Source organism: Pseudarthrobacter xylosi (genome assembly GCF_055412765.1).
Genome location: NZ_JBVAYT010000004.1, coordinates 225,361 through 280,544 on the forward strand (window position 1 = coordinate 225,361; position 55,184 = coordinate 280,544).

56 protein-coding genes (2 of these 56 only partly in view) are annotated in these 55,184 nt (G+C 64.0%); 33 read left to right on the forward strand and 23 right to left on the reverse strand.

Translation table 11 applies throughout. From position 1 onward, the window contains the following. Positions 1–1,144 carry the 3' portion of an ABC-F family ATP-binding cassette domain-containing protein gene (locus ACZY1F_RS11115; protein ID WP_463941739.1) on the forward strand. It extends 452 nt beyond the left edge of the window, so 1,144 of the gene's 1,596 nt are visible here — the last part of the coding sequence; its start codon lies beyond the left edge, outside the window; it ends in the stop codon at positions 1,142–1,144. A gap of 36 nt (positions 1,145–1,180) precedes the next feature. On the opposite strand, the gene corA is transcribed toward ACZY1F_RS11115, so the two are convergent. Genes corA through ACZY1F_RS11130 form a run of 3 tightly spaced genes read right to left on the reverse strand, consistent with a single transcriptional unit; the run spans position 1,181 to position 3,176 of the window. Beyond that, the gene (corA, locus tag ACZY1F_RS11120; RefSeq protein WP_463941740.1) at positions 1,181–2,176 is read right to left on the reverse strand and encodes a magnesium/cobalt transporter CorA; all 996 of its coding nucleotides are present in this window, start codon (positions 2,174–2,176) and stop codon (positions 1,181–1,183) included. 1 nt (position 2,177) lies between these two features. Beyond that, positions 2,178–2,603 (reverse strand): DUF1761 domain-containing protein, encoded by a 426-nt coding sequence (locus ACZY1F_RS11125; RefSeq protein WP_463941741.1) that lies wholly within the window; start codon positions 2,601–2,603, stop codon positions 2,178–2,180. Between the two features lie 9 nt (positions 2,604–2,612). Then, positions 2,613–3,176, reverse strand: coding sequence for an Lrp/AsnC family transcriptional regulator (locus tag ACZY1F_RS11130; protein ID WP_463941742.1), 564 nt, complete (start codon positions 3,174–3,176; stop codon positions 2,613–2,615). A 142-nt stretch (positions 3,177–3,318) separates the two neighbouring features. On the opposite strand from ACZY1F_RS11130, the gene ACZY1F_RS11135 reads away from it, so the two are divergent. Beyond that, the gene (locus ACZY1F_RS11135; protein ID WP_463941743.1) at positions 3,319–4,560 is read left to right on the forward strand and encodes an MFS transporter; all 1,242 of its coding nucleotides are present in this window, start codon (positions 3,319–3,321) and stop codon (positions 4,558–4,560) included. Here ACZY1F_RS11135 and ACZY1F_RS11140 read toward each other — a convergent pair. Then, the gene (locus ACZY1F_RS11140) at positions 4,557–5,060 is read right to left on the reverse strand and encodes an Lrp/AsnC family transcriptional regulator (RefSeq protein ID WP_111908434.1); all 504 of its coding nucleotides are present in this window, start codon (positions 5,058–5,060) and stop codon (positions 4,557–4,559) included. The two genes, ACZY1F_RS11135 and ACZY1F_RS11140, sit on opposite strands and share 4 nt — an antisense overlap. 120 nt (positions 5,061–5,180) lie before the next feature. Continuing rightward, positions 5,181–6,467, reverse strand: a complete 1,287-nt coding sequence (locus tag ACZY1F_RS11145; RefSeq protein WP_463941744.1) for an MFS transporter — start codon at positions 6,465–6,467, stop codon at positions 5,181–5,183. A gap of 92 nt (positions 6,468–6,559) precedes the next feature. Here ACZY1F_RS11145 and ACZY1F_RS11150 point away from each other — a divergent pair, with 92 nt between their 5' ends. Further along, positions 6,560–7,546 carry a LysR substrate-binding domain-containing protein gene (locus ACZY1F_RS11150; RefSeq protein WP_463941745.1) on the forward strand — a complete coding sequence of 329 codons (987 nt, stop codon included), beginning with the start codon at positions 6,560–6,562 and terminating at the stop codon, positions 7,544–7,546. Between the two features lie 182 nt (positions 7,547–7,728). Beyond that, the gene (locus ACZY1F_RS11155; protein WP_463941902.1) at positions 7,729–8,610 is read left to right on the forward strand and encodes an N-acetylglucosamine kinase; all 882 of its coding nucleotides are present in this window, start codon (positions 7,729–7,731) and stop codon (positions 8,608–8,610) included. Here the strand turns inward: ACZY1F_RS11155 and ACZY1F_RS11160 are convergent. Further along, positions 8,596–9,636, reverse strand: coding sequence for a pirin family protein (locus ACZY1F_RS11160; protein WP_463941746.1), 1,041 nt, complete (start codon positions 9,634–9,636; stop codon positions 8,596–8,598). The genes ACZY1F_RS11155 and ACZY1F_RS11160 overlap by 15 nt on opposite strands. A 230-nt stretch (positions 9,637–9,866) precedes the next feature. Between ACZY1F_RS11160 and ACZY1F_RS11165 the strand changes: the two genes are divergently transcribed. From ACZY1F_RS11165 to ACZY1F_RS11190, 6 genes are all read left to right on the forward strand, one after another. Then, complete coding sequence (locus tag ACZY1F_RS11165; RefSeq protein ID WP_463941747.1) at positions 9,867–10,967, forward strand: ABC transporter ATP-binding protein; 1,101 nt, start codon at positions 9,867–9,869, stop codon at positions 10,965–10,967. Then, positions 10,967–11,677 carry an ABC transporter permease gene (locus tag ACZY1F_RS11170; protein ID WP_463941748.1) on the forward strand — a complete coding sequence of 237 codons (711 nt, stop codon included), beginning with the start codon at positions 10,967–10,969 and terminating at the stop codon, positions 11,675–11,677. Before ACZY1F_RS11165 ends, ACZY1F_RS11170 begins: the two co-directional genes overlap by 1 nt. After that, complete coding sequence (locus ACZY1F_RS11175) at positions 11,674–12,420, forward strand: ABC transporter permease (protein WP_463941749.1); 747 nt, start codon at positions 11,674–11,676, stop codon at positions 12,418–12,420. The genes ACZY1F_RS11170 and ACZY1F_RS11175 overlap by 4 nt, the downstream gene beginning before the upstream one ends. Further along, the gene (locus tag ACZY1F_RS11180; protein WP_463941750.1) at positions 12,417–13,370 is read left to right on the forward strand and encodes an ABC transporter substrate-binding protein; all 954 of its coding nucleotides are present in this window, start codon (positions 12,417–12,419) and stop codon (positions 13,368–13,370) included. The genes ACZY1F_RS11175 and ACZY1F_RS11180 overlap by 4 nt, the downstream gene beginning before the upstream one ends. A 135-nt stretch (positions 13,371–13,505) precedes the next feature. Further along, on the forward strand, positions 13,506–14,726 hold the full coding sequence (locus ACZY1F_RS11185; RefSeq protein WP_463941751.1) for a pyridoxal phosphate-dependent aminotransferase: 1,221 nt from the start codon (positions 13,506–13,508) through the stop codon (positions 14,724–14,726). Positions 14,727–14,775: 49 nt separating this feature from the next. Next, positions 14,776–15,630 carry a polyphosphate kinase 2 family protein gene (locus tag ACZY1F_RS11190; protein ID WP_463941752.1) on the forward strand — a complete coding sequence of 285 codons (855 nt, stop codon included), beginning with the start codon at positions 14,776–14,778 and terminating at the stop codon, positions 15,628–15,630. A gap of 66 nt (positions 15,631–15,696) precedes the next feature. Here ACZY1F_RS11190 and ACZY1F_RS11195 read toward each other — a convergent pair whose 3' ends face one another. Beyond that, entirely contained in the window at positions 15,697–15,915 is a 219-nt protein-coding gene (locus ACZY1F_RS11195) for an exodeoxyribonuclease VII small subunit (RefSeq protein WP_056344066.1), read from the reverse strand. After that, complete coding sequence (gene xseA, locus ACZY1F_RS11200) at positions 15,896–17,221, reverse strand: exodeoxyribonuclease VII large subunit (RefSeq protein WP_463941753.1); 1,326 nt, start codon at positions 17,219–17,221, stop codon at positions 15,896–15,898. The genes ACZY1F_RS11195 and xseA overlap by 20 nt, the downstream gene beginning before the upstream one ends. 221 nt (positions 17,222–17,442) lie before the next feature. Between xseA and ACZY1F_RS11205 the strand changes: the two genes are divergently transcribed. Further along, entirely contained in the window at positions 17,443–18,294 is an 852-nt protein-coding gene (locus ACZY1F_RS11205) for a folate/biopterin family MFS transporter (RefSeq protein WP_463941754.1), read from the forward strand. A gap of 9 nt (positions 18,295–18,303) precedes the next feature. Continuing rightward, positions 18,304–19,383 carry a 4-hydroxy-3-methylbut-2-enyl diphosphate reductase gene (locus ACZY1F_RS11210; protein WP_463941755.1) on the forward strand — a complete coding sequence of 360 codons (1,080 nt, stop codon included), beginning with the start codon at positions 18,304–18,306 and terminating at the stop codon, positions 19,381–19,383. A gap of 16 nt (positions 19,384–19,399) precedes the next feature. Here ACZY1F_RS11210 and ACZY1F_RS11215 read toward each other — a convergent pair whose 3' ends face one another. Beyond that, positions 19,400–20,608: a DNA recombination protein RmuC gene (locus ACZY1F_RS11215; protein ID WP_463941756.1), complete on the reverse strand. Its 1,209-nt coding sequence runs from the start codon at positions 20,606–20,608 to the stop codon at positions 19,400–19,402. Between the two features lie 131 nt (positions 20,609–20,739). On the opposite strand from ACZY1F_RS11215, the gene ychF reads away from it, so the two are divergent. Beyond that, on the forward strand, positions 20,740–21,825 hold the full coding sequence (ychF, locus tag ACZY1F_RS11220) for a redox-regulated ATPase YchF (RefSeq protein ID WP_463941757.1): 1,086 nt from the start codon (positions 20,740–20,742) through the stop codon (positions 21,823–21,825). A 250-nt stretch (positions 21,826–22,075) separates the two neighbouring features. Here the strand turns inward: ychF and ACZY1F_RS11225 are convergent, their stop codons facing one another. After that, positions 22,076–22,510 (reverse strand): hypothetical protein, encoded by a 435-nt coding sequence (locus ACZY1F_RS11225; protein ID WP_463941758.1) that lies wholly within the window; start codon positions 22,508–22,510, stop codon positions 22,076–22,078. Positions 22,511–22,870: 360 nt separating this feature from the next. On the opposite strand from ACZY1F_RS11225, the gene ACZY1F_RS11230 reads away from it, so the two are divergent. Next, positions 22,871–23,362, forward strand: coding sequence for a hypothetical protein (locus tag ACZY1F_RS11230; protein WP_463941759.1), 492 nt, complete (start codon positions 22,871–22,873; stop codon positions 23,360–23,362). A 143-nt stretch (positions 23,363–23,505) separates the two neighbouring features. Here the strand turns inward: ACZY1F_RS11230 and ACZY1F_RS11235 are convergent, their stop codons facing one another. Further along, positions 23,506–24,564, reverse strand: coding sequence for an LLM class flavin-dependent oxidoreductase (locus tag ACZY1F_RS11235; RefSeq protein ID WP_463941760.1), 1,059 nt, complete (start codon positions 24,562–24,564; stop codon positions 23,506–23,508). 100 nt (positions 24,565–24,664) lie between these two features. Between ACZY1F_RS11235 and ACZY1F_RS11240 the strand changes: the two genes are divergently transcribed. From ACZY1F_RS11240 to ACZY1F_RS11260, 5 genes are all read left to right on the forward strand, one after another. Beyond that, positions 24,665–26,428 (forward strand): ABC transporter family substrate-binding protein, encoded by a 1,764-nt coding sequence (locus ACZY1F_RS11240; protein ID WP_463941761.1) that lies wholly within the window; start codon positions 24,665–24,667, stop codon positions 26,426–26,428. A 278-nt stretch (positions 26,429–26,706) separates the two neighbouring features. Beyond that, entirely contained in the window at positions 26,707–28,392 is a 1,686-nt protein-coding gene (locus tag ACZY1F_RS11245) for a peptide ABC transporter substrate-binding protein (protein ID WP_463941762.1), read from the forward strand. A gap of 125 nt (positions 28,393–28,517) precedes the next feature. After that, a complete protein-coding gene (locus ACZY1F_RS11250) occupies positions 28,518–29,447 on the forward strand; it encodes an ABC transporter permease (RefSeq protein WP_463941763.1) in 930 nt (309 codons plus the stop codon). After that, positions 29,437–30,381, forward strand: coding sequence for an ABC transporter permease (locus ACZY1F_RS11255; RefSeq protein WP_463941764.1), 945 nt, complete (start codon positions 29,437–29,439; stop codon positions 30,379–30,381). Before ACZY1F_RS11250 ends, ACZY1F_RS11255 begins: the two co-directional genes overlap by 11 nt. 11 nt (positions 30,382–30,392) lie before the next feature. Then, entirely contained in the window at positions 30,393–32,096 is a 1,704-nt protein-coding gene (locus tag ACZY1F_RS11260) for a dipeptide ABC transporter ATP-binding protein (protein WP_463941765.1), read from the forward strand. A 96-nt stretch (positions 32,097–32,192) separates the two neighbouring features. Here the strand turns inward: ACZY1F_RS11260 and ACZY1F_RS11265 are convergent, their stop codons facing one another. Further along, positions 32,193–33,047 carry an SGNH/GDSL hydrolase family protein gene (locus ACZY1F_RS11265; protein ID WP_463941766.1) on the reverse strand — a complete coding sequence of 285 codons (855 nt, stop codon included), beginning with the start codon at positions 33,045–33,047 and terminating at the stop codon, positions 32,193–32,195. Between the two features lie 270 nt (positions 33,048–33,317). On the opposite strand from ACZY1F_RS11265, the gene typA reads away from it, so the two are divergent. Then, entirely contained in the window at positions 33,318–35,246 is a 1,929-nt protein-coding gene (gene typA / locus ACZY1F_RS11270; protein ID WP_463941767.1) for a translational GTPase TypA, read from the forward strand. A gap of 87 nt (positions 35,247–35,333) precedes the next feature. Here the strand turns inward: typA and ACZY1F_RS11275 are convergent, their stop codons facing one another. Next, complete coding sequence (locus tag ACZY1F_RS11275; protein ID WP_463941768.1) at positions 35,334–35,579, reverse strand: putative acetyltransferase; 246 nt, start codon at positions 35,577–35,579, stop codon at positions 35,334–35,336. Between the two features lie 134 nt (positions 35,580–35,713). Between ACZY1F_RS11275 and fdxA the strand changes: the two genes are divergently transcribed. The 3 genes from fdxA (at position 35,714) to ACZY1F_RS11290 (ending at position 38,715) form a co-directional block, all read left to right on the forward strand. Continuing rightward, the gene (gene fdxA / locus ACZY1F_RS11280) at positions 35,714–36,040 is read left to right on the forward strand and encodes a ferredoxin (protein ID WP_056344030.1); all 327 of its coding nucleotides are present in this window, start codon (positions 35,714–35,716) and stop codon (positions 36,038–36,040) included. Positions 36,041–36,053: 13 nt separating this feature from the next. Further along, positions 36,054–37,202, forward strand: coding sequence for a succinyldiaminopimelate transaminase (gene dapC, locus ACZY1F_RS11285; protein ID WP_463941769.1), 1,149 nt, complete (start codon positions 36,054–36,056; stop codon positions 37,200–37,202). A 229-nt stretch (positions 37,203–37,431) separates the two neighbouring features. Next, a complete protein-coding gene (locus tag ACZY1F_RS11290) occupies positions 37,432–38,715 on the forward strand; it encodes a citrate synthase (RefSeq protein ID WP_463941770.1) in 1,284 nt (427 codons plus the stop codon). Positions 38,716–38,874: 159 nt separating this feature from the next. Here ACZY1F_RS11290 and galE read toward each other — a convergent pair whose 3' ends face one another. After that, on the reverse strand, positions 38,875–39,888 hold the full coding sequence (gene galE / locus ACZY1F_RS11295) for a UDP-glucose 4-epimerase GalE (RefSeq protein ID WP_463941771.1): 1,014 nt from the start codon (positions 39,886–39,888) through the stop codon (positions 38,875–38,877). 64 nt (positions 39,889–39,952) lie between these two features. Between galE and ACZY1F_RS11300 the strand changes: the two genes are divergently transcribed. Together ACZY1F_RS11300 and ACZY1F_RS11305 are read left to right on the forward strand one after the other, a co-directional pair. After that, complete coding sequence (locus ACZY1F_RS11300; protein ID WP_463941772.1) at positions 39,953–40,564, forward strand: TetR/AcrR family transcriptional regulator; 612 nt, start codon at positions 39,953–39,955, stop codon at positions 40,562–40,564. A gap of 94 nt (positions 40,565–40,658) precedes the next feature. After that, positions 40,659–41,270: a hypothetical protein gene (locus tag ACZY1F_RS11305; RefSeq protein ID WP_463915265.1), complete on the forward strand. Its 612-nt coding sequence runs from the start codon at positions 40,659–40,661 to the stop codon at positions 41,268–41,270. A 55-nt stretch (positions 41,271–41,325) separates the two neighbouring features. Here ACZY1F_RS11305 and ACZY1F_RS11310 read toward each other — a convergent pair whose 3' ends face one another. Then, entirely contained in the window at positions 41,326–42,183 is an 858-nt protein-coding gene (locus ACZY1F_RS11310) for a transglycosylase SLT domain-containing protein (RefSeq protein WP_463941773.1), read from the reverse strand. Between the two features lie 7 nt (positions 42,184–42,190). Further along, a complete protein-coding gene (gene dapD, locus ACZY1F_RS11315) occupies positions 42,191–43,231 on the reverse strand; it encodes a 2,3,4,5-tetrahydropyridine-2,6-dicarboxylate N-succinyltransferase (protein WP_463941774.1) in 1,041 nt (346 codons plus the stop codon). A gap of 50 nt (positions 43,232–43,281) precedes the next feature. Here dapD and dapE point away from each other — a divergent pair, with 50 nt between their 5' ends. Next, positions 43,282–44,418, forward strand: a complete 1,137-nt coding sequence (gene dapE / locus ACZY1F_RS11320; protein WP_463941775.1) for a succinyl-diaminopimelate desuccinylase — start codon at positions 43,282–43,284, stop codon at positions 44,416–44,418. 65 nt (positions 44,419–44,483) lie between these two features. On the opposite strand, the gene ACZY1F_RS11325 is transcribed toward dapE, so the two are convergent. From ACZY1F_RS11325 to ACZY1F_RS11340, 4 genes are all read right to left on the reverse strand, one after another. Next, positions 44,484–45,341, reverse strand: coding sequence for an amino acid ABC transporter permease (locus ACZY1F_RS11325; RefSeq protein WP_463941776.1), 858 nt, complete (start codon positions 45,339–45,341; stop codon positions 44,484–44,486). After that, the gene (locus tag ACZY1F_RS11330) at positions 45,338–45,988 is read right to left on the reverse strand and encodes an amino acid ABC transporter permease (protein ID WP_056343998.1); all 651 of its coding nucleotides are present in this window, start codon (positions 45,986–45,988) and stop codon (positions 45,338–45,340) included. Before ACZY1F_RS11330 ends, ACZY1F_RS11325 begins: the two co-directional genes overlap by 4 nt. 94 nt (positions 45,989–46,082) lie before the next feature. Continuing rightward, positions 46,083–46,970, reverse strand: a complete 888-nt coding sequence (locus ACZY1F_RS11335) for a glutamate ABC transporter substrate-binding protein (protein WP_463941777.1) — start codon at positions 46,968–46,970, stop codon at positions 46,083–46,085. A gap of 73 nt (positions 46,971–47,043) precedes the next feature. Beyond that, positions 47,044–47,799, reverse strand: a complete 756-nt coding sequence (locus tag ACZY1F_RS11340; RefSeq protein ID WP_463941778.1) for an amino acid ABC transporter ATP-binding protein — start codon at positions 47,797–47,799, stop codon at positions 47,044–47,046. Positions 47,800–47,916: 117 nt separating this feature from the next. Here ACZY1F_RS11340 and ACZY1F_RS11345 point away from each other — a divergent pair, with 117 nt between their 5' ends. From ACZY1F_RS11345 to ACZY1F_RS11360, 4 genes are all read left to right on the forward strand, one after another. Next, positions 47,917–48,699 (forward strand): LOG family protein, encoded by a 783-nt coding sequence (locus ACZY1F_RS11345; RefSeq protein WP_252567425.1) that lies wholly within the window; start codon positions 47,917–47,919, stop codon positions 48,697–48,699. A gap of 23 nt (positions 48,700–48,722) precedes the next feature. Beyond that, on the forward strand, positions 48,723–49,121 hold the full coding sequence (locus ACZY1F_RS11350) for a DivIVA domain-containing protein (RefSeq protein WP_463941779.1): 399 nt from the start codon (positions 48,723–48,725) through the stop codon (positions 49,119–49,121). A 35-nt stretch (positions 49,122–49,156) separates the two neighbouring features. After that, entirely contained in the window at positions 49,157–50,380 is a 1,224-nt protein-coding gene (locus ACZY1F_RS11355) for a putative hexosyltransferase (RefSeq protein WP_463941903.1), read from the forward strand. 235 nt (positions 50,381–50,615) lie between these two features. Next, the gene (locus ACZY1F_RS11360) at positions 50,616–50,783 is read left to right on the forward strand and encodes a DUF3117 domain-containing protein (RefSeq protein WP_009357720.1); all 168 of its coding nucleotides are present in this window, start codon (positions 50,616–50,618) and stop codon (positions 50,781–50,783) included. Between the two features lie 83 nt (positions 50,784–50,866). Here ACZY1F_RS11360 and ACZY1F_RS11365 read toward each other — a convergent pair whose 3' ends face one another. Then, positions 50,867–51,499 (reverse strand): O-methyltransferase, encoded by a 633-nt coding sequence (locus tag ACZY1F_RS11365; RefSeq protein ID WP_463941780.1) that lies wholly within the window; start codon positions 51,497–51,499, stop codon positions 50,867–50,869. Between the two features lie 227 nt (positions 51,500–51,726). Between ACZY1F_RS11365 and sigE the strand changes: the two genes are divergently transcribed. From sigE to ACZY1F_RS11380, 3 genes are all read left to right on the forward strand, one after another. Beyond that, the gene (gene sigE / locus ACZY1F_RS11370) at positions 51,727–52,344 is read left to right on the forward strand and encodes an RNA polymerase sigma factor SigE (protein WP_463941781.1); all 618 of its coding nucleotides are present in this window, start codon (positions 51,727–51,729) and stop codon (positions 52,342–52,344) included. 8 nt (positions 52,345–52,352) lie between these two features. Continuing rightward, positions 52,353–53,234 carry an anti-sigma factor gene (locus tag ACZY1F_RS11375; protein WP_463941782.1) on the forward strand — a complete coding sequence of 294 codons (882 nt, stop codon included), beginning with the start codon at positions 52,353–52,355 and terminating at the stop codon, positions 53,232–53,234. A gap of 69 nt (positions 53,235–53,303) precedes the next feature. After that, positions 53,304–53,714: a twin-arginine translocase TatA/TatE family subunit gene (locus ACZY1F_RS11380; protein WP_463941783.1), complete on the forward strand. Its 411-nt coding sequence runs from the start codon at positions 53,304–53,306 to the stop codon at positions 53,712–53,714. A gap of 25 nt (positions 53,715–53,739) precedes the next feature. On the opposite strand, the gene ACZY1F_RS11385 is transcribed toward ACZY1F_RS11380, so the two are convergent. Both ACZY1F_RS11385 and ACZY1F_RS11390 read right to left on the reverse strand, forming a co-directional pair. Further along, the gene (locus ACZY1F_RS11385; RefSeq protein WP_463941784.1) at positions 53,740–54,867 is read right to left on the reverse strand and encodes an Mrp/NBP35 family ATP-binding protein; all 1,128 of its coding nucleotides are present in this window, start codon (positions 54,865–54,867) and stop codon (positions 53,740–53,742) included. An 11-nt stretch (positions 54,868–54,878) separates the two neighbouring features. Next, positions 54,879–55,184, reverse strand: the 3' portion of a protein-coding gene (locus ACZY1F_RS11390) for a DUF1003 domain-containing protein (protein WP_463941785.1). The gene runs 474 nt beyond the window's last position; only the last 306 of its 780 coding nucleotides appear in the window; its start codon lies off the right edge, out of view — the gene reads right to left on this strand; it ends in the stop codon at positions 54,879–54,881.

Below are 55,184 nucleotides of genomic sequence, written 5' to 3' on the forward strand. Positions count from 1 at the left end.
CGGCTTCAGCGACCACCACCGCACGTGCGCCATCGACGAGCTCTCCGGCGGCTGGCGGAACCGGGCAGCCCTGGCAAAAATCCTGCTGGAAGCCCCGGACGTCCTCCTGTTTGATGAACCCACCAACTACCTTGATGTGGCCGGCGTCGAATGGCTTGAAGGCTGGTTCCGGACATTCAAGGGCGCTGCGATCATCGTCTCGCACGACCGGAAATTCCTGGACTCCGTGGTCACCCGGATCATCGAGGTCGAGAACTTCCACCTCCACGAATACCCGGGCAATTTCGCCGAATACGTGGTTGCCAAGCAGTTCAAGCTCAAGAGCCTGGAGAGCCAGTTCGTCCACGAGTCCGAGCTGCTCGCCTTCGAAGCCGAAGGCATTTCGGACCGGCGGGAAGCCGCCAAAGCGGCAGGCAAGGGACTCGCCAACCAGCTGGCCAGGATCAAGAAGTCCCGTGCGCCCCGGCCCGTGGACCAGATCATCACGGAGATCTACGGCGGTTTATACGTCAAGGACGTCCTGTGCCGGGTGGAATCCCTGAGCAAGGCCTACGGCGGAAGGACGCTGTTCAGCGGCCTCAGTTTCGAAATCGGGCGCGGTAACCGCATTGCCGTCATCGGGTCCAACGGCAGCGGCAAGACCACGTTGCTCCGGGCACTCACCGGCGAAGAGCCGGCCGATTCCGGCACCGTAGCCTGGGCCAAAGGCGCCGGAATGGTCTCCTACAACCAGGTGCTGGAAGAACTGGACGACGACGACACGGTCAGCCATGCGGTCAACGCGATGCCAGACAGCCTGGCCCTGACCGCGACGAAGAAGTCGGTGAACAGGTTCCTGGCCATGTTCCAGTTCTCCGAGGCTGACCTCAAGCAAAAGATCGGCAACCTCTCAGGCGGTCAGCGCGCCCGTGTGGCCATGGCCCAGTGCCTGCTTTCGGGTGCCTCGGTTCTTCTGCTGGATGAGCCCACCAACCACTTGGACCTCTCCAGCACGCAGGTCATGGAACGCGCCCTGCTGCATTTCCCGGGGGCAGTGGTGGTGGTCAGCCACGACCGTTTCTTTACCGACAAGATCGCCAACCGGCGTCTGGTCTTCAGCGCCGCGGACTCAGGCCACGGGAGTGTGGACCTGCAGGTGGCCTGAGGCCGCCCCGGCTGAGGCGCCGCATCGCCGAACGTCCTACAGCCAGCCCTTCCTTTTGAAAATGGCGTACATCAGGCCTGCGGTACCGGCCATCAGCCCGATGGCCATCGGATAGCCCAGGGCCCAGTGAAGTTCGGGCATGTGGTCAAAGTTCATGCCGTACACACCGGCCACGAAGGAAGGTGCAAAGAAGATCGCCGCCCAGGACGAGATCTTCTTGACCTGTTCGTTCTGTTTGGCGCTGGCCTCGTTTTGCCGGTTGGCAGTGAGCGTTCCGTCCAGCGTGAGGGCGTTCTGCAACAGGTCGCGGAATGAATCCGCGCGCGAGATGACCCGCTCCACGTGGTCCTCGACGTCCCGCAGGCTGTGCTGCAGTTCCGAATCCACGCCGTACTTTGCAAAGCCCCGTTTGAGCTGCTGCATCATGTCCGGCAGGGGATGGATGGCGCGCTGGAACTGGATGACTTCGCGGGCCAGTTCATAGATGCGGCGGGAGACGGTGTTGTCCCCGCTGAAGAGCTGGTCCTCGATCTCATCGATGTCGTTTTCCAGGCCAGCCACCACCGGTGCATAGTCGTCCACCACTAGGTCCAGCAACGCATAAAGAACGGCTTCCGGGCCGTGCCGGAGCAGGTCGGGGCGGCCCTCCAGGCGCCGCCTCACCCGGGCAACGCCGGCCATCTCGGCATGGCGGATGGTGACCACGAAATTCCTGCCGGTGAAGATGTGCAGCTCACCGAACTCCACGGTCTCGGTGGCATCGAGGTACCGCGCCGGGCGGAGCACCGTAAAGAGGTTGTCCTCGTACCGTTCAAGCTTGGGCCGCTGGTGCGCCGAAATGGCGTCCTCCACCGCCAGGGCGTGCAGCCCGAACTCGCTGGCCACCGCTGCCATTTCCGCCGCCGTGGGCCGGTACAGCCCGATCCAGGCCATGCCCCCGTGATGGGCAAGGGTCTCGAAAGTCTGTTCCAGGCTTTCCGGCTCGGCGCTTCGGACGCCGTCCACGTAGACGGCATTGTCGATGATGGTCACGTCAGGACATCGCCCCGATGATCGCGCCCGCCACCGTCATCGCGAGCAGGTCGTGTCCGGAATCGATCAGGGTGACCGTTGTCGGGCGGCCGGCGAATCCGTTATGGATGACGTGGCCGCCGGCACGGAACACCAGCGCGAGCACCAGGGCGAACCAGCCGCCCGCCAGTGCGTTGTCCAGGCCCAGCTTGCTGATCAGTACGGCCAGGAGGACAGCGGTCAGGGCGGCCGTAACCACCATGGGAACCCAGATTCCCGCGCCGCCGCTGATGTTCTTGAGGTCCTGTTCGGTCTTTCCGACGGCGGCCATCCACCGCTTGCCCAGCACGGCCGGCATGTACCAGACGAAGCCGATAACCATGCTCGAAATGAAGGCGAGCAGCACGGCGAGCCAGTTGATCTGTGAAATATGTGAAAGCCAATCCATCCTCGAATCCTAACTGTCTTCGGTGGACCCGCCGCCGCGCCCCGACGATTGCTTGGGCCGTGTTGGGCTGCCGGGCACGGCCTGTGCGAGGCGGCTGATCAGCGGTTCGGTCCGGTACGGAATGTGGGTGTGGAGAGCCAGGACAGTCTCGGTCCGTATCACGCCCTTGATACGGAGGATCTGGCGGAGGGCGGACTGCAGGTTGTGTGTATCCGTGGCCACCACGCGGCACCAGACATCGCCGCGCCCGGAGATCTCATGGACCTCCAGGACCTGGGGGAGCAGCCGTAGGGCGCCCACAACTCCGTCCAGTTCCCGGTGCGTCACTTCGATCGTGACGAAGGCGACGACGTCGTACCCCACCGCCTCGAGGTCGATCTCACGGCCGCCGTCGTGCAGCACCCCGGCACGGAGCAGGCGTCGCACGCGCGACTGCGCGGTGTTGCGCGCGATCCCCAGCAGATCGGCCAACTCGCCGATCTGAACACGGGGATCGCGGATGAGTTCCAGCAGGATCTTCAGATCAGTGGGATCAAGGGCAGGCAAACTGTCACTTTCAGTTACTGGAGACATCAGGAATTGCGTATTTTGCTCAATTTTTTCATTAGCAAGGAACCAATCAGTTAACAGTCAAGCATTCTTTAGGTATCAATTTCCACCCGGGGCGGATTCTCACAAGGACCTCCCGCCCCCGGTCGACGCCAAGGCAGCAGCAATGACAGTCTTTAATGAACTCCGCATGCGTCCGGCCACCGCCGGGCGTCAGGGCTGGGATGCATCCACCACCGCACGGCTGGTGATGGCCGGTGCCGTCATCTTCACCTTGCTGGTCGGAGCGAACCTGGCCACGCCCCTGTATCCGCTGCTCCAGGCAAACCTCGGTCTCTCGGCACTTGGGGTCACGGCGGCCTTTGCCAGCTATGTCCTGGCGCTGGTGGCAACGCTGATGCTGGCCGGCCACTGGTCGGACCACATCGGCCGGCGGGCGGCGCTCATCCTGGCTGTACTCGCCGGACTGGCGGGCAGTTGGGTCTTCTCGCAGGCTGAAAACCTGGTGGCACTTTCTGCCGGACGGGCCCTTCAGGGTGTGGCCGTTGCCCTGGCCACGGGGGCCAGTGCCGCCGCACTGCGGGAACTGCTCCCGTCCCGGCCGGAGTGGGCCACGCGCTTCACCCTGCTGGCGACGGCGGGAGGAGTAGCGGCCGGTCCGGTCATCGGAGGCCTGCTGTCGCTGCTGCCGGGGCCCACCACCGCCCCGTACTACGTTCACTCCCTGGTCCTGGCGGCAATGCTGGTGCCGCTCTACCTCCTTGAGGCCCGGCCGGCCATCAAGCCGCCGGCTGGCCGGCGACCCGTTATGGTCCTGGCTCCCCGCCGGCCCGCGGTATCCACTGAGGCGCGGGGCGTGTTCTGGCTCGCGGCCGCCGTCGGGTTCCTCAGCTTCTCGGTCTTTGGATTCTGCCTTTCGCTGGCCCCGGCCTATTTCGCTCCGATCCTTCACACGGATTCGCGTCCCTTGATCGGCGCCCTGGCCGGGATGACATTGGCCGCCTCGGCGCTGAGCCAGGTGCTGTCCGTGCGGGGCCGGTTTGTGGTGCCCGCCGGGCTGGCGGTCCTGGGAGGCTCGGTGTTGCTCCTCGCGGCAGCAGCCGCGTGGAGCAGTCCGCTGCTGCTGGCCGCAGCCAGCGTCCTGGCTGGCCTGGGCCAGGGGGTCGCTTTCCGCACGGTCTTCAATGATGTGGCCGCCAAGGTGGAATCGTCACAGCACGCCCAGGTCATCAGCACGGTTTATGTCATCACGTACCTGGGCAGCGCAGTGCCTGTCATTGGGCTGGGGTGGGCAACCGCGGTGTTCGGGCTGCCGACGGCGGTCGGGGGCTTCGTGGTGCTCTGCAGCGCCGCCGCAGTGGCGCTCTCCGGGGTAACCCTAAGGAAAGCGCTGAAGCTCGGAGCCTAATCCGGCAGCGGACCGTGGTTCCCCTGGATGTGCTCAAAGACGAGCGTGGTCTCGGTATGGCCCACCACAGGATCGGTGGCCAGGTTGTCGAGGACCCAGTCCCGAAGGTCTTCGGTGCTGGCGACGGCGATGTGCAGCAGGTAGTCCACGGAGCCTGACGTGTGGAACGTGGAGAGGACTGCGGGCAGGTGCGGAACGCGGGCCGTGAAGCGGTCGATCTGGTCCCGGTCGTGGGCCCGCAACCGGACGGCTACGAGTGCCTGGACGGACCTGCCGATGGCCGAGAGGCTGAGCTTCGCTTCAAATCCCTGGACGATGCCACGTTCGGACAAAGCGCGGGTCCGCATGAGCGCGGTGGACGGGGCGATGCCCACAAGTTCTGCCAACTGCTTGTTGGAGATCCGTGCATCGTCCACCAAGGCGGCTAGAAGCCGTTCATCAATGGCATCCAGCGGCTCAAAGTGGCTGGCCGGCCGGATGTTTTTTGGGTTGCTGCTCATGGAATCTCCTTGAATGTCCGTCAGTTCATCCTAGACGCCGGAATCCTGCTGATCACCCCGGAACGTATCCTTCCCTCCGAATAATCGCCAGACGGACCCGTCATTTGTTGGCCGATAGTTCTACGGCCGCGCGGCTATCGTCCGGTCTTGTGTGCCGGGCAGTGCGGACTCGTCGTTCCCGCGGGGATGTACGACGGCGACTGTCACCGCCGTGACGCAGGCGAGGGCCATGATTGCCGCGGCAAGCGCAGTCCAGCCCAGTGACTGGAACACCAGGCCACCCGCCCAGCCGATGACGCTCGAGCCCAGGTAATAGGCCAGGTTGTAGAGCGACGATGCCTGGGCGCGGCCGGTGGTGGCGATGCTGCCGGTCCAGCCTGCACCGATGCTGTGGGCCGCGAAGAAGCCACCGGTGAAGATCACCAGGCCGGCAAGGATCAGGGCGAGCACCGGCGTCAGCGTCAGTGCCAGCCCAACCATCATCAGGACGATGCCCGCAAGCAGCACGTTCCTGCGGCCAAACCTGGCCGTCAGCCCGCCGGCCCAGCGCGAGGAGAACGTTCCCGAAAGGTAGGCCAGGAAGATCAGGCTGATGAGGGTTGCCGGCAGCGTGAACGGTTCAGCGGACAGCCGGAAGCCAAGGTAGTTGTAGACGGCTACAAACCCGCCCATCATCAGGAAGGCCTGGATGTAGAGCGCCAGCAGCCGGGGATTGCGGACATGCCCGCCGAGCGTCGCCATGGCCCCGCGCAGGCCGGAGGCTTTGGCGGCGGTGAATCCCTTGGCCTGCGGTACCAGAACCAGAAAGAGCACCGCGGCCACTGTTGCCAGCAAGGAAACGGCCAGGGCGGCTGTGCGCCACCCCCATAGCTCACCTGCCGGCCCAGCCACGAGTCGGCCGGCCAGTCCGCCCAGCGTTGTGCCGGCAACATAGCTTCCTGCCGCCATGGCCGCATGGGCTCTGTTCACTTCCTCGTTCAGGTAGGCGATGGCGATGGCCGGGATCCCGCCCAGCGCCATTCCTTCGAGCAGCCGCAGGGCAAGCAGGGCGCCGAAGGTGGGGGCGAGGGGTACCAGCAGGCCCAGGACGGTGGCAGCGGAGATGCCCCAGGCCATGGCCTTGACCCGGCCGATCCTGTCCGCGAGGAAGGACCAAGGGATGACGGTGATGGCCAGGCCCACAGTGGCCAGCGATATGGTCAAAGCCGCCTCTGCCGCGGTCACCTTCAGGTCTGCGGCCAGAAGCGGCAATACTGCCTGGGTGGAGTAGAGCTGGGCGAATGTGGCCACGCCCGCGAAGGCCAGACCGGCCAGGATCTTGTTGTAGGAGGCAGAGCCTTTAGGATGTCCCGCCCAGCCGTCCTGCGGTGGAGTGACGGTTCCCGGGGCTGCGGCATTTTGTGGCATAGCCCAAGGGTAGGCTTCCGCAATGTATGCTTCCAATGCATGTTTTAGGCAAGAATCATGTCCATAGTGGAACGTTTGGAAAGGTGGTGCGAATGCACGCCGACCACAAACAGCTGGTGAAGCTCCTGCCGCTGCTGCCCATCCTGGCTGAGCTGGGCCGGACCCAGCACGTCACGGAAACGGCCGAGCTCCTTGGAGTACCCCAGTCCACGGTGAGCCGGGCACTGTCCCGGGCCAGCGCCGTCGTCGGAACCGAACTGCTGATTCGTGACGGACGGGGCATCCGCCTCACGGCGGCCGCCCGGACGCTGCTGCCGTACATCGAATCGGCCCTGACCGAATTCCAGGCAGGGCTGGACCTGGTCCGGCACGAGTCGGACGTGGTGCGGGGGAAGGTCTCACTGTCCTTTCAGCACACGTTCGGCGAGGCCACCCTGCCGCTGCTCATTAGCGCCTTCCGCAGCCGCCACCCGGAGGCCGGCTTCATCCTCCGCCAGGGGGCGAGGGACACCTGCCTCGCGGAGCTCGCCTCGGGCCAGGCGGATCTGTCGCTGACAGCCCCGGTTCCGTCCGCAAGCAGCATCATCGCCTCGGCATCGCTCTACCGTGAACCCCTCCGCCTGGTGGTTCACCACGGCCATCCCCTGGCAGGCCGGGGGAGCGTCAACGTACAGGACATCCGCCGGGACCCCTTCGTGGCGCTGGAGCCGGGGTACGGCATGCGGTCACTGACCGATGCGCTGTTCCGCGAAGCAGGATTCCGGCCGCGGATCGCGTTCGAAAGCCAGGACACCCACACAGCCCGGGGCCTGGTCGCCGCGGGCCTTGGCGTCAGCATCCTGCCGCCCGGGGGCAACGCTCCGGGGCGCCATGTCAGTCCGGAAACGGGCAACATGGGCTGGGTCGAGCTTGCCATGGAATCCGGGCTTGCGTACCGCGAGATCGGGCTGGGCTGGCGGCGGCGGAAACCCGGTCCCGATGCTGAGCCCGATCCTGTCCGTTTCTTCCGTGAGATGGTCCTGCAGGAGGGTCCCCAGTTGCTGGCCGGCCTGGTTGCCGCCCGTTCAGGGAGCGGATAGGCGCGGGGTGCTGCGGCAAGGGGTTGGTGAGACACGACGGCGGCCCGCGGCCCGGCAGCGATTCGTCGACGGCGTTTCAGTAGGCTTGGGAGGTGACTGACAGCGAACACCCCCAGACCGCAACTTCCCGAAGGCACCCGCACGGGGGTGCCGCGGCCGCCCCGGGTCCCCTCGCGGGGGTCATTATCGGCCTGGACATTGGCGGTACAAAGACCCGCGGTGTCCGGTTTGAGGACGGAGTAGCCGTGGCCGACGAGTCCGCCGGCAGCTCCAACGTCCAGAACGTCAGCCGCGAACAGGCGGCACTGAACCTCGCGGATCTCTTCTCCCGGATCGGCGGCGGCCAGGTGGCCCACGTGTACGCGGGTGCCGGGGGCATTGATACCGATGACGACGCCGCGGCCCTTGCCGCGCTGATAGAACCCCATGTTCCGGGAGCCAAAGTCACGGTGGTCCACGATTCACGGCTGTTGCTGGCCGCCGGTGGCGCCAGCACCGGCGTGGCCGTAATCGCAGGAACCGGCTCCGCGGCCTGGGGACGGAATTCGGCAGGCGAAGAGGCCCGCGCCGGCGGCTGGGGTTACCTGCTTGGTGACGAAGGCAGCGGCTACTGGCTGGGCCGGGAGGCGGTCCGGCACAGCCTGCGCCGGATGAACCAGGGACTCCCGGCGGACCAGCTGACCGAGGCGCTGCTTGCCGCGTGCGGAGTGGACCACCCGAACATGCTGATAGCACTGTTCCATTCCCCGGATACCGGCCGCCGGTTCTGGGCCCAGCAGGCACGCCTGGTGGTTGACGCGGCAGCGGCCGGCCACCCGGTTAGCCAGGAGCTGCTGGACCAGGCCGGCAAGGACCTTGCCGGCCTGGCGGCGCAGGCCCTGCGGAAGCTGGGAATCGGCGGCCCGGTAATTCTCGGCAGCGGACTTGGCATGAACGTGATCCCGCTACAGGACTCTTTCCGGGGCCACCTGGCTGCCGTCGGCGTCACGGATGTCCGTGTTCTGGAGCAGGACCCAGTGTTTGGCATTCTGAAGTTGGTCTCGGAAGGGTCAGGGGCCCACTGACCGCTTCCGGGGTGTCAGCCTGACGGCCGGCATAACGGGGGCGGGGATGCGGCCGGCTTCGACGCCTGCGTCCGGGCCGTGCCCCTCGACCAGCCCGTAGCGGGCTCCGCGCGCGGTATTGTCGGCCAGGGCTGCTTGGGCTTCCCAGTCCGCGCGGGCCTGTTCCACTTCGTCGTGCGTGCGGCCAACGAAGTTCCACCACATCAGCAGTTCCTCCTGAAACGGCTCCCCGCCGATCAGGAGGAACCGTGTTCCGGGTAGGGCCTGGAACTCCAGTGAGGGGCGTCCCGCGCCCAGGTAGCCGAGCGGACCGGGCTGGACCTCCTGCCCGTCCAGCGTCAGCCCGCCGTCGAGCACCAGCACGGCATGCTCAAAGTGTGAGTTCAGCGGAAGGACGGCCGGGCCCTCGCAGGAGATGTCTGCTCCGACGATGGGGGAATACATCGTGGCGGGTGACACCGCCCCGGCGAATTCGCCCACAATCACCGTCGCAGTGAAACCCGGCCCCGTCACCGAAGGCAGTTCCCGGTGCTGCTCGAACGCGGGCTCCCTGCCGCGTTCAGCGTCCGGCAACGCAACCCAAAGCTGCAGGCCTCGCTGCACGGGCAGGGGCGCGCCGGTGTCGGGACCTGCATCGGAATCTGGAAGCAGGGCGAACTCGGAATGCGACACCCCGTGCCCGGCGGTCATGATGTTCAGCTCACCGGGCCGGACCACCACATCGCTGCCCACGCTGTCCCGGTGCCGGATGTTGCCGGCAAGTGGCCAGGTGACCGTCTGCAGCCCGGTGTGCGGGTGCGGGAGGACGGACATGGCGGTGCGGTCGGGGCCGAAACTGTCCAGGAAACACCAGGCACCGATGGTGGGCAACCCCCGCTGTGGCAGCGTGCGCCGGACGGTCATGGCCCGCACGCCGCCGAACGGAACCTCCCGTTCGGGCCAGAGCTGCAGGCAGGGGCCGGACGTCCCTTCGGGGCCTGCGGGCGGACAAAGTTCCTGCTGGGGAGCCACTTCCAAGTTGGTCACCGTCCAACTCTAGGCCGGGACAGAGTCAGGCGTAAGCAGCACATCATGCGGTGTTCGATGAGACCCATCCGCGCCCCGGTTGTACAACGAATGATTACAGTAGGGATTCTCTTGCCCGGATTGCCTGCTGATCCGGTTACGCTGGCAACGGATTGCGTTACCGTAAATATCAGTGAGCTTATGACCCCACACTGTCCTATGCCTTCCAACAGAACAGGTAAGTCCGCAGAATGGACCAAGCCATGATTGAGTTCCAGAGCGTCACCAAGCAGTATCAAGGCGGGCAGCCGGCCGTGGACCAGCTCACCATGTCCATCGACAAGGGCTCCATCACCGTCTTTGTGGGGCCGTCCGGCTGCGGCAAGACCACCTCGCTGCGGATGATTAACCGCATGGTGGAACCGACGTCCGGTGTGATCACCGTGGACGGGCGGGACGTGACCTCGGTGCCTGCCGCGGAGCTGAGAAGGTCCATGGGCTACGTGATGCAGTCTTCCGGTCTGATGCCGCACCGTTCCGTGCTGGACAACATCGCCACCGTGCCCCGGCTCAACGGCGTTTCAAAGGCTGAGGCCCGCAAGCGCGCAACGGAACTGCTCGGCGTCGTTGGGCTGGCTTACGCGCTCGGGAAGCGGTACCCGTCCCAGCTCTCTGGCGGCCAGCAGCAGCGCGTCGGTGTAGCCCGGGCGCTCGCAGCCGATCCACCCGTCCTGCTGATGGACGAACCGTTCAGCGCCGTTGACCCCGTGGTGCGTGACGAACTGCAACAGGAACTCCTGAGACTGCAGAAGGACCTCGCAAAAACCATCGTTTTCGTTACGCACGATATCGACGAGGCAACCATTCTTGGCGACAAGGTGGCCGTTTTCGCTGTCGGCGGCCGGCTGGCCCAGTACGCCACCCCTGAGGAAATCCTCCGGGCACCGGCGAATGATTTTGTGGCTTCCTTCGTGGGGCGGGACCGTGGCTTCCGCCACCTGGGGTTCACCACATCCGACGCCGTCACCATCCACCCGGTGCCCACGCTTGTGATGACGGCCGGCCAGTTTGCCGGCGATCCCGCTGCGGTGACCGACTGGCAGCTCGTGGTGGATCCGGACCTGCGCCCCCTGGGCTGGGCGAGGCCGGGGACGGACTCGGAGCTCATTCCGGGCGGGTCACTCTTCCGGCCCGGCGAGACACTGCGGCGTGCACTGGACTCGGCACTGTCGTCCCCTTCCGGCCAAGGTGTGGCGGTCGACGCCGTTGGCAAGGTCCTGGGAACCGTCAGGGCCCAGGAAGTCCTCGGTGTCATTGAGGACGCCCGCCAGGTCAGGCAGGCTGCGCTCTGATGGAGTGGTTCCTGGCAAACAGCGGCATGGTCATGGGACTGGCCGGCCAGCACCTGGTCCTGGCCCTTATTCCGATGGTTCTGGGGCTGGTTATTTCCATTCCGTTGGCGCAGTTGGCGCGGACCCACCCGGCGCTGCGTTCGGTGGTGGTGACCGCAAGCTCGTTGCTATACACGATCCCCTCGCTGGCGCTGTTCATCATCCTGCCCACGGTTCTCGGAACCCGGATCCTGGACCCGCTCAACGTTATTGTTGCCCTGACCATCTATGCGGTGGCGCTGCTGGTCCGGGCCGCCCTGGATGCTTTTGACTCCGTGGAGGAGGACCTCCGCCAGGCCGCCATCGCCATGGGGTACAAGCCGTGGCTCCGCTTTGCCCAGATCGACCTGCCGCTCTCCCTGCCGGTGATGTTCGCCGGGCTGCGGGTGGTTTCCGTCAGCAACATCTCCCTGGTGAGCGTCGCGGCACTGCTGGGGGTGGGCAACCTGGGCATGCTGTTTACCGACGGGCTACAACGGAACTTCGTCACGGAAGTGGTGGTGGGGATCATCGCTATACTCGTCCTCGCGCTGCTGATGGATGCCGTGCTGGTGGTCCTGGAAAAGGTGTTGACGCCGTGGACCCGCGCCGCTAAGGCCTCTGGCCCCTCGGCGACTTCGGCCGCAGGCTACCTGGCCGATGCCAACGTCCACACGGGGGCCGCACCATGAGCAATATTTTTATGGACACTCTCGCCTGGATAGCTGATCCCCTGCACTGGACCGGCACCTCCGGCATCCCCGTCCGGCTCTCGGAGCACCTCCAGTACAGCGGGCTGGTCCTGCTGATTGCCACGGCCATCGCCGTTCCGGCAGGGCTCTACATCGGACACACGGGTCGCGGACGCGTGGTGGCCGTAGCGGTTGCAGGTGCGCTGCGGGCCCTGCCTACGTTGGGCCTGCTGGTCCTCTTCGCCCTCCTCGCGGGAAGCAGCCTGATGCCACCGGTGTGGGCGCTGGTGATCCTGACCGTTCCACCGCTCCTTGCGGGAACCTATGCCGGCATTTCAAGTGTGGACAGGACGGTGGTGGATGCTGCCCGGGCCGTGGGCATGACCGAGCTGCAGATCCTGTTCAGAGTCGAGCTGCCAAACGGGCTGCAGGTGATGTTCGGCGGCGTCAGAACCGCCGTTCTGCAGGTCGTCGCCACAGTTTCTGTGGTTGCGTACCTGCCTCTGGGCGGATTGGGCCGCTACCTTTTTGATGGCCTGGCGCTGCAGGACTTCCCGCGGATGCTGGCCGGGTCCCTGCTGATTGCAGGGCTGGCCATCGTTGTTGACCTGATTCTGGCTGCAGCGCAAAGAGTCCTTCTTTCGCCTGGCCTCAAAACCGATCTGCGCGGTAGCCAAAAGGCTTCCGTTGATCTCCCAGCTGCCGCGCCTGCGCCAGCTGCTGTTCAAGGAGGTACCCCATGAAAGAGAACACCAGGAGAATCCTTACCCGCCGGGGACTGGCTGGCATGGCTGCCGGCGTCGGCCTGGCCGTCGCGCTGACAGCCTGCGGCGGGAGTGACCCCTTGGCCACCCCCAGCACCAGCGCCGGAAGCGCCGGCGGCGGCTCGCTGGTGGTCGGCTCGGCTGACTTCCCGGAGAGCCAGATCGTGGCTGAGATCTATGCCGGCGCACTGACTGCTGCAGGGGTCACGGCAACCACCAAGCCCAACATCGGTGCCCGCGAAATCTACTTCAAGGCGGTCCAGGACGGTTCTATTGACCTAGTCCCCGACTACTCGGGGAATCTGCTCTCGCACGTGGCTCCGGAAGCTGCCGAGGTCTCGGCCGACGACATCTACAAGGCCCTGCCCGGGAAGCTCCCCGACGGGCTGGCAGTCCTGGAAGCATCCAAGGCTGAGTCCAAGGACGCCATGGTGGTCACCAAGGCCACCGCAGAGAAGTACCAGCTGAAGTCCATTGTGGACCTGGCCAAGGTCTGCAAGGACCTCACCATGGCGGCCCCGGCCACGTTCGAAACCCGTGCGTACGGCCTGCCCGGCCTCAAAGCGAACTATGGCTGCGAACTGAAGTCACTGAAGCCCTTCAGCGACGGCGGCGGCAACCTGACACTGCAGGCACTGCTGACCGACGACGTCCAGGTGGCTGACATCTACACCACCACGCCGTCCATCGCCGACAACGATCTGGTGGTCCTGGAGGATCCCAAGAACAACTTCAAGGCCCAGCAGGTTCTGCCTCTGTACAACAAGGCAAAAATGACGGACAAGGCCAAGGACGCGCTCAATGCCGTATCAAAGATCCTGACCACTGAGGACCTGGTCAACCTCAACCGCGCAGTCAGCGGCAGCCAGAAGCAAAACGCCAAAGACGCAGCGGCCACCTGGCTGAAGGACAAGGGCATCGTCAAGTAGCGCCTGACTCCTTAACGCAAATCACGACGGCGGCTGCCGGACCCACACGGGCCGGCAGCCGCCGTCGTCTGCTCCCTACGCTTCTGTGTCTGAGGTCTCAACGGAAGTACATCCGTCATATGGCATATTTGATGAATGGCAGAATTCAAGCAGTCCACCAAGCTTCACAACGTCCTATACGACATCCGTGGACCGATCCTTCAGGCCGCCCAGCAGATGGAGGCGGAGGGTCACCGGATCCTCAAACTGAATATCGGAAACCCGGCCCCGTTTGGATTTGAAGCCCCGGACGCCATCTTGGTGGACATGATCCGCCATCTGCCCCATGCCCAGGGCTACAGCGACTCCCGGGGCATCTTCTCCGCCCGGACCGCCGTCTCCCAGTACTACCAGACCCGCGGAATCCAGAACATCCACGTGGACGACATCTACCTGGGCAACGGCGTCAGCGAACTGATCACCATGTCCCTCATGGCGCTGCTTAATGACGGTGATGAGGTGCTGATCCCCACGCCGGATTACCCGCTGTGGACGGCTTCCGTTGCCCTGGCGAGCGGCAAGCCGGTGCATTACCTCTGCGATGAGGAATCAGGCTGGCAGCCGGACATTGAGGATCTTGAAGCCAAGATCACGCCGCGCACCAAGGGCATTGTGGTGATCAACCCCAACAACCCGACGGGCGCGGTCTACCCGGAGGAGACCCTGAAGAAGATCGTGGCCCTGGCCGAAAAGCACGGACTGATCCTTTTCGCGGATGAAATCTACGAAAAGATCCTGTACGAGGATGCCGTGCACGTCAACATGGCCTCCCTTACTGGCGACAACGTCCTGTGCCTCACTTTCAGTGGACTGTCCAAGGCCTACCGCGTCTGCGGCTACCGTGCCGGCTGGATGGCCATCTCCGGCCCGAAGAAGGATGCCTCGGACTACCTGGAGGGCATCAGCCTCCTGGCCAACATGCGCCTCTGTGCCAATGTGCCCGCCCAACATGCCATCCAGACCGCACTCGGCGGCTACCAGAGCATCAATGACCTCATCCTGCCCGGCGGCAGGCTGCTGGAACAGCGGAACAAAGCCTACGACATGCTCAACGCCATCCCCGGTGTGAGCACACAGCAGGCCCGTGGCGCCATGTACCTCTTCCCGAAGCTCGATCCCGAGGTATTCCACATCCGCGACGACGAGAAGTTCGTTTTGGACCTGCTGCGCGAGCAGAAAATCCTGGTCTCCCACGGCCGGGCCTTCAACTGGGTCCGCCCCGACCACTTCCGGATGGTTACCCTGCCTCTGGTGAAGGACCTCGAGGAGGCCATCAACCGCATGGGGGACTTCCTGAGCAGGTACAAAGGGAACTAGCCTGTGGTGACGCGCCTATTGGCGCGGACACTGCGGACAAAGGACCCCGATGGCTGACTTGGTCGAGTTCAAGAAGCACCCCGTCGATACGCTGAGGGTGGGGAAAGGCTTCTCACTGGCTGACGCCGACCCTGACGCGACGCCCGGTTACAAGGGCAACAAAGCCGATGGCCAGACAATGCTGGCTGAACTGGACGGCGCGTTGGCCGAACTTCAGGAAAAGCTGTTCGCGGAGTCGCGCTTCGGCGGGAAAAAACGGCTTTTGCTGATCCTGCAGGCCATGGATACCGCCGGCAAGGGCGGAATCGTCAACCATGTCATGGCCACCATGGATCCGCAGGGCGTCCAGTTCAAGGCTTTCAAGGCACCCACCGAGGAAGAGAAGTCCTATGACTTCCTCTGGCGGATCGAGAAGGAGGTGCCCGGAGCGGGCATGGTGGGCATCTTCGACCGCTCCCACTATGAGGACGTCCTGATCCACCGGGTCCATAACTGGGCGACGCCCGAGGAACTTAAGCGCCGCTACCGGGCCATCAATGAGTTCGAGGCGCGCCAGACCGATGCCGGAACCAAAATCATCAAGGTGATGCTCAATATCAGCAAGGATGAACAGAAGGCCCGGCTCCTTGCCCGGCTGGACAACCCCGCCAAGCACTGGAAATACACCAGCAGCGACCTCAAGGAACGGGCATTCTGGGGCGATTACATGGACGCCTACCAGGCTGCCTTCGACGAAACGAACACACAAGCGGCACCCTGGCATGTGGTTCCGGCCAACAAGAAATGGTACGCCCGGATCGCTGTGCAGCAGTTGGTGCTGGGCGCGCTGTCTGACATGAAGCTGGAATGGCCGAAAGGTGAGTTCGATGTCCCTATCGAACGGGAACTGGTTGATCGGTCCTGACCTGGGGCGGGGTGTTCCGAGGGGTAGGCCCGCAATCGTGGGTCAGGGGGCCGGGCCAGGGGTTGGTCAGAGCGGCTGGTCGCGGGCGGCAGCGAGCCGCTTGCGGGCGCCCTCCAGCCACTCCTCGCAGCGCTTTGCCAGGGCTTCGCCGCGTTCCCAGAGTGCCAGGGATTCCTCGAGGCTGGCGCCGCCGGCCTCGAGCTTTCCCACCACCTGCACCAGCTGTTCGCGGGCTTCCTCATAGCTCAGTGCTTCGATTTCCGGGTCAGGCTTTGTCTCGGGCATGTGCTTCTCCTTGTTGAAGTTCCCCAGTGGATGTGGCGCCGAACAGGCCCTGGGCCACGCGTACGGACAACGCAGTTCCCGACGGCGCCTCCGAAGGGTCGCGGACCACAGCGTGGCCGGCAGCCTCGGTGGCACGGGCCGGCCGGCCGTTGGCCAGTTCGACCACGGCGTAGCCGCGGTCCAGCGTCTTTTGCGGTGACAGGGCACGGACCTGGGCCTGCAGGTGAACCAGCTGGTCCGCCGCCCGCACCACCGTTGAACTGACGGCGGCCGATGATCTCCGCAGGAGGCGTTCGATTTCCTCCGCGCGTCCGGTGATCATGGCTTCGGGGGTGGCCAGAACCGGCCGGGAATGGAGTGCGGACAACCGGTCCGACTCCCTGTCCACAAGCCTGCCGATGCTCCTGCGCAGGTGCTCCCTTGCCTGGCGAACACCCGCCAGTTCCTCGGCAACGTCAGGCACGATCCGCTTGGCGGCATCTGTGGGCGTGGATGCGCGAAGGTCTGCCACGTCGTCGAGGAGGGGGCGGTCCGCCTCATGGCCGATGGCGCTGACCACCGGGGTAGCCGTGGCCGCGACGGCCCGGATCAGTTCTTCGCTGTTGAAAGGCAGCAGGTCCTCCAACGCTCCGCCGCCCCGGGCGATGACAATGACGTCCACGTCGGGGCGGCCGTCCAACTCCTGAAGGGCGCGGATGATCTGCGAGACCGCGGTATTGCCCTGCACCGCGACCTCCCGGATCTCGAATTCGACGGCGGGCCAGCGCAGTGCGGCGTTCTGGACGACGTCCTTTTTGGCGTCGGAGTCCCGTCCGGTAATCAGGCCGATACGGTGGGGGAGCAGCGGCAGCGGCTTCTTCCGAGAATCGGCAAACAGCCCCTCGGCGGAGAGGGCCTGGCGCAACCGTTCGATCCGTGCCAGCAGGTCGCCAAGCCCCACAGGCCTGATGTCCCTGACCTGCATGTTGAGCCGCCCGGTCTTCAGCCAGAACTCCGGCTTGAGCAGGGCCACAACTCGGGAGCCCCGCTCCAGGGGCATGTTCTGCCGGTCCAGAACCTTGGTCCAGACCGACGCCGGCAGGGAAACTTCCGCGTCCACGTCCCGGAGGGTGAGATACGCGTTACCGCCCCGGCGGTTCATTTCGATGACCTGGCCCTCCACCCACGCCGACGGTGTGCGGTCGATATGGGCTTTGAGTTTCTGGGACAGTAACTGCAGCGGCCATGGATTGTCCGGGCTGGTTTCAGCGGCGGTAGCAGGCAGCGTAGTGGCAGCGGTGCCTGGCAGGGCGGCCTGGTCAGACATGTCCGCTGCCCCGGGAAGCTGTGGGTGGCGGCATGGCGGTCCTTTGTTCGGCAGGTGGCGGTTCGTGTTTGAATGGCGGCGGTCAGTCAACTGGCTGCTGTCAGCAGGCTGGCGGATGCCATTCAACCTTATCCATAAGCTGTACCACCCGAGACTGACATTCTTTGTCCAGGCACCAGCCCTATGATGGCTGTGCCGCCGCCAACCAGTGAGGACCGTTCTTGCGCACCTTCGTTTCAGCCGTCGCCGTCGTCCTGGGCGTTTTAATGTCCGCCCTAGCCGTCCCAGCCATTTGGCTTGACCGCAACGTGCTCCAGGAGGATGGCTTTGTGGCGCTGGCTGGTCCACTGGGGCAGGACGCAGAATTCCAGCAGCGGCTCGCCGCGGCCGCTGTGGGAACCATTGACACCGGGGCTATCCCGGACGCCCTCGCAGGTCTGGTGAAGCCAGTGATTGAGGCGGCTGCCGGTTCACTCACTGCGTTACCGGGCTACCCGGCGGCCTGGGAGGAGAGCCTGCGGAAGAGCCACCGGCTCAGCTTCGCTGCAACCGCATCAGTTCCGGCCGAACCGGACGCGCCGTCGTCGCTCACTTTGGACGTGGCGCCACTGGTGGCGCTGGCGACGGAGGAGCTCGCGCGCACCACGGGACTGCCGCTGACTGCGCCCGAGCAGACCCTGGTGAACGTTGGAGAACCGGAGCAGCGCCAGCTGGTCGAGAGGGTGTCCGCCTATGCGCCGCTCGGCTACTCCCTTGCCTTCGGAGCCGGTATCGCCTTTGCACTCGCCCTGGTTTCCGCCCGTCGTCGCTGGTCAGTGATCTTCGCTGTAGGACTTGCAGCGCTGGTACTGGCCGGCCTGTGGTCTGCCGGTTCGCAGCTCGCAAGGGATGCCGTTGTGGGAGCGGCGAGCGGCAATGGGCTTGCGGACATGTTCAAGGACGCGTTCGTGGCAGCCGCTTCCAGCAGCTTCCAATCCTGGGTCGGTGGTGCCGCGATAACCGGCGGTGTGCTGGTCGCGGCGGCTGTTGTGATCCGCATCGCCTCGCCGGGGCGACGGCACCCAACCCGGTAGCATGGAGGGATGACTTCCACAGCTGTGTCCCTCTCGATGCCAACTGTCCCGCGCAGGCGGCGCTCGCCTGAGGAGGTAGCCGCCGCGGCTCCGGTGACCGGTCCCAAGAAGGTACTCCTGGCAGCACCCCGCGGCTACTGCGCCGGCGTGGACCGGGCCGTGATCGCCGTCGAGAAGGCCTTGGAGCACTACGGCCCGCCGGTGTACGTTCGGAAGCAGATCGTGCACAACGTCCACGTCGTGAGCTCGCTGGAGGCACAGGGCGCAATCTTCGTCGACGAGACCGACGAGGTCCCGGAAGGCGCCCTGGTGATCTTTTCCGCCCATGGGGTATCGCCGGCCGTCGTCCAGTCAGCGGAGGACCGCGGGCTGCGCACCATTGACGCCACCTGCCCGTTGGTGACGAAAGTCCATAAGGAAGCCGTAAGGTTCGCCAAGGACGACTTCGACATCCTGCTGATCGGCCACGACGGTCATGAAGAAGTTGAAGGGACCGCAGGCGAGGCCCCAGAACACATCCAGATCATTAACGGTCCCCACGAAGTGGACAAGGTAACCGTCAGGGATCCTGAAAAGGTCATCTGGCTGTCCCAGACCACCCTCAGCGTGGACGAGACCATGGAAACGGTTCGCCTGCTGAAGGCGCGATTCCCCACCCTGCAGGATCCGCCCAGCGACGACATCTGCTACGCCACCACCAACCGTCAGGTGGCCATCAAGAAGATCTCCCCCCAAGCTGACTTGGTCATTGTGGTGGGATCGGCTAACTCTTCGAACTCGGTCCGCCTGGTGGAAGTCGCACTGGAGTATGGGGCCAAGGCCTCCTACCGCGTCGACTTCGCCAACGAAGTGGACGAGGCGTGGTTTGAAGGCGTGGCAACAGTCGGAGTGACGTCAGGGGCTTCTGTGCCGGAGATCCTGGTCACGGACGTCCTGCGCCTGCTGGCCGACTACGGCTACGGCTCCGTGGAAGAAGTTGTCACGGCCGAAGAAGATCTCCTTTTCTCGTTGCCCAAGGAACTCCGCGCGACCCTGAAGGAAGCCGGAGACGTCAGCCGGGCGCTCGGCGGACGCCGGTCCCGCGACTGACCCGTCTCCGGCAACGTCAGGCGGCGGCCTCGTCCTGCTGAAACTCCGGTGCCGCCAGCGTACGTGGCGTGACCTCGAGTGCCGGCGGGGTGAGCAGCCCTGCTGAGTCCATGGCATTGAGCTTCCGGGCGGTGGGCAGGATCCGCGCTTCCAGGGTGCCGATCATGGCGTTGTACCGGTCCACCGAAGACTTGAGTGACGAACCTAGCTTGCCCACGTTGTCCCCGAGCGTTCCCATGCGTTCGTAGAGCTGACGGGCGAGGTCAAACAGTTCGCGTGCGCTGTCCGTCAGCACATCCTGGCGCCACGTAAACGCCACCGATTTGAGCACTGCAAGCAGCGTGCTGGGCGAGGCCAAAACCACGTTCCTCGACAGCGCGTGGTCCAACAGCGTCGCATCGGCCGTCAAGGCGGCAGCCAGGATGGATTCGGCGGGCAAGAAGCAGATCACCAGTTCGGGGGAGTTCCCGGGAATGTCCCAATACTTCTTGTTGCTGAGCGAGTCCACATGGGCCCGAAGCGCCTTGGCGTGGGCAGCCAGCAGGGATTGCTGGCTGCCGGGGTTCCCGGCTGTGCCTGAATCCTGACGCGCACCCAGCTCCTGGGCCTCCAGATACGAGGACAACGGCACCTTGGCGTCCACCACCAGCTGCTTCTGGCCCGGAAGCTGGACCACGAGGTCGGGGCGGACCGCGGAATCGATTCCGGCGCTGTGGACCTGCTCCAGGAAATCCACGTGCTTGAGCATGCCCGACGCTTCAACTACTCGGCGCAATTGAACTTCGCCCCACTGTCCGCGCGCACTGTTGGAGCGCAGGGCCGACTCGAGGGCGTGCGTGGACCGGATCAGCTGGGCATCAGAGAGCCTGGCCTCCTGCAGTTGCTGCGCCAGCTGGCCGTACTGTTCCAGGCGGTCGCGTTCCAGCAGGGCCACCTGCTGCTGCACGGCGGTGAGCTTTTCCGCCACCGGGGCCAGTGCGCGGAGCACGCTGCCGTCCTGGTTGCGGGACTCGCCCAGCTCCCGGTTCTGCAGGGAAAGGAGGCGGCGCTCCGCATCCGCGGCGGCGAACTGGGCGCTGACCTCGGAAAGCCGCGACGTGACGGCGTCGAAGTCTTCCTCCAGGGCGCGGCTGTGCCGGCGCAAGGAGAAGTAAGTGGCGGCGGCGCCGGCGACGGCACCCACCAGCAGCATCAATAGGGCAAGAATCAGGGCTAAAGCATCCATATCCTCACTGTGGCATGACCCTGTGACAATTTACTGAAGCGACATATCCGACCACCCTTTCCACCCCACCCGCGGCACCGCGGGGGACCACCTGGGGCCCATGCGTCCCGCAACCGGTAGAATCAATGCTCGTGGCTCTTACTATTGGCATCGTCGGACTGCCCAACGTCGGCAAATCAACTCTTTTCAACGCACTGACCCGGAACCAGGTGCTGGCTGCGAACTATCCGTTCGCTACCATCGAACCCAATGTCGGCGTCGTGAACCTCCCGGATCCGCGGCTCCAGCAGCTGGCTGACATCTTTGGCTCGCAGCGGCTCCTTCCCGCCCCGGTGTCCTTCGTAGACATCGCCGGCATTGTGAAGGGCGCGTCTGAGGGCGAAGGCCTTGGCAACAAGTTCCTTGCCAATATCCGTGAGGCCGAGGCCATCGCCCAGGTTGTCCGGGTGTTTGATGATCCGGACGTCATCCACGTCGACGGCAAAGTCGATCCCCGCTCGGACATGGAAACCATCAACACCGAGCTGATCCTGGCCGACCTTCAGACCATTGAAAATGCGATTCCCCGAATCGAAAAAGAAGTCAAGATCAAGAAGCGGGAAGCCGCCGAGCTTGCTGCCATCAAGGCTGCGCAGGCAGTCCTGGAACGCGGCGACACGGTCTTCTCCTCGATCAAGAGCGACAAGCTGGAGATGGAGCACCTCAAGGAGCTCAGCCTCCTGACCGCCAAGCCGTTCATCTACGTCTTCAACTCAGACGAAGGCATCCTGGGCAGCCCGGAGAAGCAGGACGAGCTGCGGGCCATGGTGGCCCCCGCGGACGCCATCTTCCTCGACGCCAAGCTCGAATCCGACCTCGTGGAACTGGACGAGGAGGAGGCGCGCGAAATGCTGGAAATGAACGGCCAGGACGAGTCCGGCCTCGACCAGTTGGCGCGCGTCGGCTTCCACACCCTGGGCCTCCAGACCTACCTCACGGCCGGTCCGAAGGAAACACGTGCCTGGACCATCCACCAGGGCGACACTGCCCCGCAGGCAGCAGGCGTCATCCACAGCGATTTCCAGCGCGGCTTCATCAAGGCAGAGGTGGTTTCCTTCCATGACCTCATCGAGGCCGGGTCCATGGCTGAAGCCAAGTCCCGTGGCAAGGTGCGCATAGAAGGCAAAGAGTACGTGATGGCTGATGGCGACGTGGTGGAGTTCCGCTTCAACGTCTAACCTTCCCTCCCGCCGGTAGTTGCCGGCAAGGAGTCTGAACGCCCTGAATCTCAGCATGATGCATGATGCATGCGAGATTCGGGACGTTTCTGTTGCGTGGTTGGTCACCATCCTCACCCAAGGTGAGCGACCACGCCGTTGGACCACGTTTGACCACCACCGGCCGGGTTCATCTCGACTTGTGGCGTTCATGCCATGGCGGAACTGCCGGCCCTGCAGAGGCAAAGCCGTCGAACACGATTCTGACGAGTTAGCCTGCAGCCCGGCGGATGTGCTCCGCGATCTTCTTTTCAGTCTCGTGCGTCAACGCCAAAACGGCGAACGAGGTTGCCCACAGGTCGCCGTCATCGAGCTTTGCGGACTCTTCGAAGCCCAGGGTGGCGTAGCGCGAGGTGAACTTCGAGGCAGCCTTGAAGAACACGACTACCTTCCCGTCCTCGTTGGCATACGAAGGGAATCCGTACCAGGTCTTCGGAGCAAGATGCGGAGCGACTTCGGAAACGATCCTGTCGATACCTTCGGCGATAACCCGGTCCTCATCCGGTAGCGCGGCGATCGCCTCACGGACTGCCTGCTCACCTGCGGCGCGGTTTTTCCCGGCTTTTTCCTGTGCGCGTAGCTCTGACGCGCGCTGTTTGACCGCATCACGTTCTTCCTTGGACAGCCCGGTGTTTGTCTCAGCCATGTGATTCTCCTAAGTTCAAGTGCGGCAACCATTTCTGGTTCGGACTTACACTACTGCTACCGATCGTGGCCCGCTTCTTGAATCCTGCTCGATGCAGGCTACACCGACTCGGGTTTGGACAAGCTGGCACGCGTCGGCTTCGCCCCCCTGGGGCCGGGCCTGCCTGACCGTTCGCGCTCTAACGTCCGAGCACCGCTGGGGCCCTTGGGGCGTGATCTGGCCGCCGCCCACGAGCCGAGGGGCAGCGTCATCAGCGTGCCGTGTTTGACTTACGCTCCACACAAGGCCGATTCCAACGAGTTATCCACAAGCGCTATATTTCGCCTTGTCGACGCGCGCCGCTCTCGGCAGGATCGACGCATGGGAATCAGATACTACGCATACGCATTCGACGCCGACATGACCGAACTCGCGCTGGCTGATCCGCTGAGCGTCATCAGCGATGACCCGCTGGCGGACGCCTGGGGCATGCCCCATGGTGCCCAGGTGGCGAGAACGAACATGGTGCAGTCGGTGCCCAAGACCGACATGCTCTACCTGGATAAGGCGTGGTCCTCGATGCAGGCGCTTACTGCCCCGAGCGTGCCAGGCGGCACCCACCGACCCGCCTACCGGATGTTCGAGGGACAGGTCACCATGAACGGATACGGCTGGATGCCGTGGGTGCGAGCCATTGCTCCTGATGACGTCGTCGGGATCGCCGAAGATCTCCTGGAATTGGAGCGCAGCGTGCGTGACAACGTGGCGACGGACCTGGACGCGCGTTACGTTCGCGACTTCCTGGAACGCGCGGTGCAGTTTGTGACGCAAGTTGCGTCGTCGAATCGCGGCTTCGCGTACATGATCGGTTAGCCACCGGGCTGACCTTTGCCGTGCAGTAGCAGTCGCGGGCGAGTTCGCAGCATGGCCGAGATCACTCCGCTGAAGGTTGCCTGGGCCCAGCCGTCGAGGATGCAGTTTCGGCGCCCACATCATGGGCGTTCCGCTTCAACCACTTACTGTGGGTCTTGCCCCACCGTCGCGGGGCTCCAGCCCAGGGCGGGACCCAATGTGGTGGCGATGTCGGTGAGGATCTGGATGTAGTCCTCTTGATCGAAGCTGAAGGGCAGCGCGAACGCCACTTCGTCGACCTCCTGGAACCCCGTGTGCGCGTACAGCTGTTCCGCAATCTCATCGCTGGTGCCGATGAGATCCTGGGCGAACAGCATTCTCCTCGGCCCCTGCGGCGCACGGGTGCGGGGAGTTCGTTCGTCGACGTAACGCTGGTACTTTTCCCGCTGTTTCCCCGAAGCCGAATCGGTCGGAATCACCACCAGTCCCTGCGAGACCCGGGCTTGTCCGCGCGATTGGGACGATGTCGCGGCTGCTTCACCGTAGGCGCGGATCTGCGATTGCTGGATGTCGGCGAATGACGGTTCTTGGTCGGCCTCGGGGAAGATCACACTGCTGGAGAGCAGGTTGAATCCGTTTGCGCCGGCCCAGATGGCCGATTTTCTACTTGCCGCTCCATACCAAAGTCGTTCACGAAGTCCGGGAGAGTGCGGCTCGACGCGGTTGGAGAATTCCTCGACCACACCCTGCTTGCCGGAAAATTCCCGGACCGGTTCCCCTGCGATCAATCGGGCAAGCCGATCCACGCGGGCGTAGCTGAAGTCCTCCAGCTCGGCGGAATCCGGGTACAGCTCGTGCTTCACCGTGTCGTAGTTCATAGGTTCGCCTACGCTTAGGCCCGGATTGATGCGTCCGCCCGCGAGCAGGTCCACTGTGGCCAGGTCCTCGGCCAGGCGCAATGGGTTTTCCCAGCCCATCGGGGTCACTGCGGTTCCGAGCTCGATCCGGGAGGTGCGCTGGCTGGCGGCGGCCATGATCGCAATGGGGGACGAGATTCCGAACTGCAGATGGCGGTGGCGCAGCCAGGCGCTGTCGAACCCAAGCCGCTCGCCCAGTTCGATGACCTGCAACGTCGATTCGTGCCCCGCGGCCGGATCCGCCGGATCGAAGAGGCCAATAGTGAGGAATCCAAGCTTGCGTAACGGTCGTGAAGAGTGGGGCATGGGCTTCCTTCAGGGATTGATGTACGGCTGATCCTCATGGTAAGGCGACATTGGGTCACGCCCTGAACCACTAGAATTCAAGGAAAACAAAGGAGACGGCATGCCCCTGAGGCGTCTGATTCAGGTCATCACCGGGGCCGTCGCTGCGGCGCTGGTTATCTCGGGGTGCTCCGCTTCCGGGGGCGCGCCGCCTGTGGTGGTCGGTGAGACGAACCGCGGCGGCAGCGCCACCGTGGCCGAGGTGAATGCCTTCACGTCCTTCAACCCGTTCAGCGCCGACGGAAACACGGACATCAACACCAAGATCGGCCACATCACCCATTCCGGGTTCTTCTACGTGGATGACACCGAAAAGGTGGTCAGGAACGAGAAATTCGGCCGGATCGAGAAGATCTCCGACAAGCCGCTGAAGGTGAGGTACACGGTCAATGAGGGCGTGAAATGGTCCGACGGCGAAGCCATCGACGCTGGCGACCTCCTCCTGTCCTGGGCCGCCGGCTCGGGCTACTTCGACGACGCCGAACCCCGGGCGGGGACCGGCGCAACGTACTTCTCGGCCGCGGCGGACAAGAGCGGCCTGGGGGCCACTGCGCTCCCGGAAATCGGGAGTGACGGGCGTTCCATCACCCTGGAGTACGCCTCGCCGTACCCTGACTGGGAAGTAGCGTTCGACGTCGGGCTCCCCGCCCATGTTGTCGCCGCCAAAAGCGGCCTCAATGACGAAGACGATCTTGTGGACCTGATCAGGGACTCGCCCCGGGGCGACCCCAAACAGCCCTCGGTCAACGCCCCGCTGAAGCGGGTCAGCGACTTCTGGAACACAGGCTTCGACACCAAGTCCCTTCCTGATGATCCCGCCATGTACCTTTCCAGCGGCCCCTACATAGTCCGGGACATCGTTCCGGACGCCTCGGTACGGCTGGTCCGGAACAGGGATTATGTCTGGGGGGCCGAACCCTATCTGGATGACATCACGGTACGGTTCACCGGTGCCGCCTCCACCGCAATCGCCGCGCTCAGGAGCGGCCAGGCGGACATCATCGCCCCGCAGCCCTCTGCCGGTACCGAAAGCCTCTTCGACGGCCTGGTGGAGCAGGGCAATACCGTCCAGCGCTTCAGCCAGTCCGGTTACGACCACCTCGATCTCAACTTTTCGGGACCGTTCGCGGACCAGGACGTCCGGGAGGCGTTTCTGAAGACCGTTCCGCGGCAGGAGATCGTGGATGACGTGGTGGGCGGATTTGTCGCCGACGCGAAACCCCTCGACTCACAGGTCTTCCTGCCAGCCCACCCCAAGTATCCGGACACCGTGAAGGACAACGGTTCGGCCGAATACTCCGGCGTGGATATCCAAGGTGCGAAGTCGCAATTGCGCGGCGCCGCTCCTACCGTCCGCATCCTGTACAACAGGGACAACCCCAACCGGGTGCGGGCTTTTTCCCTGATCCGTGACTCCGCCCGCTCGGCCGGATTCACGGTTGAAGACGCGGGCCTCGGCAGCTCGGACTGGGCGAAAGCGCTCGGTGGCGGCAGCTACGACGCCGCCATTCTCGGCTTTGTCGGACCCGGGGTAGGCGTCAGTCGCGTCCCGCAGATCTTCAAAACCGGTGGCGGCAGCAACTTCAACGGATTTTCCGACGGCGATGCAGACAAAGCCATGGAGCAACTGGCTGGCACCACGGATCTGGCGAAGCAGGACGAACTCTTGGCTGACATCGACAAACGCGTCTGGGAAAGCGCCTACGGCTTGCCGCTATACCAGACCACCGGAACTGTGGCTTTCAGCAGCCGTGTAACGGGTGTCAAGCCCAGCTCTGGCCCGTTGGGCGTCTGGTGGAACGTGTGGGAGTGGCGCCTTAAATAGGCCGTCCTAGGGGGCGTTTCGCCGTTGTGGGAGCCCGCCCGGTCCTCGATTCGCAGCATTCCTTACCAGCGAGTAGCATGTGACTTGCGCAACTTCCGAGTACCGGCTAGTTATTGGCGGTTAACTGGTTACGGTTTGGCAACGGAGTACCAGTATTTGGACTTTGTGCGGTTAGGCTACTCGTATATGTAGGCCACGTCACAATGAAAACCTGTGACGGACCTGCCGGGGAGCAAAAGATTTCCCCTGTATATCTCCCACAACTCATAGGAGGCGGAATGCGTTTCACGCGCACTTCCAAAGCACTCGGCATGGTGGCGATCGCTGCCCTTGCCCTGACCGGCTGCGGCGCTGGAGGCGGCAGCAATGACGGTGCCAGCCAGTCGGCCGGCGATCCCAACAAGGTGATCACCGCGTACAGCAACGAACCACAGAACCCGTTGCTGCCGGCAAATACGAACGAAGTTTACGGCGGCCGCGTCGTCGAGCTGCTCTTCGAAGGCCTTCGCAGCTACGATGCCAACGGCAAGCCGGTCAACTCGCTGGCAGAATCCATTGAGTCGCCTGACGCCCAGAACTGGACCATCAAGGTCAAGCAGGGCCAGAAGTTCACGAACGGCGAAGCGATCACCGCCAAGACGTTCGTTGATTCCTGGAACTTCGCCGCGAACTCCAAGAACCTGCAGAACAACGGATTCTTCTTTGAGTCCATCGCTGGCTACGCAGATGTCTCTGCCGTCACCACCGAAACAGCCGCCGATGGCAAGAAGACCACCACGCCGGCGCCCACCGCCGAAACGATGTCTGGTCTGACAGCTACAGACGATTCGACGCTCACGGTGAAGCTCGCACAGCCGGAAGCGGACTGGTCGCTCCGCCTTGGCTACTCAGCATTCTTCCCGCTGCCGTCCGCAGCGTTGGCGGATCCGAAGACCTTCGGCGAAAACCCGGTAGGCAACGGTCCGTACAAGTTCGAAAAGACCGGCTCCTGGGTACATGACCAGTCGATCTCCCTCGTCAAGAACGCTGACTACAGCGGTCCCCGCGAATCGAAAAACGGCGGCGTGACCTTCAAGTTCTACACCGATCCGGGCCCCGCATACACGGACCTTCAGGGCAACAACCTGGACGTCACCGACGTACTGCCGTCCAACGCACTGAAGACCTACGTCACGGACTTCCAGGACCGCAATGCCACCAAGGCTGTGGCCACCGACTCCACCCTGAATATCCCGGGTTACAACCCGAACTTCCAGGGTGAAGCCGGCAAGCTGCGCCGCCAGGCTCTGTCCTACGCCATCAACCGCGAAGAGATCGCCAAGGTAGTCTTCAACGGAACCCGCACCCCGGCCAAGGCTTTCGCCCCGCCGGTCATTGACGGATTCAAGGCTGACCTCAAGGGCAGCGAAGTCCTCAAGTTCGACGCTGCCAAGGCTAAGGACCTGTGGGCCCAGGCTGACAAGATCCAGCCGTACGACGGATCCAAGCCGCTGCAGATTGCCTCCAACACTGATGGTGGCAACAAGGAATGGATTGACGCCGTAGCCAATGGTTTCAAGAACAACCTCGGCATCCAGGCCGAAATCCAGCCCTTCGCTAAGTTCGCTGAAGTGCTGAACCTGCGCAAGTCCCAGTCCCTCCCGGGCCTGAGCCGCGCCGGCTGGCAGGGCGACTACCCGTCGCTCTACAACTTCCTCGGACCGGTCTGGGCAACGGGCGCTTCCTCCAACTACGAGAAGTACTCGAACCCTAAGTTCGACAAGCTGCTCCAGGACGGGCTTGCCGCCAAGACTACGGATGAGGCCAACGCCAAGTTCAACGAGGCCCAGGAAGTTCTCTTCGAGGACCTTCCCGGACTGCCGCTCTGGGACCAGGCAAAGCCGATCGTGTGGAGCGAAAACGTTGTGAAGGCCGAAACCGGCTGGAATGGCGGAATCCTCTACTACAACATCACGGCCAAGTAGTCTCCCGGATCTAACTTGCCGCCAGGCGAATGGGGGTCCGGCACAAAGCCGGGCCCCCATTGTCCTGCACGGCAGGAAGGCACAAATGAAACACCTCTCTTCGCATCCGGAAGGCCGGTGATCCGGTGGTCCGCTTTATCTTGAAACGGCTCCTTCAGGTGATCCCCGTCTTCATCGGCACCACGCTTTTGGTTTACTACATGGTCTTCGCCCTTCCCGGCGATCCCATTGCGGCGCTCTTCGGAGACCGCCAGCCCCCGCAGGCAGTTATCGATACCCTGCGCAGCCAGTACCACCTGGACGAACCTTTCTGGGTCCAGTACGGGCTCTTCCTGCAGAACCTTTTCACGTTCAACCTCGGCAACGACTTCACCGGCCAGCCCATCGCCGCCAGCCTGGCGCGGGTCTTCCCAGTTACGGCAATGCTCGCCGTTGAAGCGCTGGCCATCCAGGCAATCTTCGGTGTAGCTTTTGGCGTCTTCGCCGGCCTCCGCCGCGGCGGCTGGTTTGACTCCACCATTCTGGTAGTTTCACTGGTTGTCATCGCGGTACCCACGTTTGTCCTGGGTTTTGTTTTTCAACTCGTCTTTGGCGTACAACTCGGATGGGCGAAACCTACGGTCGGCGCCAACGCTGATTGGGGCAGCCTGCTGCTTCCGGCAGTGGTCCTGGGCCTGGTGTCGTTTGCCTATGTTCTCCGGCTGACGCGCGCCTCTGTCAGCGAAAACATGAACGCCGACTACGTGCGGACTGCCACCGCCAAAGGCTTGTCACGGCCTCGAGTGGTCGTCGCACACATCCTGCGTAACTCGTTGATTCCGGTGGTGACGTACCTGGGCGCAAACCTTGGCGGTCTGATGGGCGGAGCGATCGTGACCGAGGGCATCTTCAATGTCCCCGGCGTCGGCAACAAGCTCTACCAAGCCGTCCTCCGCAGCGAAGGCCCCACCATCGTCTCCATCGTCAGTGTTCTGGTGCTGGTCTTCGTGGTGGCCAACCTGCTCGTTGATCTCCTGTATGCCTGGCTTGACCCGAGGATCCGTTATGACCAGTAATAACAGCCACTTTGTGGCGCCCATCGACGAAACCCCGTTGCTGGCAACTGACGCTGTCAAGACCGACCAGGCACCCCTGAGTCTGTGGGCGGACGCCTGGCGCAAGCTTCGCCGTCGTCCGCTGTTCATTATTTCGGCGCTGCTCATCCTGGCACTTGCTGTGGTGGCGCTGTTCCCGGGACTTTTTTCCTCAGTTGCTCCAAACGACGGCTGCGTACTGGCCAACTCGGAAGGCGGTCCCACGGACGGGCATCCCTTCGGCTTCACCTTCCAGGGCTGCGACATCTATTCCCGCGTCGTCCACGGAACCCAGGCTTCGCTTTCAGTGGGTCTGCTGTCCGTGTTCTGCGTCCTGGTTATCGGTGTGACCGTAGGCGCCCTTGCCGGCTACTACGGCGGCTGGGTCGATGCCGTTCTTGCCCGTCTGGGCGACGTCTTCTTTGCGCTGCCACTGATTCTTGGCGCACTGGTGATCACCCAGTTGCCCTTTTTCCGCGAAAACAGGGGCGTTTGGAGCGTCGTGTTTGTGATTTCGCTGCTGGCTTGGCCGCAGATGGCACGCATCACACGCGGCGCGGTCATTGAAGTGCGCAATGCCGACTTTGTGACGGCAGCCCGTTCACTGGGCGTTTCAAAGTTTAGCGCCCTGGTCCGCCACGTTCTGCCTAACGCATTGGCACCGATTATCGTCCTTGCCACCCTCGAGCTGGGCGTCTTTATCGTGGCGGAAGCCACCTTGTCCTTCCTGGGAATCGGCCTGCCGCAGAGCATCATGTCCTGGGGTAATGACATTGCCGGTGCGCAGGCTTCCATTCGAACCAGGCCGGAAATCATGCTCTTTCCGGCGGCGGCGCTGTCCATTACCGTGTTGAGCTTTATTATGCTTGGCGACGCGGTACGCGACGCCCTCGATCCCAAGAGCCGGCAGCGATGAGAGAGAAAGAGATGATTACTCCAGAAATCCACATCGATGAGGCCGGGGCGGCGGGAGTGAAGCCACTGCTGGAAATCCGCGATCTGGCCATCACCTTCACCACGGGCAGCGGTGAAGTTCAGGCAGTCCGCAATGCGCACCTGACCATCATGCCGGGAGAAACCGTGGCAATCGTGGGGGAGTCGGGCTCAGGCAAGTCGACGACCGCACTCGCTGCTATCGGCCTGTTGCCGAACAACGGCCGCGTTTCCGCGGGACAGATCCTGCTCGATGGCGAGGACATCGCCCACGCAACCGAGCAGCGGATGATCGAACTGCGGGGCAACACGATCGGGATGGTCCCGCAGGACCCCATGTCCAACCTGAACCCGGTCTGGAAGATCGGCTATCAGGTCAAGGAGACCCTCCGCGCCAACGGCAGGCCCAGTGGCCCGGATGATGTTGCCCAGGTACTGTCCGAGGCGGGACTGCCGGACGCCCATCGGCGGGCCAAGCAGTACCCGCATGAGTTTTCCGGCGGCATGCGCCAGCGGGCCCTCATTGCCATCGGGTTGTCCTGCCAGCCGCGCCTGCTGATCGCGGATGAGCCGACGTCGGCACTGGACGTCACGGTCCAGCGGCAGATTCTGGATCACCTGGACACCATGACCACGGACCTGGGTACAGCAGTCCTGCTGATTACCCATGACCTGGGGCTGGCCGCAGAACGGGCTGACAAGGTTGTGGTGATGTACCGGGGGCAGGTGGTGGAGGCTGGACCTTCGCTGGCATTGCTCCAGAATCCGCAGCACCCGTACACCAAGCGGCTGGTTGAATCTGCGCCTTCACTGGCGAGCCGAAGGATCCAGGTCGCTAAGGAGCAGGGCCTCGAAGCGTCAGACCTGCTGGCTCCAGCTGCGGAGGCTGCTGCCGCGGATAACGTCCTGCAGATCCAGGATTTGCGCAAGGTCTACAAGCTCCGCCAGGGCTTTGGGTCCACCGACTTCGCGGCGGTGGACGGCGTGAGCTTCGAAGTGCGCCGCGGCACCACGACAGCGATTGTGGGGGAGTCGGGCTCCGGCAAATCCACCGTGGCCAAGATGGTACTGCAGCTTGAAAAACCCACGGAGGGAAAGATCCTGTTCGACGGCGTGGACACGTCAGGCCTGAATACACGGGAGTTGTTCAAGTTCAGGCGGCGCGTGCAGCCCATTTTCCAGGATCCTTACGGCTCGTTGGACCCGATGTACAACATCTTCCGCACTATCGAGGAGCCGTTGCGCGTCCACAAGATTGGTGACGCGGCCAGCCGCGAGAAGAAGGTCCGGGAACTGCTGGACCAGGTGGCACTGCCTCAGTCCGCCATGCAGCGGTACCCGAACGAACTCTCCGGCGGGCAGCGGCAGCGTGTTGCCATAGCCCGTGCCCTGGCGCTGGATCCCGAGGTGATCATCTGTGATGAGGCCGTGTCCGCGCTGGACGTGCTGGTCCAGGCCCAGGTACTCAACCTGCTCGCGGACCTACAGGCCAACCTCGGGCTGACCTATCTCTTTATCACCCATGACCTGGCTGTGGTGCGGCAGATTGCCGACCACGTCTGTGTGATGGAAAAGGGCAAGCTGGTGGAGACCGGTTCCACGGACGATGTGTTCGAGTCCCCTCAGCAGGAGTACACGAAGGCACTGCTCAACGCCATTCCCGGTGCGAAGCTGATGCTTCCGCCCGAAGTGGCCTGATCCAGGCGAAGTATCCCGAGCAAAAATATGGAGCCGGTGCCTCAGGGCACCGGCTCCATCGTATTTGCGATTCCGTTCAGTCCACAGGTAGCCTGCTCAGTCCGCCGGAGTGAATGCGGAAGCTGTTGCCGGGACCGTGCCGTCCAGTGCCGGGCCTGCAAGCCCCAGCTGCCGAAGCCTGGCTTCAAGCAGCCCGCCCAGTGACCTGCGGCCTGCGGCATCCATATGGACGGCATCCGCCAGGTTCTTCGACAGGTTGTATTTCGACAGCCAGTCGCCCACGCCCACAAAAGGCATGCCGTGCCGGGCCGCCACGGTACCCAGCAGCGCGTCCACCTGGGTCCTGCGCCCGCCGCCGAAGTTGGCGCCGCGGGCCAGGGTGCCGATCATCGCCATCTTGGCGCCCGGATAGCGGTCCTTCAGGGCGCCGATCAGACGGTCGGCGTTGGCCACGATCTGGGCATCGGTAGCGCCGCGGGCGGCGTCGTTGCCGCCGCCCTGGATGACGATCAGCGCGGGCGTCCCGTACGGCAGCTTCCAGTCGCCGCGCTGCAAAGCGTCGATGTAATTGCCCGTCTTGCCGTTGGACGCCACGAATCCCGTACCGCCGAGCCCGCAGAAATGGACTTTGTAACCAACGGCGACAAGGCCAAGCCGCGGCCACCCGTCAGTAGGTTCGGATTGGGAATCGCCGATCAGGAGGGCAGTGTGCCGCATGTCCGGCACCACCACCTCGTCACGCCCACTGGCCGGGTTGCTGTATACAGAGCCGGCAGGCAAACCGATCGGATCCCCGCCGCCGGCCTGGTAAGCCCCGGCCGCGGCCGCCTGCGCCGGGGATGGCACGCCGGAATCCGGTGTGGCTGATGGGGTCTGTCCGCAGCCGCCCAGGAGCGCGGCTACCGCGATTCCAGAGGCGACAAAGCGGGTTAGAGCCGAGGCTTTTCGCATCAGGGATTCTCCGGGCTTGCTGTGGTTATCACAGCAATGATGGGGCATCAAGTCACAAAAATCCAGTGAGCTTGGTCACTCTTTGAGCCGCGGCGGGCCGTAATTACCTGCTGGCCGGACTGAGCCGGTCCAAGATTTTTAGGCCAACAATAGGCTCAGCGTTTAGAATGAGGGAAGGAGCCCTGTGTTATTGGGCTAATCCGTCGTGCGTTCCGGTTGGAAATGTCGCGATACAACAGCTGACTTCACCACTGAATCGAGCAATCACGCATGTCTGAAACCACCACCAACACTGCGGTAGCCACTGCATCACGCAGTGACCTCCGCAACGTCGCGATCGTGGCCCACGTTGACCACGGCAAGACCACTCTGGTCGACGCCATGCTCAAGCAGACCAACTCCTTTGCCGAACACAACCACCTCGAAGACCGCGTCATGGACTCCGGTGACCTGGAACGCGAAAAGGGCATCACCATCCTGGCCAAGAACACCACCGTGGCCTACAACGGACCGTCTTCCAACGGTGAAACCATCACCATCAACGTCATCGACACCCCCGGCCACGCCGACTTCGGCGGCGAAGTAGAGCGCGGCCTGTCCATGGTGGACGGCGTTGTGCTCCTCGTTGACGCTTCCGAGGGCCCGCTGCCCCAGACCCGCTTCGTGCTGCGCAAGGCCCTGGCCGCGCACCTGCCGGTTATCCTCCTCGTCAACAAGACGGACCGCCCCGACGCCCGCATCGAGGAAGTTGTCCACGAGTCCATGGACCTCCTCCTGGGCCTCGCCTCGGACCTCGCCGACGAAGTTCCGGACCTGGACCTCGACAAGATCCTTGAAGTTCCGGTTGTCTACGCAGCAGCGAGGGTGGGCCGCGCCTCCCTGGACCAGCCCGCCGACGGCTCCGCTCCGGACAACGAAGACCTTGAGCCGCTGTTCAAGACCATCATCGAGCACATCCCGGCCCCGACGTACAACCCGAACGGTGTCCTCCAGGCCCACGTCACCAACCTGGACGCCTCCCCGTTCCTGGGCCGCCTCGCGTTGCTGCGCATCTACAACGGCACCCTGCGCAAGGGCCAGACCGTTGCCTGGGCCCGCGCCAACGGAGAGCTCAAGAACGTCAAGATCACCGAACTGCTGGCCACCAAGGCACTGGACCGTGTTCCCACCGAGTCTGCAGGCCCGGGCGAAATCGTCGCCGTTGCCGGTATCGAGGAAATCACCATTGGTGAGACCCTGACCGACGTCGACAACCCGCAGCCGCTGCCGCTGATCACCGTTGACGATCCCGCGATCTCCATGACCATCGGTATCAACACCTCGCCGCTGGCCGGCCGGGTCAAGGGCGCCAAGGTCACGGCCCGCCAGGTCAAGGACCGCCTGGACAAGGAGCTGATCGGTAACGTCTCCATCAAGGTTCTCCCCACCGAGCGTCCCGACGCCTGGGAAGTCCAGGGCCGTGGCGAGCTGGCGCTGGCCATCCTGGTTGAGCAGATGCGACGTGAAGGCTTCGAACTGACTGTCGGCAAGCCGCAGGTTGTCACCAAGACCGTCGACGGCAAGATCCACGAGCCGATGGAACACATGACCATCGACGTGCCGGAAGAGTACCTCGGTGCCGTCACCCAGCTGATGGCAGCCCGCAAGGGCCGCATGACCAACATGGCCAACCACGGCACCGGCTGGTGCCGCATGGAGTTCATCGTTCCGGCCCGTGGCCTGATCGGCTTCCGCACCAAGTTCCTCACCGACACCCGCGGTGCCGGCATTGCTTCCTCCATCGCGGAGGGCTACGAGCCGTGGGCCGGCCCCATCGAGTACCGCACCAACGGTTCGATCGTGGCTGACCGCTCTGGCGTGGTCACCCCGTTCGCGATGATCAAGCTCCAGGAACGCATGTCATTCTTCGTGCAGCCCACCTCCGAGGTCTACGAAGGCATGATCGTTGGCGAGAACTCACGCGCCGATGACATGGACGTGAACATCACCAGGGAAAAGCAGCTCACCAACATGCGTGCAGCGTCCTCGGACACCTTCGAGAACATGACGCCGCCGCGCAACCTGACTCTGGAAGAATCCTTGGAATTCGCCCGCGAAGACGAGTGCGTTGAGGTGACCCCGGAGTCCATCCGTATCCGGAAGCTCATCCTGGACGCCAGCGAACGCGCCAAGTCCACACGGGCACGCGCCAGGGCCTAGTCCTAAATAGCACGTCACTGAAGCTGCCGGTACGGCAGGCGGGAACCCCGCCGTCGTGCCGGCAGTTTCTTTTGTGTCAGGGGAGTGTCAGTTGCGGACGCGGGCTGGGCGGCGCTCGGGCGCCGGCGGCACTTCCTTGGCAGCCACCACGAGGTCCAAGGGGATCACGACGTCGGACTTCCGCGTGCGGACTGTGCAGCCGCCGTCGTCAGTTGCCACCAGGTGCCCCAAGGCGTCGGTCAGGCCGCCGTCGATCCGGTAACGGACTACAACCCGTGTTCCGGGCGGGGCGCTGGCCAGAAATTCTCGGGGCGTAGGCTGGGCGGGACTCACCAGTTCATACTAAGGCGGCCGGCTAGGTTCGCGTGGATGGGCTGGGAGATAATAGGCTCAGAAGTCAACAGTCCGGCCGGTGCCGGATTCAAGTGCCGGCCACTGCCGGGAAATATCGTGGAGAGGCAAGGGACGTGACGTACGTAATCGCGCAGCCGTGTGTAGATGTCAAGGACAAGGCATGTATTGAGGAGTGCCCCGTTGACTGCATCTATGAGGGTGAGCGTTCCCTGTACATCCACCCCGATGAGTGTGTCGACTGTGGTGCCTGCGAGCCGGTCTGCCCGGTGGAGGCCATCTATTACGAGGACGACACTCCCGAAGAGTGGGCTGACTACTACAAGGCCAACGTCGAATTCTTCGATGACTTAGGCTCGCCCGGTGGCGCTGCCAAGGTGGGCAACACAGGCAAGGACCACCCGATGATCGCGGCCCTGCCGCTGCAGAACCAAGACCACTGAGCCGGGCATCGCGTTGACCGCAGCCGTGAACAGCTTTGGCCTGAGCCTGCCCGACTACCCCTGGGAGGCTCTGGCTCCGTACCTGGCCAAAGCCTCCGAGCACCCCGGCGGGGCCGTGAACCTGTCGATCGGCACGCCCGTCGACCCCACTCCGGCACTGATCCAGGATGCCCTCAGGGCCGCCGCGGACGCCCCGGGATACCCCACGGTCCACGGCACCGTTCCATTGCGGGAAGCCATTGCTGCGTGGTTTGAGCGCCGCCGCGGCGTCCCCGGCCTGGACCCGAGGAACGTTATGCCCACCGTGGGCTCCAAGGAACTGGTGGCGTGGCTGCCGCTCCTGCTCGGGCTGAAGCCGGGCGACGTCGTCGTCCGTCCCAAGGTTGCCTACCCCACCTATGACATCGGGGCTACTTTCGCCGGCGTCACCTCTGTGGCTACCGATGACCTCGATGAGTTGAACCCGGCCACGCGCTCCCGCGTGCGGCTGATCTGGGTAAACTCCCCGGGCAACCCCACGGGAAGCGTCAGGGATGTTGAGTCCCTCAAAAATATGGTCGCGCAGGCCCGCGACCTGGGTGCCGTGGTGGCGTCGGATGAGTGCTACGCCGAACTCGGGTGGGGCGCCTGGGATGCACAGCGAGGCGGCGAGCCCGTGCCCAGCATCCTGGACCCGCGCGTTACCGGCGGGTCCCACGATGGCCTCCTGGCCGTGTACTCGCTGAGTAAGCAGTCCAACGTGGCAGGCTACCGCGCAGCATTTGTGGCGGGTGACCCGGCCATCATGGCCAACCTCGTCAACAGCCGCAAGCATGCAGGCATGATCGTCCCGTACCCGGTGCAGGAAGCAATGCGGGTCGCATTGGGCGATGACACCCATGTGCAGGCCCAGAAGGACCTGTACCGCGGACGCCGGGAGCGCCTGGTGCCGGCTCTGCGGGGCTTCGGGCTAGAGATCAAGGATTCCGACGCCGGACTGTACCTTTGGTCCACCGCCGGAGAGAGCACCTGGGACACTGTGGCGCGGCTGGCTGAGCGGGGCATTGTGGTGGGGCCGGGTGTCTTTTACGGTGAGGCCGGTAACGGGTTTGTGCGTGTCGCATTGACGGGCACGGATGAGCGGATTGACGCTGCCGTGGCCAGACTGGCCACGGCGCCGTAACAATCATGTGACTCGCGCCACAAAGACGGCATTTTACGGGGGTTTCCCACGCCTCCGATTAGTGACACCCGCAATCGGGCGGTACTTTTTAAGTGACTATCAATGGTGGCTTTCTACAAGAAGGCAGCCCGGGTGTTGGATTCCTGGATGAACAGGGTCAGTGCCACGGCTCACCGGATGTTGGATCAAGCTTTCGACAGAGGCCCACGCGCCTCATGAAGGGGACTCCATGACTGAGACCAACAGCGCAACCCTGCACCATGCAGGAGGCGAGCTCAAGCTCCCGCGCATCCAGGTTGTTGAAGGAAACGAAGGCTACGACGTTTCCAAGCTGCTCAAGCAGACGGGCGCAGTCACCTTTGACCCCGGCTTCATGAACACCGCAGCAACCACGTCCGCAATTACCTACATCGACGGCGATGCCGGCATCCTGCGTTACCGCGGGTACCCCATCGAACAGCTGGCGCAGCACTCCAGCTTCCTCGAGGTGTCCTACCTGCTGATCTACGGCAACCTGCCCAGCCCCACGGAACTGGAAGCCTTCGACCAGCGGATCCGTCACCACACGCTGCTGCACGAAGAGCTCAAGGGCTTCTTCAGCGGCTTCCCGCGTGATGCCCACCCGATGCCTGTGCTCTCATCGGCCGTGTCGGCGCTGTCCACGTTCTACCAGGACTCGCTGGATCCGTTCAACGCTGAGCAGGTAGAGGTCTCCACGTACCGGCTTCTGGCCAAGATGCCGGTCATCGCGGCCTACGCCCTGAAGAAGAGCATTGGCCAGCCAATGCTGTACCCGGACAACTCCCACAACCTCGTGGAGAACTTCCTCCGCCTGAGCTTCGGCCTGCCGGCCGAGCAGTACGAAGTGGACCCGGTCATCGCCAAGGCGCTGGACCTTCTCCTCATCCTGCACGCCGACCACGAGCAGAACTGTTCCACCTCTACCGTGCGCCTGGTGGGCTCCTCCAACGCCAACCTCTTCGCCTCCGTATCGGCCGGCATCAACGCCCTCTTCGGCCCCGCCCACGGCGGCGCCAACGAGGCAGTGCTGAAGATGCTCCGCCAGATCCAGGCCGACGGCACCAAGCCGGAGGACTACATGGAGAAGGTCAAGAACAAGGAAGACGGCGTCCGTCTGATGGGCTTCGGGCACCGCGTCTACAAGAACTACGATCCGCGCGCCAAGATCGTCAAGGCCACGGCCCACGAAATCCTTACCAAGCTCGGCGGTAACGACGAACTGCTCGAGATCGCCATGCGCCTCGAAGAGAAGGCGCTCAACGATGACTACTTCATCCAGCGCAAGCTCTACCCGAACGTGGACTTCTACACCGGCCTGATCTACAAGGCCATGGGCTTCCCGGAGAAGATGTTCACCGTGCTGTTCGCGATCGGCCGCCTGCCGGGCTGGATCGCCCAGTGGCGCGAGATGATCGAAGACCCCAACACCAAGATTGGCCGCCCGCGCCAGCTGTACATTGGCGAGCCCGAGCGCGACTACCCGGTCCGCTGATCCCGTCCTGACTGAATGACGACGGCGGCCGGTCACCTTCTCCGCGAAGGCGACCGGCCGCCGTCGTTCTTTACCAACAAAGCAACGCGGGGTCACTTAACGCCCATCCCAGGCCTCGGAATGGGCGTTAAGTGACCCCGCGTTGTTGTTGAGTCCGGCTTATGACGCGTAGCCGAGGGGGTTGTTCTTCTGCCAGCGCCAGTGGTCCTCGCACATCTGGTGCACGGTCTTGGTGGTCGACCAGCTGAGATCGGCCAGGGCGGAGGTGGCGTCCGCCCAGAATGCCGGGAGGTCACCCGCACGGCGTCCGGTGATCTCGTAGGGGATGGGCTGGCCCACGGCCTTCTCGAAGGACCGCAGGACCTCCAGGACCGAGGAACCTTTCCCGGAGCCAAGGTTCCAGCGGTAGACGCCGGTGCGGTCCGCGACGTGGTTGAGGGCGGCCACGTGGCCTTCGGCGAGGTCGACGACGTGGATGTAGTCACGCAGGCAGGTGCCGTCAGGGGTGTCGTAGTCGCCGCCGAACACCATGAGCTTGTCGCGGCGTCCCACGGCCACCTGGGCGATGAAGGGTACCAGGTTGTTGGGGATGCCCTGGGGGTCCTCGCCGATGCGGCCGGACGGGTGTGCACCCACCGGGTTGAAGTAGCGCAGCAGGGCTATGTGCCAGCGGCTGTCAGCGGCGCCCAGATCGGCGAGGATGTCCTCGATCTGTTCCTTGGTGCGGCCGTACGGGTTGTTGGCGCCGATCTCCATCTTTTCCACGTAGGGGATGGGATTGTGCTCCCCGTACACGGTGGCGGACGAGCTGAAGACGATGGAGCGGACGTCGTGGCGGTCCATGACCCGGATCAGGTTCAGCGTGCCCACAAGGTTGTTGTAGTAGTACTTGAGCGGTTCGCGGACCGACTCGCCCACGGCTTTGAGCCCGGCAAAGTGGATCACGGCGTCGATCGTGTGGGCGGCAAAGACGCCTTCCACTGCGGCTTCGTCCACCAGGTCCACGTTGTGGAATTCCGCGGTCTTGCCGCTGAGTTCGGCTACCCGGCGCAGGGACTCCTCGCTGGAGTTCACCAGGTTATCGATCACCACCACATCGTGGCCGGCTTCCTGCAGGGACAAAACTGTGTGCGAACCGATGTACCCGGTGCCACCTGTGACCAGAATTTTCATGCCCCTACGCTATCCCAATTCCGTGGATGCGTGGTTTTAAGCACAGGTGTGCTAAATAATAAGGGTGCCCAAAATTGTAGATGCCGAAGCCCGGCGTGCAGAGATCGTCGACGCGGTCTTCAGGATCATCGCCGTCGACGGCCTCGAGCGTGCGTCACTGCGGGAAGTGGCAGACGAAGCCGGACTCGCTGTGGGCTCCGTCCGGCACTACTTTGCCGGCAGCGAAGAACTTCTCAGCCATTCCTTTGCTGCAGTTGTGGACCGGATCACGGGCCGGCTCACCGCAGCATTGCCGGTGATGGCCGCCAGCGAACCCGGGACCGGCCCGCATCGTGAGGCGGTTTTAACCCTGTTGAGTGAATTTCTTCCGCTCGACGAGGAACGGGCCGTGGACGCCTGTGTATGGATGGCCTTCAAAAACGCTGCCAGGATCCGTCCCTTCCTCGCGGCTGAGGCTGATCGGAGCCACCGGGAGGTGGCGGCCGTCGTCGGGCAGGTCATCACGGCACTCGTGCCGGAGGACGGCGATGGGCAGCAATCGCTGGCGGTCGAGGCAGAGAGGCTGCTGGCGACGCTGGACGGGCTGTGCATGCACGCCCTCCTGCAGCCCGCCTGGATGACGGCACAGATGTGCCATGATGTCCTGGACCGCCACCTCAGGAGCCTGGCCGCCTGACATTACTGTCCGGTGGCATGGGGAATAGACTGGGAGCCGGGGAAGCAGAACCGGCTGGTCAGGCCGGTACAGGCAGGCCACAGGAGGAATAGGGATGCATCACACAGGTGGTTCCGGCTGGCAGATCACTACGGATACGTCCGGGCCTCTGATGATCGCGCTCTTTGTCCGTGATGCGGCAGGACTCGACGGCGCCGGCCACCCCGCGTTGTCGCATGCCGCGCCGAAGATCCGCCATGCAGACCACTCTCACCTCACCGCCGACGTCGGTGGGCAGAGTGCGCTCAAAACCGAATGGGAAGCCTGGTGGGAGCAGCTGCTGAAGGCACACCCACAGACCTCGCCGGAGCTGTCGCCTCCGGATTTTGCGGAATTCGGAAATTCCCCGGCCCTCCAGCGTGTCCTGCAGGCGCATTTCGGGTCGGCCCTGACCTGGGCGCGGGAGCGCCGCAGCGAGTACGTCAGGCTGGAGGCCGAACGGGTGGCCAGCGGTTCAGACCAACTGCTCGGCGACATGGTGGACGACCGCCTGCTGGAGGTGGGCCGGGGGTCGCGGGACTTCACCCTCACCATCATCGAACTTCCGCTGAACGAACAGCGGGCGTGGTATCTGGAGCCGGACAAGATCATCATGAGTCATAACCTCATGTCCGCACCGGAGCTCTTCCGCAGCTATGTCCAGCCCGTGGTGGACATCCTGGTCTGAGGCTGCGCCGGTCAACACCGAGGCACTCAGCACCTGGGCATCGGCAACCGGCCAGTCAGCTGCCGGTGCCCGCCGGTGCCACAGTAATCCGAACCTGGCCGGCCGGCGCGTCCGATTCCCGCCAGCCGTCCTGAGCCTCACGGTCCCAGCTGCGGCCGTCAACGTCCACACGCGTCACCGCCAGGCCCTTGGCGTTGGCAACTGCCCAATGGGCCACGGACCATGCCTGGGTGCCGTCAGCTTCCACCACGAGGGATTCAATTTCCGTGGTGATCGCGAGCGGCCCGTACGCCTGGGCGAGCTCGGACTCGACGGCGGCGGGGATGCCCGGTTCCTCCGGGGCGCGCAAGGTGCACAGCACGGAGGCGGGCGTCTGGCCGGTCAGGCCTGACGCGAAGGAGCGGCCCATGTCTTCGTGTTGTGCGTAGGCGAGCGGATAGGCCGAGCGCTGGACACGCTGGGCGGCGTCGGTAATTTCCAGGGACTCATAGCCGGGAATCTTGACCAGGGCATCGTAAAAAGCGTTGGCAGCATAATACGGGTCCATGACCTGGGCCTCGGTTCCCCACCCTTGCGAGGGACGTTGCTGGAAGAGTCCGCGGGAGTCCGGGCCTGCCTGGTCGCCATGGGCGATGTTGCGCAGCTTGGATTCCTGCATGGCAGTTGCAAGAGCGATGGTGGCTGCCCGGGGAGGCAGCCCGCGCTGCACCGCAACCGCTGTGATCAATGAGGCATTAACCGCCTGGTCCGGTGCAAGCTCCGCGCTCTGGGAACCGACGTCGGCCGTGCAGCGCTCCGAGACCAGGGTTTCGGAGCGCTGCAGGAAAGAGACTGCCGTGTAGATTCCGGCGACCGCCAGTGCCAGGGTTAGCAGCAGCACAGTGGGGCGAATTAAACTGCGACCAGGTGCCACCGACAGGTCAGTTGGCGTGGAGGGCGTCGTTTAGTTCCACGGTCTGGCCCCTACGCGGCAAGACCTCTACGGCGCCGGTGGTGGAGTTGCGCCGGAACAGGAGGTTGGGGACGCCGGACAGCTCGGCTGCCTTCACGATCTTGGCGGTGTCTTCGCCGTCCTCGTCCTTGGGCCCCGGAACAAGCACGCGGGTTCCAGCAGTGACGTAGAGGCCTGCTTCCACCACGGAGTCATCGCCGACGCTGATGCCGACGCCGGAGTTGGCGCCCAGCAGGACCCGCTCACCGATGACGATCTTTTCCTTGCCGCCCCCGGAGAGGGTGCCCATGATCGACGCGCCGCCTCCCACGTCGCTGCCATCGCCGGCCACGACGCCGGCCGAGATGCGTCCTTCCACCATGGAAGCGCCCAGGGTGCCGGCGTTGAAGTTCACAAAGCCTTCGTGCATCACGGTGGTGCCTTCGGCGAGGTGGGCACCGAGGCGGACGCGGTCGGCGTCGGCGATCCGGACACCGGAGGGCACCACGTAGTCCACCATGCGCGGGAACTTGTCCACGCCGTAGACGGTGACGGCGCCACGGCGGCGAAGCTTGGCGCGGGTCAGCTCGAAGCCTTCCACGGCGGCGGGGCCGAAGTTGGTCCACACAACGTTGGGGAGCTTGCCGAAGATGCCGTCCAGGTTGATGGTGTTGGGACGGACCAGCCGGTGCGACAGCAGGTGCAGGCGGAGGTAGGCGTCGGCGGTGTCAGCCGGAGCTTCGTCAAGGTTGATCTGGACGAAGACCACCTTCTGCTCGGTCCCGCGGTCAGCGTCGGTGCCGCTTTCGGCGAGCTGGACCAGGGTTTCGTCCGCATTCTCTACGGCGCGCAGGTTATCGGCCGCGATGCCTAGGGCCGGTGCCGGGAACCAGACGTCCAGGACGGTGGCTTCCGCTGCGTCCTGGCCAAGGGCCGTTGCGATGGTGGCCAACCCGAAGCCGTAGGCGGAGCGGTCTTCGGAGGTTGCGTTCTGGTCTTTGGGCGCGGCGGAGGTAGCGGTCTCAGTCATGGCCCCAGTCTAGCGAGAGGCAGGGGTCGCGTTCGAACTAGACTGGCAACGTGACTGCCGAAACCGCCCCTAAATCCACCACCCTGCCTTTGGACCTCCGCCAGGACGTCTCCGTGCTCACCGCCGCCATCATGGACATCAACAGCGTGTCCGGGAACGAGACAGTGCTGGCCGACGCCGTCGAAGCTGCGCTGCGGGCCATCCCCGAACTCCAGGTGGTCCGGGACGGTGACGCCATCATCGCCCGCACCGACCTGGGCAGGGCGGAACGGGTCATCCTCGCCGGACACCTGGACACTGTGCCGTTGCCGGTTACGGAAGGCGCGCGCGGAACCGTCCCGTCCACGTGGGAGTCCGGCGTCCCGGGGGCGGGCGTGCTCTACGGGCGCGGAGCCACTGACATGAAGGGCGGCGTCGCCGTGCAGCTGGCGCTGGCGGCTACAATGTTCGACGGCGGCGCGGCGCCCAAGCGGGATGTCACCTTTGTGTTCTATGACCACGAGGAAGTGGAGTCGGTCAAGAGTGGCTTGGGGCGTCTGGTCCGCAACCACGGCGACCTCCTGGACGGGGACTTCGCCATCCTGCTGGAACCGACCCACGGCACAGTCGAGGGTGGCTGCAACGGCACCAGCCGTTTTGAGGCCACCACAGTGGGCGAGGCAGCGCATTCCGCGCGTGCGTGGATGGGCAGCAATGCCATCCACGCGGCCGCGCCCATCCTGGCCCGGCTGTCGGACTACGCGCCGCAGACCATTAACGTTGACGGCCTGGACTACCGCGAGAGCCTTAACGCAGTGAAGATCCACGGCGGCACGGCCGGCAACGTCATTCCAGACCGCTGCGTGGTGGAAATCAACTACCGCTTCGCCCCGGACAAGACGCCGGACCAGGCGGAGGCGCACGTCAGGGAACTGTTGGCGGGCTTCACCGTGGTCCGCGTGGACGCGGCCGCCGGCGCCCGTCCCGGCCTGAATCATCCCGCTGCCGCGTCCTTCGTCGCAGCCGTCGGAGCCGAGCCTAAACCGAAATACGGCTGGACCGACGTCGCACGCTTCAGCGAACTGGGGATCCCCGCGGTGAACTTCGGGCCTGGCGATCCGCTGCTGGCCCACAAGGACAACGAGCACGTCGACGCCGATGCCATCCGGGAGTGCCTGCGGGCGTTGCGAAGCTGGCTTTCGGCGTAGGCACATAAGCAGAAGGGTCCGTAGCCTGCAGGCTGCGGACCCTTCTGCTTATGTGTTGGATGTGGCTACTTGGGTTCCCGAACTTCCGGTAGTTCCGGTGCGACCACTGCGGTTGGTGCCTTGGCAACACCGCCTGCCGTCTTCTGTGAACCCCGGCGCTCGATCCAGATTGCGAGCCGGGAAACACAGATGTTGATCACAATGTAGATGGCGGCGGCCACGAAGAAGATGGGGAACAGGAACGCGTTACCCAGGAAGTCCGCCATGACCTGCACCGCACGCAGCAGTTCGCCGTACGCCACGATGTAGCCCAGCGAGGTGTCCTTCAGGAGCACCACCAGTTGGGCAACCAGCGACGGCATCATGCGCCGTACGGCCTGCGGCAGCTCGATGAGCATTCGGGATTGGAAACTGGTCAGGCCGATGGTCAGGCCCGCCTCCCGCTGTCCCTTCGGCAGTGATTGGATGCCGGCCCGGATGATCTCCGCGAAGATAGCGGTGTTGTAGAGGACGAGCCCCGTCACCACCGCGACGAATGAACTTGTCCCGAATACCAGCAGAACGAAGAGCATCATCAGGACAACCGGCATGCCGCGCAGGAATTCGAGGACCACGCGGGCCGGAATCCGGATCCAGGCGACCAGCGAGATGCGCAGCAGGCAGAACATCAGGCCGAGGGGGAACGCGATCACTGCGGCGAGGGCGGCTGCGCTGAGTGTGGCGCCGAGGCCATTGGCGAGCAGCGTCCAGACGTCGCCCCGGGTGAAGATCGCCCAGCGGCGGCCTTCAAAAATGCCCTGCTGGGCGAGGGTCATGACGATCCATGCCAGGAGTCCCAGGATCAGGACGGTTCCGACCGCGGAACCGATCAGCGAGACCCGGCGCGCTTTGGGGCCGGGAACGTCGTAGAGGACTGAAGTCATCGGGCAATCGCCACCTTTCGTTCCACCGTGCTGGCAAGGATGCCCAGCGGAATGGTGAGGAGCAGATAGAAGAACGCTACGCCGAGCAGAACTGCCATGACCTGGTCACCGTTGGCGTTGGCCATTTGGCGGCCGTAGCCGAACAGTTCCAGGACAAAGAACGCGCCGGCGACGGAGGAGTTCTTGACGAGGGCGATCAGGATGTTGATCAAGGGCGGAATCACGGTCCGCAGCGCCTGCGGCAGGATGATGAGATTCAAAACCTGGCCGAAGTTCATGCCGATGCTGCGCGCGGCCTCAGCCTGGCCGAGCGGGACGCTGTTAACGCCTGACCGGACGGCTTCAGCAATGAAGGCCGCTGTATAGGCGCTGAGGGCGATGATCGCCGCGACCTCGAACTGCTGGAAGGTCACGCCGAGGCGGGGCAGGACGATCGCTGCGAAAAAGAAGGCAATGGTCAGTGGAGTGTTCCGGAGAATTTCCACGTAGACGGTGCTGAATCCCCGGAGGGCCGCAACGGGCGAAACGCGGGCTGCTGCCAGGAGTGTTCCGAGGATAAGGGCGATGATCCCGGAGACGACGGACAGGAAAAGGGTGCGGAGAAGGCCTTCCCAATAAAGGGGGAGGTTTTCAATGATGACTTCCATAGGATCCTTCGGCTCTGGCGTAGGGGGTCAAAAAGCAGGCTGGCGGCTTCCGGGAAACGCGGTCAACGAATTCCCCGGAAGCCGCCGGTGCTACCTAGTAGCGGTTGATGGCGGGAAGTTCAGGGGCGGTCTTGATGACCGAACCTGCAGTTGCTTCCCAGGCCTTCTTGTAGGACCCGTCCTTGCCGAACGTCTCAAGCTGGTCATTGATCCAGTTACGGAATTCGGTGTCGTCCTTCTTCAGGCCAATGCCGTACGGCTCCTTGGTGAAGGTTGTATCCGAGGCCAGCTTGAAAGCGTCCGGTTCCTTGTCCACAAAGCCGGCAAGGATCACGTTGTCCGTGGTGATCGCTTCGACCTGCTTGTTGCGCAGCGGTTCGAGGCAAGCGGAGTACGTGGCTGCCGGCACGAGCTCGGCCTTGTACTTGTCTACGATCGTGGCGGCAGGCGTTGAACCGGTGACCGAGCAGACCTTCTTGCCCGCCACGTCCTCAGGCTTGGTGATGGACGTGTTGTCCTTGTTCACCATCAGCGCCTGGCCGGCCTCGTAGTACGGTCCCGCGAAGCTGACAACCTGCTTGCGCTTGTCATTGATGGTGTACGTGGCAATAACAAGGTCCACCTTGCCCTGCTCAATGAACGGTTCACGGTTGGCCGAGACAGTCTCTGACCATTCGATCTTGTCCGCAGCGATGCCCAGCTTGGCAGCGATCAGCTTGCCCATCTCGACGTCGAAGCCCACCGGCTTGCCATCAAGGCCCACCTGGCCGAAGAGCGGCTGATCGTACTTGGTGCCGATCTTGATGGTGCCTGCTGAGGACAGCTTGGCCATGGTGGTGCCGGCGGCAAAGGTCGGCTTGTCGGCAACGGTGGGATCGCTGGTGGTGCCGGGGGTGGTGCCGCCACATGCGCTCAGGGACAACGCCAGGGCTGCAGTTGCCGCCACGAAGAACGACTTCCGGCGGGTCATAAATGCCTTCATGACATTCCTTTCAGTGATCGGCCGTGGGTCACGGCCTGGGTGCGAACGGGAGTGTGTGTTCGTTGATGGAAAATCAGTGGGTCAGCAGCTTGGACAGGAAGTCCTTGGCGCGGTCACTCTTCGGATTGGTGAAGAATTCTTCCGGCTTGGCGTCCTCCACGATCTGGCCATCCGCCATGAACACCACGCGGTGGGCGGCCTTCCGGGCGAATCCCATTTCGTGCGTTACCACAACCATGGTCATGCCTTCCTTGGCCAGCTGGATCATAACGTCGAGGACTTCGTTGATCATCTCGGGGTCCAGCGCAGAGGTGGGCTCGTCAAAGAGCATGACCTTGGGCTTCATGGCCAGGGCCCGCGCGATGGCCACGCGCTGCTGCTGGCCGCCGGAGAGCTGCGCCGGGAGTTTGGGGGCCTGGTGACCCACGCCCACGCGCTCAAGCAACGCCATGGCTTCCTTGTCGGCCTGGGCCTTGGCAACGCCTTTGACCTTGATGGGACCAAGCGTCACGTTTTCGAGGATGGTTTTATGCGCGAAGAGGTTGAAGGACTGAAAGACCATGCCGACGTCGGCGCGGAGCTGGGCCAGCTCTTTCCCCTCCTCCGGCAACACCTTTCCATCAATGCTGATGGTGCCGCCTTCGATGGTTTCGAGACGGTTAATGGCACGGCACAACGTTGACTTTCCCGAGCCTGACGGGCCAATGACCACCACCACTTCGCCCTTGCGGACGTGGAGGTTGATGTCCTTCAAAACGTGCAACTGACCGTAATGCTTATTCACACCATTCAGGGAGACGAGCGCATCGCCGGGCACATGAGTAGTCATAAGAAGAATCTAGCGAACATTGGCTGGTTATGAGGTGAATCACGCCAAGTTGGCGCGGATCGTGATTCAAGAGATACCTGCCACAGGCACGCCGGCCTTTGGCATTAGCCTTGGGGGATGAGCATCAACGCAGATCCGGCCAAAACCTCCCAGCCGCGCCGTAAGGGGCCCCTTGAACTCCGCCGCAAGCAGGCGGCTGTGGAAATGTCCGACCAGCATCTGCTTGATACCAAGGGCGCCGGACAGTTTGTCCATTCAGACCCCTGGCGTGTCCTCCGGATCCAGAGCGAGTTCGTCGAAGGGTTCGGCGCGCTTGCCGATCTGGGGCCAGCCGTCAGTGTCTTCGGCTCGGCACGCACCAAGCCTGGCAGCCCGTACTACGAAATGGGCATGGAAGTAGGCCGGAAACTGGCAGCCGCGGGCGTGGCCGTCATCACCGGCGGCGGTCCGGGCTCCATGGAGGCCGCCAACCGCGGCACCGTTGAAGGCAATGGCGTCTCCGTCGGCCTGGGCATTGAATTGCCGTTCGAGCAGGGCCTGAACCAGTGGGTGGACCTCGGCATTAACTTCCGCTACTTCTTTGCACGCAAGACCATGTTCGTCAAATATGCCCAGGGCTTCATCGTTCTTCCGGGCGGACTGGGGACACTGGATGAGCTCTTCGAAGCCATGGTCCTGGTCCAGACCCGGAAGGTGACCTCCTTCCCGATCGTGCTCCTCGGCGTCGACTTCTGGGGGCCGATGATCGAATGGATCAAGGGCACCCTCGTGGCAGAAGGAATGGTCTCCGCAAAGGACTTGGACCTCATCCAGGTAGTGGACGATCCCGCCGAAGCGGTGCAATTGGTGCTGCACGGGACGCCCCCCGTTCCCACCAACGGCGAGCAACGGCCCGAATAGGCCGCCGGCCCAGATCTGGCACGATGGGTGCTGTGAGTTTTTTCCTGGTCTACCTCGCCATCGTGCTGATCGCCGCCACCCTGTGGGCAGGCGCCGGTGGCCGCCGCGGCATACTGCGCAGCGTCCGCCGGGGCAGTGAACCTGCCGTCGGCACCGATGTCCCGGAAAATCCGATTCTCTACCCGGGGTTCGGGCAGCCGCCCGCCAACCTTCCGCCGGTGCTGCTGCCGGCCGATGCTGCACCTGCCGACGTCGACCGTGTCCGCTTCTCCCTCGGCCTACGCGGGTACCGGATGGACCAGGTGGACCAGGTCCTCGACGAACTGCGGGACCAGATCGAGGCCAAAGACGAAGAACTCGGCAGGCTCCGGGCACGGCTGCTGGAAGTGGAACGTGCGGCGCACCCGGAGGCAGGCGCTTGAGCGCTGACACCGGGGACCGGACGGGCCCGACGGCGTTGATCACCGCATTCGGCGCCCGCACAGTGGGCGCGGTCCGACGCTGGCCATGGTGGCTGCAGGTTGGCGCCCTCTACGTCGCTGCCCGCCTGGTCAGTGCGTGCATCTTCATGGCAGCAGCCCTGCACCAAGGGACTAACCCGTGGTTTCCGGCCGTCCCTGACTACTGGAACTTCATCAATATCTGGGATGCGCGATGGTACGGCCGGATCATCACTGACGGATATCCCTCACCACTTCCAACGGATGCGGCCGGCAACGTGCAGGAAAATGCGTGGGCCTTCTACCCGCTCTTTCCGGCCCTGGGCCGTGCGCTCGCGGGCCTGACGGGAATCAGCCCTGCCGCGGCGCTGACGGTCGTCGCAATGCTGGCGGGGTTGGGTGCGGCCCTGGTTGTGTACTGCCTGTTCAGGCTCAAGGCTTCGCACGCTGCTGCGCTTTGGGGTGTGGCATTCTTCGCGACCTTTCCTGTGTCTGCCATTCTCCAGGTCCCGTACGCGGAGCCCCTGACCATTTTCCTGCTGGCCACGGCCCTGCTGCTCGTCATCGGGCGTCACTATTTCGCGGCTATGCCGGTGGTACTTCTGCTGTGCCTGTCCCGTCCCGTGGGCGTTCCTTTTGCCGCCATGGTGGGGCTGCTCTTCCTCTGGCGACTCGTGGAGCGGGGCCGCGAGAAGCATCGGCGTGAGCCGCGGCCGGGCGCCCACAGCCTGGGGGAGCTGGCCGCCCTGGCGGGCCTCACCGTTGTCTGCGGTGCTTCGGCCCTGCTCTGGCCGGCAGCAGCCTGGGCCGCTACTGGGGACATTGAGGCGTATACCAAAACCGAAACCGTGTGGCGCGGCCACGATCTGGTGCCGTTCAAGCCTTGGTTCGACACCGGCGTCGACCTCTTTGGCCCCGTACTGGGGATCGTGGCGCCATTCGTCTTTGCCGGCCTTTTTGCGCTCCTGCTTTTCTCCCCGCCGGTGGTCCGGCTTGGTGTGGAAATGCGCCTCTGGTGTGCCTGCTACATGGGCTACCTCCTACTGTTCCTCCACCCCCAGACCAGTACTTTCCGGATGTTGCTACCGCTGTTCCCGTTGGCGCTGGCGGCCGCGCTGTTGTCCCGGTCCAAGGCCTACCGCGGCACGGTCCTGGCAACGTTTGTCCTGCTCCAGATCGTGTGGATCGTCTGGCTGTGGGCATGGGCGCAGCTTCCCGGCGGCGGAGATTATCCGCCGTGATCGCGGGCGGTGCCTGGCCGGCGGATTGGGGAATCCGACGCGGCCGTAAATGTCCATCGATTAGCTACGTGCGGGTCATTACGGGATAATAGTAAGTAAGCAGGGACAAAAAGCATTCAGAAATGTTCAGCCATGGCGGCATCAGTACGGGCCGCCATAGCGGCTTGATTTGACCACGCGGACACAGCCCATCCGGGCTGATATGTCCTGGGACTAAATGGAGGGGAAATTCCTCATGGCGGCTATGAAACCACGCACCGGCGACGGCCCTATGGAAGTCACCAAAGAGGGCCGCAGCCTGATCATGCGCGTACCGCTCGAAGGCGGCGGACGGCTTGTGGTGGAACTGAACGCTGCGGAGGCGGCCAACCTTAAGGAATGCCTCGTCGGCGTGACTGAATAATCCTGTTCGGCGTTGCCGAATAATCCCGCAGGGCCAGGGTCCGCAGCCAACCGGGTGCGGACCCTGGCTTTTTTCCTGTGGATCTACTTCTTGACCGCAACCAGCAGGCCGTCGCCGGTGGGAAGCATAGCGGACGCCAGGCGGTCGTCGTCGCGGATTGACTTGCCCACCTGGCGGAGCACCACAGTGTTGGACTCACGGACAGCCGGGTTGGCCACGCGGTCCTTGTCCAGTGCGTCATTAATGATGAGCAGCCCGCCGGCCTTCAGGAGCCGGACCGCCTGTTCCACGTAGCCGGGCAGGCCGGGCTTGTCGGCGTCAACAAACACCAGGTCATAAGCGGAGTCGGTCAGGCGCGGCAGGACGTCACCGGCGCGGCCGGAAATGGTGCGCGTGCGGTTGGCCGGGCTGCCGGCCTCCGAAAAAGCTTCGCGTGCCGCCTTCAGATGTTCGACGTCCACGTCGATGGTGGTCAGCACGGCCTGCGGTCCGAGCCCCCGCAGGATGCAAACGCCGGAGACACCTGCGCCTGTGCCGATTTCAACAGCAGTCTGGGCCTTCGAGCCTGCAGCCAACACCGTCAGGACCGCACCAACACCTGCGCCGATGGGGGTCACGCCCAGTTCGAAGGAGCGCTCCCTGGCACGAAGCATAACCTCATCCTCTGCGGGCAGATCTTCTGCATAGGACCAGCTCGTGGATTTGTCGGCGCTCATGTGATTCGCTTTCTGGGCGGCAGGGGAGTGTTTAGTACAGCCTACTGTGTGCGGGGGTGCCAGCCGGGGAAGGTAATCGTTGTGCCTTTGGCTGAAGAACCGCCCCGGTCAGGAAATTCCCAGCCAAATTTGAAATGATGGATATCCGGTCATCCATGAGGTGATCGGCGCCGAACCAGAGATGTCAACAGTATCCGGGCGATAGCAATCCACGATGGGAGTGGACGATGTCAGCATCAGGTATGGCACCTGTCCCTGCGACGCAAGATTCCGCCGCTGTATGGGTCAGGCCCACCTGGGAGGAAGTGGTGGCCAACCACTCCGCCAAGGTCTACCGCCTGGCGTACCGCCTGACGGGGAACAAGTTCGACGCCGAGGACCTCACCCAGGAGGTGTTTGTCCGCGTCTTCCGGTCACTGGAGAATTTCAAGCCCGGGACACTGGATGGCTGGCTGCACCGCATCACCACCAACCTGTTCCTGGACCAAGCCCGCCGGAAAACCCGGATCCGGTTTGACGCGCTGGCCGACGACGCCGAATCCCGGATTCCCGGGCGTGAACCCGGACCGGAACAGAGCTTCGAACTAAACAACCTGGACCTCGATGTCCAGGCTGCCTTGGAGGAGCTGCCCCCGGCCTTCCGCGCCGCCGTCGTGCTTTGCGACTTGGAAGGCCTGTCCTACGACGAAGTGGCCGCTGCACTCGGCGTCAAACTGGGCACCGTCCGTTCGCGTATCCACCGGGGCCGGACCATGCTGCGCGAAAAGCTGGCCCACCGCGATCCCCGGCCTCAGCAAGGACGAAAGCCGAAGCTTTCGCTGCCACGCATCGCCAGCATCCTCTGATCGGCACCATGACGCCCCAGAACCCCTTCGGACGCCGGCACCACCGCGGCGCCGAGCACGTGCAGACCTGCGCAGAATGTGCAGCGGCCCTGAAGCGTGAACGCCAGTACATCGAGCGTCTCCGTGATGCGGCCGTGCCGCCTGCCAGCGATGACCTGACGGCCCGTCTGCTGGCCAGGACACAGTTGCTGGCGTCCGCGGCCGAGCCAGCCCCGCGCCAGTCCCAAGCCGTGAAAATCCTCGCACTCGCCGCCGGCGGCACGGCTGCAGCCGCCGGAATTCTTGCGGTCAGTGCGTTTGCGCTGGCGGGGGACAGCACGCCCGTCGCCCAAGCGGCCATCAATGGGAGCCTGGTGCAGCATACGGCCCAGCTGCCGGCCGACGGCAGGGAGCTCAGCGCACCGCAATTGCTCGCCCTTCGCTCGGAAGGCTGGGTCTGTCCGGAACTGGAGCAGCTTGGCTTCCACGTCCGGAGCGCCAATGCCATAACACTTAACGGGCGGCCGGCGGTGGAATTGCACCTCTCCGATGGGAACCACTACGCCACGATCGTGGAACAACATCCTGCGGACGCCGAGCAGAACTCCGGTCAGGGCGCCGGCCTAGGCGCAAGCCAGACGGATGAGAAGCTGGTGGTCCGCAACCTGGCGCCCTGGACAGCCACTGTTGAGACTACGGCCGGGATTTTCACCGTGGAATCCGACCTCCAGGCGGAACAGGCCGAAGACGCCGTGCCAGTGCTGAAGCGGCTCAGCGTCCTCGCCGTTGAAGGAATTAATGCGGGTGCCAGCACGGCGCCTGCTGCCGCCGCAGTGACCGCAGAGGACGACTCTCCCGCGGCCCGGTTGGAGCGGGGAATCCGCAAACTCGGGGAGATACTGGCTCCTTGATGCAGGCACTTTGCGACGCTGGCGGGCAGGAATCGTCAGCCGGGCTCCGGAGAGGGTAATCTTCCTAAAGTGTTTGGAATCAACGGCCCGGAGTTCTTCCTCCTGCTGATCATTGGCATCCTGGTGATCGGTCCCCAGCGCCTGCCCGAATACACCCAGAAACTTGCGAATCTTGTGAAGGAAGTCCGCCGGATGGCCTCCGGTGCGCGGGAGCAGATCAAGGAAGAAGTCGGCATCGACATCGATGATGTCGACTGGAAGAAATACGATCCCCGTCAGTACGATCCGCGGCGCATCATCAAGGAAGCCCTCCTGGACGACGACGCCAAACCCGTCAGTGCCGGCGCGCCCGCCGCGGTAGCGGCCGTCGCCGGTGCAGGGGCCGTTGCCACAGGCGGGACGGCTCCCTCCCGTCCGGAACGCGTGGTCCAGTCACTGCCCCCGGGCGAACCAGCCCCGTTCGACACCGAAGCAACGTAGGCGCTGCCGCCCCTGGTGGACTGCGCTAGCGGGGCTGCAGGCCCAGGTTCATCCCTGTAAGGCCCCGGGGCCTCGCAGCAAGTTTTCCCGCAATCTCGATCAGCGCAATGGCCGCCGGAGTCTCCGGCCGGCCAAGCACGATCGGCGCGCCGGTATCGCCGCCTTCCCGCAGCAGGATGTCCAGTGGAATCTGTCCCAGGAGCGGTACCTCGGTGCCCACCGTCGTCGTGAGCCTTTCGGCGAGGACCGCCCCGCCGCCGCTGCCAAACAGCTCCATCCTCCCGCCGTCGGGCATTTCCAGGTATGACATGTTCTCGATGACGCCGGCCACTGTCTGACCTGTCTGGGTTGCAATAGCACCGGCGCGCTCGGCGACGTCGGCGGCTGCGGCCTGCGGTGTGGTGACCACGAGGATCTCCGCCTTTGGCAGCAGTTGGGCCACCGAAATCGCGATGTCGCCAGTGCCGGGCGGCAGGTCGAGGAAAAGGGCGTCGAGGTCGCCGAAGTAGACGTCGGTCAGGAACTGTTCCAGGGCCCGGTGAAGCATCGGCCCCCGCCAGGCAACAGGCTGGTTACCGGTGACGAACATGCCGATGGAAATCACCTTCACGCCGTAGGCCACCGGCGGCAGGATCATGTCATCCACCCGGGTGGGTGCCTGCGTGATGCCCATCAGGGCCGGCACCGAGAACCCGTGGACGTCGGCATCCACGATGCCTACCCGGAGCCCCTGGGCGGCCAGGGCGCAGGCCAGGTTGACCGTCAGCGATGACTTGCCCACACCGCCCTTGCCGCTGGCCACCGCAAATACCTTGGTCAGCGACCCTGGCTCGTTGAACGGAATCCCGCGCTGGCCGGAGGCGCCGCGGAGCTGTTCCTTCAGGGCATCCCGCTGGGCCTGGTTCATCACTTTCAGTTCAACCTCGACGGCGGTCACGCCCGGAACTGCGGACAGCGCCTTTTCGGAGTCAGCAGTAATGGTCCCGCGCAGGGGACAGCCCGCGATGGTCAGCAGGACGGCCAGACTGACATGGCCGTCCGCAGAGATGTCTACGGACTCCACCATGCCCAGTTCCGTGATGGGACGGCGGAGCTCAGGATCGATCACAGTGGCCAGTGCAGCGTTGACTGCCTGCTCCAGGGGGTGGCTCATGCGGGCAGGGCTCAGCTTTCGGTGGTGGGGTTGTGCTCCGGGACGGCCGGGTCCTGCATGGCGGGGTCGTTGGTGGCGGTGTCTTTGGCTGCGGTCTCGTTGGCAACGTGGCTGGGTACGTGGCTGGGTACGTGGCTGGGTTTGATCTTGGGAATCTGCTGCGTGCGGGGGTTCCGCTGTTTGTCGCGCTTTTCCTTCAGCTTTTCCTTGACCTTCTCACGCGGAGACTCATGGACGCCGGACCCGGCGGGATCGTGGGTCCGCAGCTCCTCCTGCGCTTCCAACATGTCCTCGAGGAGCGTGCGCAGCTCGGCCCG

Excerpts from the sequence above, each read along its gene's own strand:
- ACZY1F_RS11165 (WP_463941747.1), top strand. The coding sequence starts at position 9,867 with ATGGACCAAGCCATGATTGAGTTCCAGAGCGTCACCAAGCAGTATCAA.
- ACZY1F_RS11305 (WP_463915265.1), top strand. The coding sequence starts at position 40,659 with ATGCATCACACAGGTGGTTCCGGCTGGCAGATCACTACGGATACGTCC.
- dapD (WP_463941774.1), bottom strand. The coding sequence starts at position 43,231 with ATGACTGAGACCGCTACCTCCGCCGCGCCCAAAGACCAGAACGCAACC.
- sigE (WP_463941781.1), top strand. The coding sequence starts at position 51,727 with ATGTCAGCATCAGGTATGGCACCTGTCCCTGCGACGCAAGATTCCGCC.
- ACZY1F_RS11130 (WP_463941742.1), bottom strand. The coding sequence starts at position 3,176 with ATGTCTCCAGTAACTGAAAGTGACAGTTTGCCTGCCCTTGATCCCACT.
- ACZY1F_RS11335 (WP_463941777.1), bottom strand. The coding sequence starts at position 46,970 with ATGAAGGCATTTATGACCCGCCGGAAGTCGTTCTTCGTGGCGGCAACT.
- ACZY1F_RS11185 (WP_463941751.1), top strand. The coding sequence starts at position 13,506 with ATGGCAGAATTCAAGCAGTCCACCAAGCTTCACAACGTCCTATACGAC.
- ACZY1F_RS11345 (WP_252567425.1), top strand. The coding sequence starts at position 47,917 with ATGAGCATCAACGCAGATCCGGCCAAAACCTCCCAGCCGCGCCGTAAG.
- ACZY1F_RS11260 (WP_463941765.1), top strand. The coding sequence starts at position 30,393 with ATGATTACTCCAGAAATCCACATCGATGAGGCCGGGGCGGCGGGAGTG.
- ACZY1F_RS11255 (WP_463941764.1), top strand. The coding sequence starts at position 29,437 with ATGACCAGTAATAACAGCCACTTTGTGGCGCCCATCGACGAAACCCCG.
- ACZY1F_RS11240 (WP_463941761.1), top strand. The coding sequence starts at position 24,665 with ATGCCCCTGAGGCGTCTGATTCAGGTCATCACCGGGGCCGTCGCTGCG.
- ACZY1F_RS11145 (WP_463941744.1), bottom strand. The coding sequence starts at position 6,467 with ATGCCACAAAATGCCGCAGCCCCGGGAACCGTCACTCCACCGCAGGAC.
- ACZY1F_RS11360 (WP_009357720.1), top strand. The coding sequence starts at position 50,616 with ATGGCGGCTATGAAACCACGCACCGGCGACGGCCCTATGGAAGTCACC.
- ACZY1F_RS11150 (WP_463941745.1), top strand. The coding sequence starts at position 6,560 with ATGCACGCCGACCACAAACAGCTGGTGAAGCTCCTGCCGCTGCTGCCC.
- ACZY1F_RS11330 (WP_056343998.1), bottom strand. The coding sequence starts at position 45,988 with ATGGAAGTCATCATTGAAAACCTCCCCCTTTATTGGGAAGGCCTTCTC.
- ACZY1F_RS11140 (WP_111908434.1), bottom strand. The coding sequence starts at position 5,060 with ATGAGCAGCAACCCAAAAAACATCCGGCCGGCCAGCCACTTTGAGCCG.
- ACZY1F_RS11235 (WP_463941760.1), bottom strand. The coding sequence starts at position 24,564 with ATGCCCCACTCTTCACGACCGTTACGCAAGCTTGGATTCCTCACTATT.
- ACZY1F_RS11175 (WP_463941749.1), top strand. The coding sequence starts at position 11,674 with ATGAGCAATATTTTTATGGACACTCTCGCCTGGATAGCTGATCCCCTG.
- ACZY1F_RS11365 (WP_463941780.1), bottom strand. The coding sequence starts at position 51,499 with ATGAGCGCCGACAAATCCACGAGCTGGTCCTATGCAGAAGATCTGCCC.
- typA (WP_463941767.1), top strand. The coding sequence starts at position 33,318 with ATGTCTGAAACCACCACCAACACTGCGGTAGCCACTGCATCACGCAGT.
- ACZY1F_RS11230 (WP_463941759.1), top strand. The coding sequence starts at position 22,871 with ATGGGAATCAGATACTACGCATACGCATTCGACGCCGACATGACCGAA.
- ACZY1F_RS11350 (WP_463941779.1), top strand. The coding sequence starts at position 48,723 with ATGGGTGCTGTGAGTTTTTTCCTGGTCTACCTCGCCATCGTGCTGATC.
- ACZY1F_RS11210 (WP_463941755.1), top strand. The coding sequence starts at position 18,304 with ATGACTTCCACAGCTGTGTCCCTCTCGATGCCAACTGTCCCGCGCAGG.
- ACZY1F_RS11215 (WP_463941756.1), bottom strand. The coding sequence starts at position 20,608 with ATGGATGCTTTAGCCCTGATTCTTGCCCTATTGATGCTGCTGGTGGGT.
- galE (WP_463941771.1), bottom strand. The coding sequence starts at position 39,888 with ATGAAAATTCTGGTCACAGGTGGCACCGGGTACATCGGTTCGCACACA.
- ACZY1F_RS11325 (WP_463941776.1), bottom strand. The coding sequence starts at position 45,341 with ATGACTTCAGTCCTCTACGACGTTCCCGGCCCCAAAGCGCGCCGGGTC.
- ACZY1F_RS11190 (WP_463941752.1), top strand. The coding sequence starts at position 14,776 with ATGGCTGACTTGGTCGAGTTCAAGAAGCACCCCGTCGATACGCTGAGG.
- ACZY1F_RS11170 (WP_463941748.1), top strand. The coding sequence starts at position 10,967 with ATGGAGTGGTTCCTGGCAAACAGCGGCATGGTCATGGGACTGGCCGGC.
- ACZY1F_RS11180 (WP_463941750.1), top strand. The coding sequence starts at position 12,417 with ATGAAAGAGAACACCAGGAGAATCCTTACCCGCCGGGGACTGGCTGGC.
- ACZY1F_RS11340 (WP_463941778.1), bottom strand. The coding sequence starts at position 47,799 with ATGACTACTCATGTGCCCGGCGATGCGCTCGTCTCCCTGAATGGTGTG.
- ACZY1F_RS11195 (WP_056344066.1), bottom strand. The coding sequence starts at position 15,915 with ATGCCCGAGACAAAGCCTGACCCGGAAATCGAAGCACTGAGCTATGAG.
- ACZY1F_RS11265 (WP_463941766.1), bottom strand. The coding sequence starts at position 33,047 with ATGCGAAAAGCCTCGGCTCTAACCCGCTTTGTCGCCTCTGGAATCGCG.
- ACZY1F_RS11375 (WP_463941782.1), top strand. The coding sequence starts at position 52,353 with ATGACGCCCCAGAACCCCTTCGGACGCCGGCACCACCGCGGCGCCGAG.
- ACZY1F_RS11290 (WP_463941770.1), top strand. The coding sequence starts at position 37,432 with ATGACTGAGACCAACAGCGCAACCCTGCACCATGCAGGAGGCGAGCTC.
- ACZY1F_RS11385 (WP_463941784.1), bottom strand. The coding sequence starts at position 54,867 with ATGAGCCACCCCCTGGAGCAGGCAGTCAACGCTGCACTGGCCACTGTG.
- ACZY1F_RS11225 (WP_463941758.1), bottom strand. The coding sequence starts at position 22,510 with ATGGCTGAGACAAACACCGGGCTGTCCAAGGAAGAACGTGATGCGGTC.
- ACZY1F_RS11245 (WP_463941762.1), top strand. The coding sequence starts at position 26,707 with ATGCGTTTCACGCGCACTTCCAAAGCACTCGGCATGGTGGCGATCGCT.
- ACZY1F_RS11125 (WP_463941741.1), bottom strand. The coding sequence starts at position 2,603 with ATGGATTGGCTTTCACATATTTCACAGATCAACTGGCTCGCCGTGCTG.
- ACZY1F_RS11135 (WP_463941743.1), top strand. The coding sequence starts at position 3,319 with ATGACAGTCTTTAATGAACTCCGCATGCGTCCGGCCACCGCCGGGCGT.
- xseA (WP_463941753.1), bottom strand. The coding sequence starts at position 17,221 with ATGTCTGACCAGGCCGCCCTGCCAGGCACCGCTGCCACTACGCTGCCT.